This is a genomic window from Wenyingzhuangia aestuarii (assembly GCF_011927765.1).
In the GTDB taxonomy this organism is placed as follows: domain Bacteria; phylum Bacteroidota; class Bacteroidia; order Flavobacteriales; family Flavobacteriaceae; genus Wenyingzhuangia; species Wenyingzhuangia aestuarii.
In genome coordinates this window covers 1-57,671 of the sequence record NZ_JAATJG010000003.1, presented here as the reverse complement: position 1 = coordinate 57,671, position 57,671 = coordinate 1, and the positions used below count along the sequence as shown (strand labels likewise).

Sequence of the window (57,671 nt, the reverse complement as noted above, 5' to 3'; positions counted from 1 at the left end):
AATACATTAAGCAAAATGCAAAATTTGTTGCCTATAATATAGATCAGGATTTTAATGATGCTATTGATGCCTTAATTTTTATGAAAATTGAAGACATTCCTAGACATACTATAGAACCTATTTTAAAAGATGTAATTATAGAAAACTAAGAGTGTTGTTCTAGTTGATATTGTTTTATTTCGTCTATAAAAGTCCGATCGTTATATAACCTTGGTACTTTGTGTTGCCCCCCTAATTTGTTTTTGCTTTTTAACCAATAGTGAAATTGGTCTTTACTAGCAATACTTATTACAGGTAGGGTTAAGGTAATATCTTTGTATCTCTTTGCTTCATAATCTGAGTTGATGTTTTGTAAGGCAGTATCTAAAGCATTTTGAAAATCAGTTATACTACTTGGGTCTTGTTCAAACTCAATTAACCATTCATGGCTTCCTTTTTCGTTTTCTGCCATAAAAATAGGAGCAGCAGTATATTCTTTAATCAATGCATTGGTTTTGTTACAAGCAATTGTTAAAGCTTCTTCAGCATTTTCAATAATCAGTTCTTCTCCAAAAGCATTAATAAAATGTTTGGTTCTTCCTGTTATTTTAATTCGGTGTGGAGTAATAGATGTAAATTTAATAGTATCACCAATAATATATCTCCATAAACCAGCGTTGGTGGTAATCACCATTGCATAATTCTTATCAACTTCTACTTCGGATAATGCAATTGTGTTAGAGTGAATACTTTTATACTCATCCATAGGAATAAATTCATAAAAAATTCCGTAATCTAACATTAGTAACAGCTCATCACTGTTGTTTTGATCCTGAATAGCAAAAAAGCCTTCGGAAGCATTGTAGGTTTCGTAATATTTAAACGTATCAGAAGGAATTAATTTTTTGTATTGTTCTCTATAAGGATTAAAATTTACTCCTCCATGAAAATAAACCTCTAGGTTAGGCCATACCTCTAAAATGTTATTTTTTCCAGTATATTTTAACACACGTTCTAGTAGAACTAGCATCCACGATGGCACTCCAGCTAAACTTGTAATATTTTCGTTCACCGTTTCTTTAATAATGGCATCCATTTTAGATTCCCATTCAGACATTAAAGCCACTTCTTGTTTAGGAGCACTGCTCATGTCTGCCCATAGCGGTAAGTTTTCTATAATAATAGCAGATAAGTCACCAAAGTAAGCATCGTTGTCTTCGTACACAGCACTACTACCTCCAAGTCGTAAATTTTTACCGGTAAATAATTTTGCATCTTCATTGTTGTTGCAAAATAAAGTTAGCATGTCTTTTCCTCCTTTAAAATGGCATTGTTTAATGGCATCTTCACTCACAGGAATAAACTTGCTTTTAGAATTGGTAGTACCGCTAGATTTAGCGTACCATTTAATTTTGTTGGGCCAAAGAATACTGTTGCCTGTGGTTCTTTGTTCTTGAATATAAGGGCTTAGTCCCTCGTAGTTTATTAACGGAATTTTAGTTTTAAAATCCTCATAGGTTTTAATTGTTTTAAACTCATATATTTCTCCATAGCTAGTTTTAGCTGCAGTTCTTAGTAGTTGTAACATTTGTTCAATTTGTACCTCTACAGGATACTTTACAAAAAGTTCTACTTGATGTTTTCTTTTTTTAAGAAACCACGAAATAATTGAGTTTACAATAGGCAATGCCATAGATTAAAATACTATTTACGGGTTAAAAACTATATCTTTGATAATCTAAATTTAGTTTTTTTCTATGAAATATCAGGGTGTATTAACAAAAATGGCTACGGAAAATACAGAACAAGTACAGTATTATTTAAATACGTCTTCTCATGTATTGAATTTAAATCAGTTACTTAATAAAACCATGGCCATTACTTTTGATGGTTATCAATGTTTATGTTGCGGTAAAGAGAAAAAAATATTTAGACAAGGACATTGTTATGAGTGTTTTTACGAGCAACCAGGAGTGGCAGATTGGGTGATGAAACCAGAATTAAGTAAAGCTCATTTAGGAATAGAAGATAGAAATTTAGCCTACGAAGAAAAGGCACAATTACAACCACATATTGTATACTTAGCTTTGTCTAGCAACGTAAAAGTTGGTGTTACTAGAAAAACACAGGTTCCAACGCGTTGGATAGATCAGGGAGCTAATAAAGCTATTCCTTTTGTAGAAGTGCCTAACAGATATTTAGCAGGAATTACAGAAGTTGCTTTAAAAGAATTTGTAAGTGACAAGACTAGTTGGCAAAAAATGTTAAAAAATGATGTTGCTGATCAGGATTTGATTGCTGTTAAAAAGGAATTAAGACAATATTTACCAGAAGAGACTAAAGAGTATTATGTAAATGAAGATCTTATTTTAGAACTAAATTATCCGGTAGAAGAATATCCTACCAAAGTAGGTAGTTTAAATTTAGAGAAAGAAAACTTTTACCAAGGAGTGTTAAAAGGAATTAAAGGTCAGTATTTAATTTTTGCTGATGGAAAAGTTTTTAATGTTAGAAGTAATGAAGGTTACAAAGTAACTATAGAAATATCATAAAAAAGCGACTCCTTTGAGTCGCTTTTTTATGGGGTTTATTTTTATAAACTTTTAGCATCTTCTAAAAACTTAGCCAATCCACTATCTGTTAAAGGATGTCTCATTAATCCTTCAATAGCAGGTAAAGGACCTGTCATAACATCGGCACCAATTTTAGCACAATCTACAATGTGCATTGTATGTCTTACAGATGCAGCTAAAATTTCAGTCTCAAAAGCGTAGTTATCATATACTTCTCTAATTTCACTAACTAAGTGCAAACCATCTGTAGAAATATCATCTAAACGACCAATAAAAGGAGATACATAAGTAGCACCTGCTTTGGCTGCTAATAAAGCTTGTCCTACAGAAAACACTAAGGTTACATTGGTTTTAATTCCTTTGGCAGTAAAATATCTACAGGCTTTAATCCCATCTTTAATCATAGGTAATTTTACTACAATTTGAGGGTTTAAAGCAGCTAGTGCTTCTCCTTCTTTTACCATTCCATCAAAATCTACAGAAAGAACTTCTGCACTAACATCTCCATCTACAATATCGCAAATTGCTTTGTAGTGGTTGATAATATTAGCTTCACCACTAATTCCTTCTTTAGCCATTAAAGATGGGTTTGTGGTAACTCCGTCTAAAACTCCTAGTGCTTGAGCCTCTTTAATTTGGTCAAGGTTTGCTGTATCTATAAAAAATTTCATCAGTCTATAATTTATGTGTGTAGTAAATATATAAATCCTTTTGATAGTAGGAAAGAAGATTTAACATACTTGTGTTAAAAATGTATTAAATAAAAAAGCTCCTCAATTGAGGAGCTTTTTTAGTATTGTGAATGATTATTAGTTAATCATTGCTTTTAATTCTTTTACAGTTTCAATAGGATCTTCTGCTCCAAAAACATAACTACCAGCTACTAAAACATCTGCACCAACTTCTATTAAGTTGTTAGCGTTTTTGTTGGTAACACCACCGTCAATTTCAATTTTAGTTTCGCAACCTTTAAAAGTGATTAGGTTTTTTAATTGCTGAACTTTAGAATAAGTGTTTTCAATAAAAGATTGTCCTCCAAAACCTGGATTCACACTCATAATACATACTAAGTCTAGTTCTTGAATAATATCTTCTAAAACAGCAACAGGAGTGTGTGGGTTTAAAGCCACACCTGCTTGCATACCTTCAGCTTTAATAGCCTGAATAGTACGGTGTAAATGTGTACAAGCCTCGTAGTGTACCGTTAAAATATCGGCACCAATTTCTTTAAAAGTTTTAATGTATTGATCTGGATTCACAATCATTAAATGTACATCTAAAGGTTTGGTTGCATGTTTTTTAATAGCCTGCACAACTGGCATTCCAAAAGATATGTTAGGAACAAATGTTCCGTCCATAATATCTATATGAAACCAATCTGCTTCACTACTGTTAATCATTTCTACATCACGTTGGATGTTTGCAAAGTCGGCTGCTAAAACCGATGGAGCTACTAATTTACTCATCTTTGTTTTATTGTATAGAGGTTTGACTAACCTAAGTAAGTCATTAAAATTTTACTTCTTGATGTGTGCTTTAATCTACGGATTGCTTTTTCTTTAATCTGACGAACACGTTCACGAGTTAAATCAAAAGTTTCTCCAATTTCTTCTAAAGTCATTGGTTGGTGTTCACCCAATCCAAAGTACAAACGTACTACATCTGCTTCTCTAGGAGTTAAGGTTTCTAAAGCACGTTCTATTTCTACTTTTAAAGATTCGTGTAATAAAGTTCTGTCTGGGTTTGGAGACTCTCCAGAGTTTAATACATCGTATAAGTTAGAATCTTCACCTTCAATTAATGGAGCATCCATAGATACATGACGACCGGAGTTTTTCATAGACTCTTTTACATCATTTACAGTCATGTCTAATTTCTTAGCAATTTCTTCTGCAGATGGTGGACGTTCGTTTTCTTGCTCTAAGAAAGCGTACATTTTATTGATCTTGTTGATAGATCCAATTTTGTTTAATGGCAAACGTACAATACGAGATTGTTCTGCCAAAGCTTGTAAGATAGATTGACGAATCCACCAAACAGCGTATGAGATAAATTTAAAACCACGAGTTTCATCAAAACGTTTAGCAGCTTTAATTAATCCTAAGTTTCCTTCGTTAATTAAATCGGGTAAAGTTAATCCTTGGTTTTGATATTGTTTTGCTACAGATACCACAAAACGCAAGTTTGCTTTTGTTAAACGCTCTAAGGCAGCTTGGTCTCCAGCTTTAATTCTTTGAGCTAATTCTACCTCCATATCGGCAGTAATTAAATCTACTTTTCCAATTTCTTGAAGGTATTTATCTAAAGAAGCCGTTTCACGATTGGTAACCTGCTTGGTAATTTTAAGTTGTCTCATGGATTTCTACTTGTTAAACTTTGTATGTCTTTCTAAATACGTTGGTTTTTGCTTTTTTGTTACAAAAAGAACGAATAAAAAGTAAAAATATTTCATTATACTTTTCAAGTAGTTGTTTTGTAGTGAGTTATGATTAAAATAAAAAAGCACCTCAATTGAGGTGCTTTTAAAATATATAAGAGTTAAAAACTATTCAGTTTTCTTTTCTTCTCTGGGTTTTCTATCGTCTCTACGATTGTCTCTACCTCTGTTATCACGTCCACCACGGTCGTTATTCTCTCTTGGTGGTCTTGGTTTAAAACCTTCTGGTTTTTCTAACAAGGCTTTTCTAGAAACTTTCTCTTTACGAGTTTTAGGATCCTTTCCAAAGTATTTTACTTCAAATTCGTCTCCCATATTTACTACATCAGTAACGTTTTCTGTACGTTCCCAAGCTAATTCACTTACGTGTAATAAAACTTCGTTTCCTGGTGCATCTAAATATTCTACAACAGCTCCAAAGTCTAACATCTTAATTACTTTTACCTTGTAAGATTTTCCTACTTCTGGTTTAAATAACATAGATTCAATACTAGCTAAAACTTTATCAATACCTTCTTGTCCAGTACCTAAAATTTCAACAATTCCTTCTGTAGTAACAGGGTCTTCGTTAATTACAATAGTACATCCTGTAACTTTTTGTAATTCTTGAATGTTTTTACCTCCTGGTCCAATTAAAGCACCAATGTAATCGTTAGGAATTACTCTAGTAATCATTTTAGGAGAGTGAGATTTTACATCTGCATTAGGAGTTTCAATTACTTCAGTAATTTTTCCTAAGATATGTAAACGTCCTTCTCTAGCTTGTTTTAGTGCATTCACTAAAATTTCGTAAGACAATCCTTTTACTTTAATATCCATCTGACAAGCAGTAATACCATCAGCAGTACCAGTTACTTTAAAGTCCATATCTCCTAAGTGATCTTCATCACCTAAAATATCAGACAATACAGCGTAACGGCTACCATCAGAAATTAATCCCATTGCAATACCAGAAACTGGTTTTGTAATTTGAACTCCCGCATCCATTAAAGCCATAGTACCGGCACAAACTGTTGCCATAGAAGAAGAACCGTTAGATTCTAATACTTCTGATACTACCCTTACTGTATAAGGACATTCTGCAGGAATCATTCCTTTTAATGCTCTTTGAGCTAAGTTTCCGTGTCCAACCTCTCTACGAGAAGTACCTCTTAAAGGTCTAGCTTCACCTGTACAAAAAGGAGGGAAGTTGTAGTGTAAGTAAAAACGCTCTTCTCCTTCGTTTGTTGGAGAGTCAATAATGTTAGCATCTCTAGATGTTCCTAAAGTTACTGTTGCTAACGCTTGCGTTTCACCACGAGTAAAAATAGAAGATCCGTGAGTAGAAGGTAAGTAATCTACTTCTCCCCAAATTGGTCTAATTTCAGTAGTCTTACGACCATCTAAACGTAAACCTTCTGCTAATGTTAATTCACGAACAGCTTCTTTTTGAGATTTGTTAAAATATTTGCTAACTAAGTCTCCGTATTCTGCTAATTCTTCTTCTGTAAAAGCAGCTTTTACTTCTTCTTTTACAATTGCAAAAGCATCAGTTCTTTCTACTTTAGAAGTTCCTTTAGCTGCAATAGCATAACACTTATCGTAAGTTAAAGCGTTAATTTTAGCGGCTAATTCTTCGTTTTCTTCAGCTTGGTCGTATTCACGAGTTGCTTTTTTTCCGAAAGCTTCAGCTAAACGTACTTGAGCAGCACATTGTAACTTAATAGCTTCGTGTGCAAATTTAATTGCATCAGCCATTTCTTCTTCAGAAATTTCATCCATTTCACCCTCTACCATCATTACTGAATCAGCAGAAGCTCCAATCATCATATCTAAATCAGATTCAGCTAATTGAGCTCTAGTTGGGTTAATTACAAACTCTCCGTTAATTCTACCCACACGAGCTTCAGAAATTGGAGTTTCAAAAGGGATGTCACTTAATTGAATAGCAGCAGAAGCTCCTAATCCAGCTAAAGCATCTGGCATTACTTCTGGGTCATGAGACATTAACTGAATCATTACCTGAGTTTCTGCATGATAATCTTTAGGGAATAATGGACGTAATACACGGTCAATTAAACGCATTGTTAATACTTCGTCATCACTTGGTCTAGCTTCTCTTTTAAAGAAACCTCCAGGATATTTACCAGCTGCAGCAAATTTTTCTCTGTAATCTACTGTTAAAGGTAAAAAGTCTACGTCAGATTGTTTGTAGTTAGAAACTACAGTACAAAGTAACATGGCTTTCCCCATTTGCACCACAACGCTACCATGAGCTTGTTTTGCTAATTTTCCAGTTTCGATAGATACGGTTCTCCCGTCTCCTAATTCGATAACTTCTTTAAATACCTTAGGTATCATAAATAAAATGTTTTAAATGTTGGATTAAATAAGAAAATCCAACGGTTATTGTATAACAAAAATGTTGTGTTGTTGTAGGGTTTTGTTTACAATGGAATCAGAATCTTGGTTCTGATCTCTTATTTTTTGAGATAGGATATCTCCTATCGAAGTGTCTAAAATAAAAAAAAGAGGCGATTAAGCCTCTTTTTATATCTTGAATTATTTTCTTAATCCTAATTCAGCAACTATTGCACGGTAACGTAAAATGTCTACCTTAGTTAAGTAATCTAGTAAAGATCTACGTTTACCAACTAACTTTACTAAAGAACGTTGTGTGTTGTAATCTTTTCTGTTTTTCTTTAAGTGCTCAGTTAAGTCTGCAATTCTTTTTGTGAATAATGCAATTTGACCTTCTGTAGAACCTGTGTCAGTAGCTGACTTTCCGTGTTTTGCAAAAATCTCTGCTTTTGCTTCTTTTGATAATGACATGCTAATATTTTTGTAAATGATTATTATGCAGATTACCTCTTTGGTAATCGGACGGCAAATATAAAGTTTTTATTTTAATATAGGTTGCTGAAATTAAAAAATATATAAAGCTAATAAACAGCTTGTTATAGGTGTGTTTGTGCCTTGCTAGTTTTCTGTTTCTTCTTTTTTAAGGTTAGTTTTAAGCTGATAAACCCAATTAGTCCTGCAACTAAAGAAGATATTAGAATGATAAATTTAGCTTTATTAATAATATCATCATTATCAAAAGCAAGTAGGGTAATAAAAATAGACATGGTAAAGCCAATACCTCCTAAGAATCCTACTCCAATAATAGATTTCCAATTTAAATCATTAGGGAGTTTGCAAAGTTTAAAGGATACCGCTAAAAATGTAATAGCAAAAATTCCTAATGGCTTTCCTATAATTAATCCTAGTGCAATACCAATACTATAGTTTTGCGATAGCGTTTCTCCAATATCACCACTTAATACAATAGCAGTGTTTGCTAAAGCAAATACAGGAAGGATAATAAAAGCTACAGGCTTGTGTAAAAAGTGCTGTAATTTGTAGGAAGTTGAGTTTTTGCTACCATCTCTATAAGGAATAGCAAAAGCTAATAAAACTCCTGTAATAGTTGCATGTACACCAGAGTTTAACATAAAATACCACATGGCTACACCTCCAATTAAATAAACAATCAAACTTTTTACCTTTAATTTGTTTAAAAGTAACAGCGTACCAAAAATACCAAAAGCTATTAATAGATTTGTCCAAAAAATGGTTTTGGTGTAGAAGGTGGCTATAATTAAAATAGCTCCTAAATCATCAATAACAGCCAATGCGGTTAAGAATATTTTTAAAGAGGTAGGAACTCTTTTACCTAATAAAGATAAAATTCCTAAAGCAAAAGCAATATCAGTAGCCATAGGGATTCCTGCTCCTGATTGTGTATTGGTACCCATGTTAAAATACATGTAAATTCCTGCAGGAATTAGAATTCCTCCTAAGGCTGCAAAAATGGGTAACAAAGCATCTTTAATGTTGGATAGTTCTCCGTGGTATATTTCTCTTTCTAATTCTAAACCAATCAATAAAAAGAAAATAGCCATTAATCCATCGTTAATCCAATGGACAATACTGTGTCCTGCAAATTGAATATTCCAAAAAGCATGGTAATTTGTGTTTAGACTTGAGTTGGCAATGGTTAGTGATAAAATGGTGCAAACTATTAATATGAGTCCGCTTGTTTTTTCACTATTAAAAAATTCTTTATAAAGTTTGGTTATTTTCATTGTTAATTATTCCTTGAAAGATGAATGTTTTGATTTTTCAACTGTTCGAAAATAGTAAATGAAAAAGGGGTAAACTACTTAATTTATTGATAGTTACTAAAAATAGGTATTACTACGGAGGCCTAAATGGTGTTTTTACTAAAGAATATTATTTAAAAGTGTTCTTATGTAAAATTAATCCGCTTGCAGGGGCAATTTCTTTTAAAATAATTTCATCATTCCAATGGCTTAATGTTTTCTTAAAAAAGTCTAAATCTACTTCTCCACTTCCTAATTGGAATAAAATCCCCATCATCATTCTTATTTGATAATGCATAAATCCGGGTCCTTTTACGGTGTAAATAAAACTTTCTTTAGGAAAAAAATTAGCAGTGTATAAAGTGTTCTTGGTAATTTCTGAATGAAATACCTCTCTCTCAAATACTGTGTTTTCACTAGGTTTTTTGGTGTACTTTTTAAAATTGTGTTTTCCTTCAAATAATTTAGCGGCTTGTTGCATTAATGGAATGTTTAAAACTGAGTTTTTTCCTGTGATAAGTGAAGCGCAAAATGGATGATTTCTTTCTCCGTGTGAAAACAAATAATGATATTCTTTAATTTTAGAAGCTTGTATAATATCAAAATTAAGGTCAACTTCTTCAATAGCTAAAATTCTAATGTCTTGAGGTAGGTTTTTATTTAACTCCAAAAGCATCCAATCTATATTGTAAAATGTTTTGGTAATTAAGTGGCAATAAGCTTCGTTGGCAGATACCATAGCATCTGTTCTTCCAGAGGCCAAGGTTTTAAAAGAGTTGTGCTTAAAAATAAATTGAAATGTTTTTTCTAAAATTCCTTGTACGGTTTTAACGTTGGGCTGTTTTTGCCAGCCATGAAATCGAAAACCTAGATATTGTAATTTTAGTAAGTAATAAGAGTCGTTTTCGTATTTCAAGATGCTTTTCTTTGGATTTTTTGTTTTACAATTTCTTCTACCGGCACACCTTTAATGTTAGATTCTAACCAAGACAAAATATCTAGGTATAAGAAAGAACGTTTTTCGTACGGATGATCTTCGTACACTTTTAATTCTTCGTATAATTCTTTAAAAGCTTTTCTTAATTCGTGCGGATACAAATTGCTTAAGTTTCTTAAGAATTTAATCATCTTTCTTTGCACCTCGTACAAGTTATTCATTTTTAATAAAAACTTATAGGTAGACTTAATTAGTTCCTCAATGTATTCATCATCACCAGATTCGTAGTGGGCAACTAGATTTAAAACACGTGTATAGCATAGTAAGTCTTCACGCATTTTTAAATCTTTATTTTTAATAATTTTGTTTAAGTAAAAAATACATTTTTCATAATCACCAGCACCAAAAAACATACAGGCTATTTTGTAATAAAATAACATAACATGATGTGCATCTATTTTTTTGTCCGTTTTGTCCAATTCAATCAACACACGTTTTACAAATTGTGTCCCCTCTTTAAACTCTCCTGTTAAGTAAAAAGAGTTTATTTTGTGTTGATATAAGTATAGAAAACATAGGTTTTGGGTGTTTTCTGATGAAAATATTTTTTCGTCTTGAATTTCTTTTGTTAAACCCTCTAAAGTTTCCTGATACTTATCTTTTTTCTGTAGATAAAAAAGCGATTCTAGTAAGTAATTAACAGCCTTTAAATAAAATACAGGATGCAGTTTTTTCATGTCTGGCAAATCATGAAATAACTGAACCAGTTTTTGTGAATTACGATAACATGATAAAAAATCTTGAGTAATAAATCCTTGCCATAGATTGGCTTGATACAAATACATTTTACTTGTAAAACCTAAATCAGAAAATTTGTATTTAGGAATTCTATCGGCATAGTATTGTTCTACCGTGTGGGTGTCAGTATCGTTTCTAGCGTATCCGTGTTTTAAAAACCAGCTGTATAGCTGTAAAGACAAGTTAGAAAGTTTACTAGTAATTACGTTTTTTTGGTTGATGTTTTTGGCTTCAATCGCAAGAGTATCTGCTCTATCACTCATACTACGAGTAATGTATTGCGATTCTATTACCTTTTCTAATTCAATAATTTCATAAGCCAAGTTGTATTGTTCTTTGGCAACAGCTACAGATTTGGTTTTGTCTAACAAACGTAAACTTTGTTTGTACAAACCTTTGGTATATAGTATGGTAGCAAAATCTATTTGCTCTCTAATTTGTGTAATGCTATTTTGATGAATAGGACTTAATCGTAAACTAATTAAAATTTGACGATACAAATGTGCTTTAGTGTTAGATATTTGTTGTTTTCTAATTCCTGTTTTGGCTAAGATTAATTTTTCGTCATAAGAATGAATTTTGTCTATTAAAACAAACAAAGCCATAAAGTTAGATTGCGTATTTCCTTCCAATCTACCTGCGTACAGTTTAAATTGTCTTTTTTCTGATTTACTTAAAGATTTAATCAGCGAAAATAGTGGGTCAGTCTTCTTTTCTTTTTTCATGTTTTACAATTGCCAAATTTCTATCAAAAATACAAAAATATTCAGATTTTAGCTCTTGGATGTCGTAAACTTATTTTGTGTATTGCCTTGTGTTTGTTAGGGTTTAGCTGATAAAAGTTGTTTTGGCTAAGGGAAAGGTAATTTAATAGGTGTTTTGCTCGCCTTTAGAGAAGTTTATTTTTGTTTCCTTAAAGTTAAAAAACAACAATAATGGCTAAGGATCACGTACAAATATTTGATACTACTCTTAGAGATGGAGAGCAAGTTCCCGGATGTAAACTAAACACAGAGCAAAAGTTAGTAATTGCTGAGCGTTTAGACATATTAGGGGTAGACATTATTGAAGCAGGTTTCCCCGTTTCTAGTCCTGGAGATTTTAAATCGGTAGAAGCTATTGCTAAATTGGTAAAGAACGCAACTGTTTGTGGACTAACTCGTTCGGTAGAAAACGATATTAAAGTAGCGGCAGAAGCTTTAAAACATGCAGTAAGACCAAGAATTCATACAGGAATTGGAACTTCAGACTCTCATATCAAATTCAAATTTAATTCTAACAGAGATGCAATTATCGAAAGAGCTGTTGCAGCCGTTAAGTATGCAAAAGGATTTGTAGAAGATGTAGAGTTTTATGCAGAAGATGCTGGTCGTACAGATAATGAATATTTAGCTAGAGTTTGTGAAGCGGTTATTAAAGCTGGAGCAACAGTGTTAAATATTCCTGATACAACAGGATATTGTTTGCCAGATGAATATGGTGCTAAAATTAAGTACCTAAAAGAAAATGTAAAAGGAATTGAGAAGGCAGTATTGTCTTGTCACTGTCATAACGATTTAGGTTTGGCTACAGCAAACTCAATTGCAGGAGCAATTAACGGAGCTCGTCAAATTGAATGTACCATCAACGGTATTGGAGAAAGAGCTGGAAATACTTCTTTAGAAGAAGTAGTTATGATTATGAAACAGCATCCAAACTTAAACTTAGATACTGGAGTTAATACAAAATTATTATACAGTACATCTCAAATGGTACAAGAGCATATGGGAATGTTTGTACAAGCAAACAAAGCTGTAGTAGGTTCTAACGCTTTTGCACACTCGTCTGGAATTCATCAAGATGGAGTAATTAAGAATAGAGAAACTTACGAAATTATGGATCCAGCAGATGTAGGTGTTACAGAATCTGCAATTGTATTAACGGCACGTAGTGGTAGAGCAGCATTGGCTTATAGAGCTAAAAATGTTGGATACGAATTAACCAAATTGGAATTAGATACTATTTACCCTAAGTTTTTAGAGTATGCAGATACTAAGAAAGAAGTGGTAAATGAAGATATTCATGTTTTAATGGAACAAAACAATATTAAATTAAGCTAATTTAAGTTGTTAATTATATTAAAAAGGTCTCGTTTTTGCGAGACCTTTTTTTGTGGAATTTTAAATTTATAGAATTCATTTATTCCCACTATCTTTGTTAAAAATTAGAACACTATGTTTTTATTTATTGGAGGTCCAGAAGTCTTTATTATTCTACTTATTGTAGTGATGTTTTTTGGTGCAGATAAAATTCCTGAAATAGCTAGAGGATTAGCTAAGGGGATGAGTCAGGTTAAGAATGCAACAAACGATATTAAACGTGAAATTAACAATAGTGCAACTAAATCGGGTATTGATTTAGATGTAACTAAAGATGTTAAAAAAGCAATAGATGACGTAAAGGAGAATATTGATGATATGACAGGACCTATTAGAAGAACAAAACTATGAGTTTTTTAGAAAGTCTTGTTCAGGCAGATCAACAATTATTAATATTTTATAATAATTTGGGTAGTGAGCCTTATGATGCTTTTTGGTTGTTTGTTACAAAACCAACCAATTGGATTCCGCTTTTTCTCTTTTGGCTTTTTTTATTAATAAAGAACTATACATGGAAACAAGGTTTGTTTTTGTTTTTCTTTATTTGTGCCATGGCAGGTCTGTCAGATGTTTTGGTAAATATAATTAAGTATTCTTTTGAAAGACCAAGACCTTGTTGGCAAGAAGGAGTAATGGAGCAAATAAGAATCTTAAAATGTTCGCGTAGCTTTAGTTTTGTGTCTGGACATGCAACTACTTCTATGGCAGTAACTACTTTTGTGTATTTGCTGTTTAAAGATAAATTTAAGTGGGCTGTTTTATTTTATATATACCCTTTGCTGTTTGCATATAGTAGAATTTATATGGGAAAACATTATCCTGTAGATATTTTATGCGGATACGCTTTGGGAATTATAGAAGCAATTTTATATTTAAAATTAGCTAAGTATTTAGTCTATAAATGGTTTGATAAAAACATAACGAGATAATAAAAAAGGGAAGCTAATTAGCTTCCCTTTTTTATTTGTAATTCTAGATTGCGGCTTAAAGACCAATCATAGTTTATAGATATTGTTTAGATTGTAGTCTGGGTACGTTATTTTTTAGGAAAATAATTAATCTTAGTCTCTACAGTTGCAAACTGACGGAACATTTCCATAACACCACAATAAGTGTCTACAGACAAAGTAACTGCTTTTTCTATTTTCTTTTCGTTTAAGTTATCTCCGTAAAAATTAAAGTTTACCCAAACTTTATGATAAAATTTAGGGTGTTCCTCCGTTAACTCTGCTTCTACATCAATATCAAAAGTATCCACATCAATACGCATTTTCTTAATTAAAGAAGCTACATCAATACCAGAACAACCTGCTAAGGCAGATAACATTAATGCTTTAGGACGTAAACCTTTTCCTTGTCCACCTACTTCTTCAGAACCATCAATAGGTACGTTTCCTCCGGGTCCGTTAGATTCAAAATGGACTCCTTCTTTCCATTGTAAAGATATTTTTTGTGTTGCCATGTTTCTTAAATTTAGATTTCAAAAATAAGCAAAGTAAATCAATTCACCATTTACTTAACAACTCGTATATTTACTTTATGAATCAACCTTTAGCAGAACGCATTCGACCTAAAACATTAGAAGACTATATCAGTCAGCAACACCTTGTGGGAAAAACAGGAGTGTTAACGAATCATATCAACAAAGGAATGATTCCGTCTTTAATTTTATGGGGACCTCCAGGAATTGGAAAAACTACCTTGGCAAATATTATTGCAGAAACCTCTAAACGACCTTTTTTTACCTTGAGTGCAATTAACTCGGGAGTAAAAGATGTGAGAGAAGTAATTGATAAAGCCAAACAAAGTGGCGGTTTGTTTACTACTAAGAACCCTATTTTGTTTATTGATGAAATTCATCGATTTAGTAAATCACAGCAAGACTCACTGTTAGCAGCAGTAGAAAAAGGTTGGGTTACCTTGATTGGAGCTACTACGGAAAATCCAAGTTTTGAGGTAATTCCTGCATTGTTATCTCGTTGTCAAGTTTATGTGTTAAATCCTTTTGACAAAGGAGATATGGAGGCTTTGCTAAAACGTGCCATGCAAGAAGATGAAACTATTGCTAAAAAGAAGGTGGTTTTAAAAGAAATAGATGCTTTGTTGCAAGTCTCTAGTGGTGATGCTAGAAAATTGTTAAATATTTTTGAGTTGATTGTTGCTTCGGAAGAAGAAGGAGTAGTTATTACCAACGATTTGGTACTTGAGAAAGTACAAAGAAATGTGGTTAGATATGATAAAACAGGAGAGCAACATTATGATATTGTTTCAGCATTTATAAAATCAATAAGAGGGTCAGATCCAAACGGAGCAGTCTATTGGTTGGCAAGAATGGTTGAAGGAGGAGAAGATGTAAAGTTTATTGCGCGTAGAATGTTAATTTCTGCATCCGAAGATATTGGAAATGCAAATCCTACGGCTTTAATTATGGCAACCAATACGTTTCAAGCGGTCACCACCATTGGTTATCCTGAAGCTAGAATTTTATTAAGTCAATGTGCTATTTATTTGGCAAATTCAGCTAAAAGTAATGCGAGTTATGAGGCTATTAATAAAGCTATCCAAATTGTAAAACAAACTGGAGATTTACCTGTTCCTTTGCATTTAAGAAATGCTCCAACCAAGTTGATGAAAGATTTAAATTATGGAGCAGATTATAAATACTCTCATGCCTATGAAGGGAACTTTGTAGAGCAAGAATTTATGCCAGATGAATTAAAAGGGGTGTCATTATATAATCCAGGAGTCAATGCTCGTGAAAATGAGTTTAGAAAAGTAATGAAGGATAGATGGGGTGATAAATACAAATAATGAAAAGACTCTAAATGAAGATACTCTCTGCTATAAAGAAGAATTTAAAAAACAGTTTTCTTAAAAATGTATTTACACTACTAACAGGTTCTGTTGTTAGTCAAATGCTTGTTTTTTTTTCTATACCAATTTTAACACGCTTGTTTGATGAAACTATTTTTGGAGTATATGTTCTTTTTTCATCAGCTATTTTATTATTAAAAACAATAGCTTCTTTAAATTATGAATTCGCAATTCTATTACCTAAAAGAGATAAAGATGCTATTAACGTGTTGTTTTTTAATTTTATAATTATTTCTCTCTTTTCTGTAGTCCTATTTACGCTCGTTTTTTTCTTTAAAGCTCAAATTTTATATCATTTAAACATACAGAAAATAGGGAGTTTTATTTACGTTTTACCGTTGAGTGTTTTTTTTATTGCTTCGGTTACTGCTTTAGAGTATTGGAATAATAGAATGGATGCTTTTAAAAATATTTCTACAGGAGCTATCAGTAAATCTTCAACAATGTGTGTTGGGCAAATAACAACAGGGTTTAGTAGTTTTAGTGCCTTGGGGCTAATACCTGGTTTGTTATTAGGTCAGTTTATGAATTTTATTGTTTTGTTAAAATTATCATTTAAAAATATTTATAAATACAAGCATCACATTTCTATAAATAGAATGTATCTTTTGGTCAAAAAATACAAAGACATTCCTTTGTTTAATACATTGCTTCATTTTACAGATGTATTGTCAAGCGAATTACCCGTTTTGCTAATTACCAAATATTACGGTTTGTCTTATGCAGGTTTATATGGATTATCTCAAAAATTAACAAAAACACCTTCTGGAATTGTAGGAGGTTCTGTAAATCAAGTTTTTTTTAATACTGCTAGTAAATTGTATAATAAAGGACAGGGTTTGTATGACTTTGTTTTAAAAACATACAAGCATTTAATATGGATTTCGGTGTTAATTTTCCTTGCCTTATTTGCTAGTTCTTATTTCTTAAATATTCTTTTTGGAGAAGATTGGAATGAAACAGGGCTTTATGTAAGAATTTTAATCCCTTGGTTGCTTTTGGCTTTTGTAAATTCACCAATAAGTTCTATTGTCTCTATTTTAAATAAGCAAAAGAGTTTTGTTGTTTATGAAGTAGTGCTTTTAATATTTCGTTTTTTAGCAATTTACTTTGGGTATATGCTGTTTCAGAATATTATTGTTTCTTTAGTTTTATTGTCTGCTGTGGGCTTTATATATAATATTTTTTGCACAGTGTATTTTTTAAAAATTTCTAAATTATCTCATCGTTAAAAAGTATTGAATATGAATAATGTTTTTTTGAAAAAAAACAATGGTTTTTCTTGGTATACTGAAGAAAGAATTTCTGTGAAAGGATATTTTTTTGATTCCGAAGGGAACTATTACGAAAAAGATAACTTAGTTTCTTTTTTTAAAAAAATAAGAAATATAGATGAGTTTTTATTTAAAATAAAAAACATAAATGGTTGTTTTACAGTTCTTGTTAAAGTAGCTGAGGAGTTGTTTATAGCATCAGATACATCCAGATTGTTTCCGGTTTTTTATACCTATAAAAACGGAAGTGTTTTTGTTAGTGATGATATTTTGTTTTTAAAAGAATACTGTAGTTTAAAGAACTATGATAATAATGCGATTGTTTCTTTTTTAGCTTCTGAACATACTACTTGGGATACAACATTAATTAAAAATATATATCAAAATCAATCTAATGAATATTTGGTCTTTTCAGGAGGTACTTTGGTTAAACAAGCTTACTTTTTTTCTTATGCCTTTAACAAGGCTACAGAATCCCCGTACAGTGTTTTAAAAACAAAAGCAACACATGTGTTTGAGGAGGCTTTTGGTAGGTTAATACAGTCTATAAAGGGAAAGCAGGTAGTGTTGCCGTTAAGTGGTGGTTTTGATTCTAGATTAATTGCTGTAATGTTAAAAAAATACAATCATGAGAATGTGATTTGTTATACATACGGTAAGAAAAACAATGTAGAGGTTGATAATTCAAGAAAAACAGCAGAAGCTTTGGGGTATAAGTGGTTTTTTATTGAATATTCTAAAGATTTTATGGAGGGTTTTTTAGAGACAAAGTGTTTTAAAGAATATGTAACCTATTCGGGAAATTATAGTTCTATGCCTTTTTTACAAGAGTATTTTGCTGTAAAACATATTAAAGAGAATCACTTAGTAAATCAAGATGCTATTTTTATACCTGGGCATTGTGGAGATTTTTTAGGAGGTAGTCAGTTTTTAAGTGTTTTTCCGGAATCTTTAAATAATGAAACTATGGAGAGTTTTATTTTTAATAGAAGGTATAGACATCACCAAACAAGTGTATCTTTTAAAGAGCAAACATTACCAGTAATTAGAGAGAAATTAATGTTGTTTAATTCTGATTATCTTAATAAAGAACCACATGCTGTTTTTGAAGACTATGATTTAAAAGAGTTTTTTACAAAGTTTATTATAAACTCAACAAACGTTTATAGTTACTTTGGTTACGAACACAGACTCCCGTATTGGGATTTAGAACTACTTTCTTTTTTTAGAGATATTCCTTTTAAATATAAAAAAGGTAAAATGTTGTATGATGATGTTTTAAAGCATTCTTATTTTGATGCATATGGAGTTAATTTTAATGAAGAACTTCAGCCAACAGTTCTTAAAATTCAATTACAAAACATTAAAAATAAAGTTAAAAAAAGAGTGCCTTATTTTATGTACAAGAACAAACTTGTTAAAAATGATGTTCTAAATTATGAAGAGGTAGCGGCACAAATGAAAAAATCTATGCTTAAAAATGGCATAAAACCAAAGACGAAAATTAAAGAGTATAACGAAATTATTGTGCAGTGGTACTGTCTGTTTTGTCAGGGTTTAATTAAGTGATTTTTTTAGAATATAAAAAATATTGCTCTAGTTCACTTCCAAAGCTTTTGTAAAACTGTGCAACACCCGGAATCATAGAGCCTTCAAAATCTAAAATCATATTTGTGTTTTGATGATATTGTATAATGTAATCAATTAAAATAGTAGGTAAATTTCTTTTTTTTCCCTTTTTAGTAGCCATGGGAACTAAGTTTGTTATTCTGTTTTTATGGAGGGTAATAAAAACGGTAGCTTCTGTTTTTTTATCAATTTTTACAGAAATAATTTGTCCTTTATTTAAGTCTATTAATTTTTTAATAAGTTTAAAGAGTTTGTTTTTTTCTTTTTGTTGAATAGAAAAGTTATGATCTATTTGATTAAAAAAGCTAGTAAAGTTATCTAGTGAGTCGTTAAAAATAGTAACATTATTTGTAGTATTTATTTTAGATAGAATACGTTTTCTGTTTTTATTATAACCCGTTTTTAAGAAAGAATAATCTCTGTTAAGTGCTAGTATGTAATTGTTTTTAATTTGTGTTTCTATTATACATTCACTATTAAACTGAATAGTTGTTTTTAAAAACTTTCTAGGAATTGCCTTGATAAAATTTTGAACTAAATTAGGAGTGATTTTATGTAAAGAAAACACACCTAGTTGTTGGGTCCAGCAAGGAGGATAAATGTATTTAATAAAATACTTACTTTTCCATGGTAAAGGCATTACAGCTTCATAATCGTTTAAAATTAATGCATCCCAATGGTTTGCAACAATGTCTAAATAACAACTTAAAGCATAAATTCTTGAGTTGCTTGCGTTTTGAATACAAGCATCATATTTATCAATATCAATATTTTTTCTTTGAACGTACTGAATCATGATTCTTTTACGCAATTTAAAACATCTTCATAAAAATCTTCCCAGTATTTCCAATCACCAAAATTAGAAAGACAATCGTTATGAAACACAGAAACTAGCGTTCCGTTTACTTGCTTTACCATGTTGGTAATATGATTAACCTTCATTAAAGCCTGTTTGGGGCTTAGTTGTAAATCAAAACGTAAAGTGTTGTCCATAAAAGCATAAGGATATACTTTTAGAGGTGTTTGAATTTCAAAATCTAAATCGTAAAAATAAAAAGGAGTGCAGGTACTTGCTCTAAATCCTAAGTGCTTTAAATAGCCCATAGAATAATCTTCTGAAATATCTAAATCGATAAGTTTTTGATAAGTTTCGGGCAGTTTATTTCTTCCAAAATGTTGTCTAGATATTTTAGTAGGAGTGTTAATGATATGAGATAAACGGTTGGCTTCTTTTTTTAGTTTATCTTCGTTATCCATTGTAAAATAAGAACTTAATAATCCTACTTTGGCATAGTCTGCAATAGATTTTATAAGTAAGTGATATTTTCTTTTGGTAAAAGCTACATTGTTGTCATAAGTAGTGTAGTTGGCAATTAAGAAAAAGAAAATAGTTTTAATATTGTGCTTTTTCTGTAGCGTTATAATTTTATCAAAAGTGTTGTAAGGATCTTCTTTAATTCTTAAAAATACAGCAATACGCATCCATACTTCAAAAAGTTTTAAGGTAAAAAAATCATAAAACCCACCTACAAGATTTCTAATCACTCCTTTGCATCTGTATAAAAATGTTTGATTAATGCTAAAGGTAGAAAGGTATTTGTATTTGTTAGGTTGGTGTTTAAATTCTGGATATTTTTCTTTTAGTGCTTTTAATAATTTATAAGCCCAAACATTAATAATAGGTTTGTCTAAAAAATTGTTTTTGTAAGCAATACTTTCTTCAGCCGGATAACAATCATTTTCGTCTAATACACAAGGTAAATACTCTTCGTATCTACTAAGTAAGTAAAAACTAGCAGCAAAAATATCAAATGGAATCACAGATTTTTTTCCCTTGCTAAAAAAACACGGAGTACTGTCCCATTGAGACATGGTAATTTCTATATCGTTAATTCCTTGTTCAAAAAGTAAGGTATGGCTTTGGATAAAAAATTCGTTACCAAGTGGAGCTTTTGCATACGTCATTTTAAGACCATCATGTGCTACAAACTCTTCTATAGTAGAGGTAAACTTTATGGGGATGTTTAAAATACGAACAAAAATATGTTTAAAAACATAACTTACCCTAGGTGTTATTTTTTGTGTGTATATTAATAATTCTTCCTCCATAGTTTTTAAATAATTCCCTCGTCTGCAAAGCTAAAATAAGCTTTTTGGGTGACTATTAAATGATCCAATACTTTAATGTCTAGCGTAGCTCCTGCATTTTTAATTTTTTGAGTAATTTGTTTGTCGGCATTGCTAGGTTGTAATTTTCCAGAGGGATGATTGTGACCTAAAATAATAGCTGTAGATAAAAGTTCTAAACTTTTCTTAAAAACAATTCGCACATCTACCAAAGTACCTGTTAAGCCTCCTTTGCTAATTAGTTGTTTGTCAATAACCTTGTTGCTGTTGTTTAAATGTAGAATCCAAAATTCTTCATGAGGTAAATCACCTAAAATAGGCTGAAAAATTTCAAAAGCATCTTTGCTACAGGTAATTTTAGGAATGGTTAAAGCTGCAGATAAACGTTGTCTTTTACCTAGAGCCAATGCTGTGGTTATACTAATGGCTTTGGCTTCTCCAATTCCCTTAAATTTCATCAACTCGTTTAAATTGGCCTTTGCTAGTTCGTTTAAATTGTTGTTAAAATAATTTAGCATTCTTTTAGAAAGTTCTACGGCAGATTCTTTTCGGTTTCCAGATCCAATTAAAATAGCTAAAAGTTCTGAGTCTGAAAGGGAATCTACTCCTTTAAGAGCCAGTTTTTCTCTAGGTCTATCTTCTTCTTTCCACTCTTTAATGGTTAATGGTTTGATATCTTGTTTCATAGCATTTTAATAGTGACAGATACTAATTAAATGTAATATATTTGTAGCAAATATTCAGGTATGAAGATTATTATTGCAGGGGCTGGTGAAATTGGGTATCATTTAGCAAAGTTGTTGTCTATGGAGGCACAAGACATTTATGTGATTGACCAAAACACCCAGAGACTTAACCATTTAAATGCACATTTAGATGTGTATACTAAAAAAGGAGATGCTGCTTCTATTCAGGTTTTAAAAGAAGTTGGAATTGCTGATGCTGATTTGTTGGTTGCTGTAACCGAGTCTCAAAACACCAATTTAACCATTGCTGGAATAGGTAAAAAACTGGGGGTTAAAAAAACAATAGCCCGTATTTCTAATACAGAATACATTAAAACCAAAGAAATTAACTTTTCTGATGTAGGAATTGATTATATGATTTCTCCAGAAGAATTAGCGGCTAACGAAATAGAAATCTTAGTAAATGAAACCGCTTTTAATGATAAGTTTGATTTTGAAAAAGGGGAATTAAGTGTTTTAGGAGCAAAATTATCCGAAGATTCACCCATTGTAGGAAAAACAGTACAAGAAATTAATACAAAATACAGTTTTGATTTTATTGTCATAGCGATTAAAAGAGATACTTCTAACGAAATTGTAATTCCAAGAGGTAATTCTGTTTTTGAACTAAATGATCAGGTTTATTTTTCTGTACCAAGAGAAAGTTTAAGTAAAGTACATATACTGGTAGATAAAGAAAAAGTAGGAATTAAAGATGTAATGATTCTTGGTGGGGGTAGAATTGGTCAAAAAATAGCCAGAAGACTTTGTGGTAAAAGTTTAAGGGTAAAAATGATTGAACAAAACCGAGATAAGTGCTTTGATTTGTCTGATGAATTAAAAAATACTTTAGTGATTCATGGAGATGGAAGAGATATTGAATTGTTAGAAGAAGAATCTTTAAGTAATATGGATGCTTTTATAGCGGTGTCTGGTAATTCAGAAACCAATATTATGACCAGTTTGGTGGCAAAATCTAAGGGAGTTAGAAAAACCATTGCCTTGGTAGAAAACATGAATTACATGGATATTTCTCAATCCATAGGAATAGATACTTTAATCAATAAAAAAATATTAGCAGCAAGTGCTATTTTTAGACACGTTCGTAAAGGTCGTGTATTGGCATTGGCTAATTTACATAATGTAGAAGCTGAGGTGTTAGAGTTTTTTGTAAGAAGAAACACCAAAATCACCGAAGCAAAAATAAAAGACTTAGACCTACCCGAAAAAGCTGTTTTGGGAGGTGTGGTTAGAAAAGGAAATGCTTTAATGACGTATGGTGATTTTACCATTTTACCTGGAGATAGAGCTATTGTTTTTTGCTTGCCAGATGCAATTTCGCAAGTAGAAAAGTTTTTTAACAACTAGTAAATGAAAGGATTAAATTTAAAAATTATAGCAAGTTTCTTAGGGCATACTTCCATGATGAATGGAGTTTTTATGCTGCTGTCAGAACCCTTTAGTTGGTATTATCACGAAACTGCTAGTACAGGAATTTTATCAGCAGGTTTTTTAACCATTGCTATAGGTTTTTTGTTGTGGTTTTTTAATAGAAATGCTAGAAAAGAAATTCAGAAAAGAGATGGTTATTTAATCGTAACCTTAGGTTGGTTAATGCTAACGTTAACGGGAAGTCTGCCGTATTTAATGACGGGAACAATTACTTCTTTTCCTGATGCCATTTTTGAAACTATATCCGGATATTCTACCACAGGAGCTTCTATTTTAACAGATATAGAAAGTGTTCCTAAAGGAGTGTTGTTTTGGAGAAGTGCAACCCATTGGATTGGTGGAATGGGAATTATTGTACTTACCGTAGCTATTTTACCTTTGTTGGGAATTGGAGGAATGCAGCTATTTGTGGCCGAAGCACCAGGACCTTCTACAGATAAATTACATCCTAGAATTACGCAAACAGCAAAACGTTTATGGTTAATCTATTTTAGTTTTACAATTATTGAATTTTTGTTGTTAAAAATAGCTGGAATGACTTGGTTTGATGCTATTAATCATGCCATGGCAACATTAAGCACAGGAGGGTTTTCTACTAAAAATGCAAGTTTGGCTTATTGGAATGACAATCCTTTGGTTCAGTATATCATCATTGGTTTTATGTTTGTTGCGGGAGCAAACTTTGTACTAAGTTACTTTGCTTTAAAAGGCAAGCCTTCTAAAATTTATAAAGATGATGAATTTCGATATTACTTTATTTTAACGGTAGTAGTAACCATTGCAATTACTATTTTAATTGTTTGGTTTCAAGATCCAATGTTGCATACTACGGTTAATCATCCAATGCCTTATGGGGCATTAGAAAGTGGTTTTAGACATGCAGCTTTTCAGGTGGTTAGTGTGTTAACAACTACAGGATTTGTTTCGGCAGATTTTACCATGTGGAACTATTTAGCTACAGCTTTAATGTTCTCTTTATTTTTTATTGGAGGTTCAGCAGGGTCTACAAGTGGAGGGGTTAAAGTGGTTCGTCATGTAATTATGATTAAAAATTCTTTGTTAGAATTAAAAAAACAATTGCATCCAAAAGCAATTATATCGGTACGTTATAATGGGAGTAGAGTTTCTAGGGTAATTATCTTTAATATTCTATCGTTCTTTGTTATTTATATGTTGATTTTTATTTTAAGTACCATAATATTAACCTTTTTAGATTTAGATTTTCTTTCTGCATTTGGAGCTGCAGCCTCCTGTTTAGGGAATATTGGACCTGCATTAGGAACATTAAGCCCGGTAGATAATTTTGCACATTTAACAGACTCCGCTAAGTTGTTTTGTTCTTTCTTAATGTTAATAGGTAGGCTTGAATTGTTTACTGTATTAATTGTGTTAACTCCGTATTTTTGGAAAAGTAATTAAGAGGTATGAGTAGTAAAAAAAGATATTATTACCAGGTAACGTTATTCTTTTTTACTGTTGGAATGTCTGTGTTTTCTTTTGTAAATACAATAAAAGGAGGAGAGGGAATTTATGTTTTTTTTTATTGGAAATTATACACAAAACCCTCAGGCTGGGAATATAGTGCTAAGGATTATAGATTGTACGGTGTAACCAAAGAATTTGATACCATTAGAGTTGATAACAAAGGATATTCTTTGTTTGATAAGGATGATTATTTTTATTTTATCAACGAAGAATCACAAGGTATTTTAGCAAGTAAAAACCCTAAGGTATATTATGCAGACAGAATTAGAGCCTTTGCAACAGCTATAGGTGTGAGTTATCCAGAATATTTAATTGTTGAGGAAGAGTTTAATCCTATAGATGTTTACAAAAATCCTCTTAGTTACAAAACAAAAGTTATTTTTTCAACTAAATAATGATGGAGAATAAGGATCTAATTTGGGTTTATAATTACAAGAAGGCATACTCATTATTAATGGTGTTTACCGTTCTGTGGATTTTCTTTGTAGTGTATGATTATACCATCATAAGTCAAAGGCCAAGTATTCTTTATCAGCCTATTTGGATGTTTCAAAAAATATTTATGCCTCATCCTGTTTCTAATGTATTATTTTATGTAGTGGCAGTCTCCTCTTTAGCTTTGTCCATTTATAATATTTATAAAAAAAATATAATAAGTTCTTTGCTGTTGTTTTTAGGAGTATTGTGGCTTAATGCAATAAAATGGAATTATGGATGTACCTCAGCAGTAGGTCATACTTTTGTGTTGGCTCATTTATTTTCTATTATAGTACCTAGTTTTAGTTTTTTGTCTAAAAAACTAAATATATATGATTCTTATAGTGTTAAAGTTTCCTTAATAGGGGTTTTAGTAACCTACAGTATGGCTGGTTTTTGGAAGTTTCTTTCTTTAGCAAAAACAATTTATACTAAAAATTTTGATCAGGTAAGCTGGTTACATTCAGATGCTGTAGAGCTAAATGCCATTGTGGGGAGAAGAAGTTTAGATAATACAGTTTCTGAATTTATGTTTAATGCTTATCAAATACCATATTTTTGGGAAGTAGCTACGGTACTTGTGTTTGCCGTTCAGTTAACGGCTGTTTTGGCTGTGTTTAGTAGAGTATACGCTAGTTTTGTATTACTTATTCTAGTCTGTTTTCATTTGTTTAATACATTTTTTAATGATGTAGTTTTTAATGTAGCTCCCGCTGTATTACTTATTTTATTATTTCCATACCATACTTTTTTTAAGAAAGATTACCTTGCTTTTAAAGATAACCTAGTTCGTTAAAATTAGTATCATAGTTTTTGTAACTTAACAAAAACTATAAATATGAATCACAATTTTACCTGCCCTTATTGTTGGGAAAATGTAGATGTGCAATTAGAGTTTTCTGTAAGTGAAACTTATATTCAAGACTGTGAGGTTTGTTGTAATCCTATAGAAATACAAACTGAGTGGAGTAGAGATGTGTTAACTTATTTTAATGTAAATCCTATTGGTCAATAATAGTAGAGCTATATAATCAATCAAAATAAAAATGAAAACAATACTACATAAAGCTGGGTCTAGAGGTTATGCCAATCATGGCTGGTTAGAAAGTCACCATACATTTAGTTTTGCAGGTTATCAAAATCCGGAACGAATGAATTTTGGTGTATTACGTGTTTTAAATGATGATAAAGTAATTGGAGGAAAAGGTTTTGGTACACATCCGCACAATAACATGGAAATTATATCTATCCCTTTGTTGGGGGATTTAGAGCATAAAGATTCTATGGGAACTCATGGAGTTATTAAAGAAGGCGATATTCAGGTAATGAGTGCGGGAACTGGTGTGTATCATAGCGAGTATAATAAGAACCAAGATCAAAAAGTTGAGTTTTTACAAATTTGGTTGTTTCCAAATAAGCAAAATGTATTGCCAAGATACGATCAACAGTCTATTAAAGGTTTAGAAAAACAAAATGAGTTTTATCAAATATTATCTCCTAACCAAAATGATGATGGAGTTTGGGTTCATCAGGATGCCTATTTTAATATGGGTAAATTTGAAGGAGGTATAGAAGCTGTTTATCAGTTAAATAATAAATCCAATGGTTTGTATGTTTTTGTTCTTTATGGAGAGCTATATGTTGAAGGTCAAGAATTAATAAGTAGAGATGGAATGGGGATTATAGAAAAGGAAGAAGTTTGCTTTAAGTTTAAAACCAATACATATGTTTTGTTAATGGAAGTTCCAATGCTAGTATAAAAAAACGCTACTTAAATTTAAGTAGCGTTTTTTTTTAGGATGTTTTTTGGTGTTAAACATCTAACAGTCCGTTTGTTTTTTTAACTGCATCTGCAGAAGCAGCAAACTTAGTAGCCTCAGCTTCATTTAATTCAATAGCTACAATTTTTTCAATTCCATTAGCTCCTAATATACAAGGAACACCAATACATATGTCCGATTGTCCGTATTCTCCTTCTAGGTAGGCAGAACATGGGAATATTTTTTTAGAGTCTGTAGCAATTGCTTGTACCATGGCAGATACGGCAGCACCTGGAGCATACCAAGCAGAAGTACCTAACATTTTAGTTAAAGTAGCTCCACCAACCATAGTAGCTTGTGCAACTTCTTCTAAACGGTCTTCAGAAATAAACTGTGTAACAGGAATAGAGTTACGAGTAGCATATCTAGTTAAAGGAATCATTCCAGTGTCTGAATGACCACCAATTACCATTCCGTCAATATCAGATAACGGAGCATCTAACGCTTCTGCCAAGCGATATTTAAAACGTCCAGAATCTAAAGCTCCTCCCATACCAATAATTTTGTTTTTAGGTAAGCCAGTAGATTTGTACGCTAAATAAGTCATGGTATCCATAGGGTTAGATACTACAATAATAATAACGTTAGGAGAGTGTTTAATTAAGTTTTCAGAAACTTCTTTTACAATTCCTGCATTAATACCAATTAATTCTTCACGAGTCATTCCTGGTTTTCTTGGAATTCCTGAAGTAATTACGGCAACATCAGATCCAGCAGATTTAGAATAATCGTTTGTAGATCCTGTAATTTTTGTATCAAAACCATTTAAAGAAGCTGTTTGCATTAAATCCATAGCTTTACCTTCGGCAAAGTTTTCTTTAATGTCTACAATTACTACTTCGGAAGCAAAGTTTTTAATGGCTATATATTCTGCGCATGATGCTCCAACGGCACCTGCTCCAACTACGGTTACTTTCATTTTATTGAGTTTTATAGATGATTATTTTTTACGTATTAAATGTAATTATTTGTCTCGATTCAAAATATGATTTAGGTCATTAAAAAGGATTAAAAATAATTTTGAATAGAAAATTTAAGTAAAAGAAGATTATTTAGTTTCTATATTTTTAATTCGCTCTTTTATCCTTTTTTGGAATTCTGGAATTTCATTTTGCATCATGGTTTGCATCAGTTCCTTTGATATTACAGGAGTTAGTTCTATTAACTTTTTACCAGTTTTTCCTTTGTAAAATTTTATCAAGTTGTTAATGTCTTTGTTGCTAAAATGTTTAGCGTAAATAGTTACCATAGGACCATTTACCATTTCTTTAGTAAAAGATTTTACTTCTTCAAAAAGAATTGTATTTATCTTTTCCAATTTTTGTTTTTGTTCTTCGGTTTTTAAGGATGCTTTTATTTGTTGTTGCATCATGGGTACCATTTGATCCATCACTTGACTAATCATTTTATCTGCTTGCATTTCTTTAATTAGTTCTTGTACTTTTTCTTTTGATGTTTGTGCGTTTAAAGAAATTGTAAAAACGAATAACAGTCCAAAAATTTTTTTCATCATATTTTTTAGTTTGATAATTCCTCTAAAAATAGGGAATAAAAATCAAAAAAGCCTATTGCGATAATTAGCAATAGGCTTTATGTGTGTAAAATATTAAAGATTATCTAAAACTAAAGGAAACACCTGCGTTAATAGAGTTGTATTCTTGTAAGGTGTAACTTCCATATATTTTAAAGAAAGCTAAGTTTAAGCTCATACCTGCAGTGGTCATAAAGCTATTGATGTCGTTCTTTAATTTTGGTAAATCTGCTTCATCAATAGTTCTTGTTTGTTTTCCTGGTAATCCATCAATTTCGTATTCAAAACTATAATCTCCTGTAACATTTAAAGAAGATTGTCCTTTAGAGTATCCTAGCCCAACAAAAAAGTTTACAATTTTTAAATCTACAGATCCTAACAATTGTCCTGTAAATGTTTTTACTTCCATATCAATACTTTGATCGTCTCCAGGAATATAAGTAGATGATAATTTAGTATATCCTCCAAATAAAGAGATGTCAACCAAAGGAATACGCTTAGCAATAGGAAAATATTGTAAAATATTGTGTTTCACTCCAAAACCTATTAAGTCAGATTTAAATTTATCACTTCCTACTTCGGGTACAAACCTAACTGTAACATCTGTTTTAAAAGGTAATCCTATTCCTGCTTGAATCATAGCAGCGGGAACTTGGCTAAATCCAATATCGTCAGTTAAACCATTCAAGGCGTTAAATTTAAATTTTCTAGTTTCTTTGACTCCTAAAAATTCTCCTTCTCCTTCGTATTCTAAAACTGAATTTGTTGTTCCTCCAAAAGAGGTTGGTAGTGATACAGTGGCATTCGGATCAGAACTAAGCTTATCAGTTCCTGTACCTTGGATGTATAAGTTTTCATAATCACTGTTTTTAAATGTAAAGTTTTTACCGCTGCTAGGAACAGAAGATAGCGTTGCGTTTAAAGTAATGTCAAAACCAAGTACTCTGTGTGGCTTTGCTGTTCTGTACCAACCGCTATTAAGGTTGTACATAGTTCCTTTAAATGCAGGTTCTAAATAAGATTGAAGCATGGTTCCTGCATCTTTTCCTAGAACTAAAAACTCTTCAATTTCTTGTGCTTTGGCAGTAAACAAACCTGCTGTTAAAGCCGTTAGTAAGATTATTTTTTTCATAAGTGTAGTTGTTTTACGTTACCTACGAAGGTACAAAAATAGGAACAAACGCATTTTAAAGAATTTGTTAATAAAAAAAAGGAAATGAATTTAAATTCATCTCCTTTGGGATTTGTTTTGTGTGAGCTTTTAATTAAGCATCAATATTTGCATATTTTGCATTTTTCTCAATAAATTCTCTACGTGGTGGAACCTCATCTCCCATTAACATAGAGAATACTCTGTCGGCTTCTATTTCGCTATCAATAACTACTTTACGTAAAGTTCTAAACTCAGGATTCATGGTGGTGTCCCATAATTGCTCTGCGTTCATCTCTCCTAAACCTTTATAACGTTGAATACTTGCAGATCCACCAAATTTTAAGTTGATCATATCACGTTGATCATCTGACCAAGCATATTCTTTTTTAGCTCCTTTTTTAACTAAATATAAAGGTGGTGTAGCAATATAAATATATCCTTGCTCTACCATTTCTCTCATATATCTAAAAAAGAATGTTAATATTAAGGTAGCAATGTGAGAACCATCCACATCGGCATCACACATAATTACTACTTTATGGTAACGTACTTTAGATAAGTTTAAGGCTTTGCTATCTTCTTCAGTACCAATGGTAACACCTAAAGCAGTAAACATGTTCTTGATTTCTTCATTTTCAAAAACTCTGTGACTCATCGCTTTTTCTACGTTTAAGATTTTTCCTCTTAAAGGTAAAATAGCTTGGAATTCACGGTCACGACCTTGTTTAGCCGTTCCCCCTGCAGAATCTCCCTCAACTAAGAAAATTTCACATTTTTCTGGATCTGTTTCAGAACAGTCAGATAGTTTACCAGGTAAACCACCAATAGACATTACCGTTTTACGTTGCACCATTTCACGAGCTTTGGTTGCTGCATGACGTGCTTGTGCTGCTAAAATTACTTTTTGAACAATAATTTTAGCATCTTCTGGATGCTCTTCTAAATAATCCGTTAACATTTCTGATACGGCTTGACTTACAGCTGCAGAAACTTCACGGTTTCCTAATTTTGTTTTGGTCTGTCCTTCAAACTGTGGTTCTTGAACTTTTACCGATACAATAGCAGTTAATCCTTCACGGAAGTCATCTCCGGCAATATCAAATTTTAATTTTGATAACATTCCAGAAGCATCAGCATACTTTTTTAAAGTAGAAGTTAATCCTCTACGGAAACCAGATAAATGCGTACCTCCTTCGTGTGTGTTAATGTTGTTTACATAAGAATGTAGGTTTTCTGCATAAGAAGTGTTGTAAACCATGGCGACCTCTACAGGGATTCCATTTTTTTCACCTTCCATAGCAATTACTCCAGCAGTTAATTGCTCACGAGTACCGTCTAAGTATTTTACAAATTCAGATAAACCTTCTGTACTTGTAAAAGTTTCGGTAATATTATTTCCTTCGTCGTCTTTATGTCTTTTGTCTGTTAAATGAATTACGATTCCTTTATTTAAGAATGATAATTCACGTAAACGAGCAGCTAACGTATCGTAGTTGTATTCTGTGGTTTGTTGAAAAATACTTTTATCTGGTGTAAAAGTAACTTCTGTTCCTCTTTTATCAGTATCTCCAATAAGTCTTACAGGATAAGAAGCTTTACCTCTAGAATATTCTTGTTCGTAAATTTGTCCGTTTCTAAAAACAGTTGCTTTTAAATGGTCAGACAATGCGTTTACACAAGATACCCCCACACCGTGTAATCCTCCAGATACTTTATAAGAATCTTTATCAAATTTACCTCCGGCACCAATTTTAGTCATTACTACTTCTAAAGCAGAAACACCTTCTTTTTTGTGCATATCAACCGGAATACCACGTCCATCATCACGAACGGTAATAGAGTTGTCTTCGTTAATGTAAACATCAATATTATTACAGTGACCCGCTAAGGCCTCATCAATAGAGTTGTCAATAACTTCATAAACTAAGTGGTGTAAACCTCTTACACCTACATCTCCAATATACATGGAAGGTCGCATTCTAACATGTTCCATTCCCTCTAGGGCCTGAATACTGTCTGCAGAATACTGTTGCTTGTCTTCTATATTACTCATTATATATATGTGTTATTGTTTTAGATTTTTGAATCCTATCAAATATAATAAATAAGATGTGTTTAAAAAGGAGTAGTGCTAAAAATCCGTTAAGTGCTTAAAAACTAAAAAGTCCTTAAATAGCCTTTAAATGGCTTTATTTAGGGTTTTTGAATTTGGATGTTAAATTTTTTTGCTTCGTTTTTAAAAAATTGATTTATGAGCTTTTTTAGAATTCTAAAAACGTCAAATCTGCTTTTTTTGAATCACTTTTTTGATGAGTTTTTGATTTGCTAGAATCTTGTTTTTGGAAAGCTTTAAAAAAGCATATATTTTTAAATAAATTCAAGAGTCAAAACTATGATAATAATCATCTAATAAGGCATGTTTACTGACTATTTGACTTAAAAATACACTTATATCGTTTTCGAAAATAATGGATTTTTGATAGTTTAAAATTAGGTTCTAGCGTAAATTTATATAGAAACTAAAAACAACTATATAATGTCAGATTCAAGATCAGATTCAATCAGAAAATATTCCAGTATTCAGCACATGGTTAGTTATCAAGGAAGAATTATTAATTTCTTGATAAGTATTATTTTAGCGTTTGGAGGAACTTATATGTTACAATCTCCAGCTTTAGATACTCCTCAGATCTATGTGTTGTTTTTATTAATATTATCCGTGTGTTTATGGGTAACAGAAGCTATTCCCCCCTTTACGGTAGGGTTGCTAATTTTTGGGTTTCTGGTTTTTGCCCTCGGAAAACATTATCACGATATAGATCCTACTACTTCTAATAAAATAGTTCAGAAATATGTACAAACATGGTCAAACTCAGTAATATGGCTAATGTTAGGTGGTTTCTTTATGGCGGAAGCAATGCAGAAAGTAGGGTTAGATAAAACCATATTTAAACTAACCATTAAAAGATTTGGAACAAAACCAAGGTATGTGTTGTTAGGTATTATGTTGGTTACCGCTGTGTTTTCTATGATTATGAGTAATACTGCAACTACAGCTATGATGATTGCTGCCGTGTTACCGTTTTTAAAAACATTGCCAAAAGATGCTAAAATTACCAAAGCTTTATTAATTGGTATTCCTGCTGCGGCTTCTTTAGGAGGGATGGGAACTATTATTGGTTCACCACCAAACGCAGTTGCTGTAGATGGATTGTTACAAAACGGAATTAAATTTGGATTCTTAGAATGGATGATGATTGGGTTTCCGGTAGCGATTATTTTGGTATTGATTTTCTGGTTTATTATGATTAGTAAATTTATACCTAAAGTATCTACCATCGATTTAGGATTTTTAAGTGAAGGAGAGCCAGAAGAAGGTTCTACAGAAAAAATATTTATGATGAAAAAGAAATTTGTCTTAGGTGTTTTGGTGTTGACTATGTTGTTGTGGTTAACAGGTAAAGTTCATGGTATATCTGCTTCTACAGTCTCTATGTTGCCTATTATGTTGTTGACGATGTTTCGAATTGTAAATTCAGAAGATGTAAGAAAACTACCTTGGGATACTTTAATGTTGGTTGCAGGAGGTTTGTCTTTAGGACTAGCAATTAAAGAAACGGGGTTAGCTGCTTACTATGTAGGATTGTTAAATGAATATAGCTTAAACGGATATGTTATGATTGGAGTGTTTGCTTTAATCACTGTGGTTTTATCAAATTTTATGAGTAATACAGCAACTACTACTATTTTAATTCCAATTGCAATTATTTTAGCAACAGATAATCCAATTATTTTGCCTTTGGTTATTGGGTTTAGTGCATCAACAGCATTGTTCTTTCCAATTTCTACACCACCAAATGCTATTTCTTTTAGTACAGGTCTCATAGAGCAAAAAGATTTTAGATTTGGAGGATTGATTGCTGGTTTACTTGGGCCAATTATAGTGGTGCTAGTGGTGTTAGGTTTTCAATGGGCAGGGTTAATTTAATAAGTTCAATTTAGAAAAATGAAAAATATTAAGGAAATAGTCCTCGTGTTAATGTTGCTAAGTGTTGGGCTTAAAGCTCAGGACAAACCAAAAGTAAATTGGTCTATAACAACTCAACTTTGGGCAAGATATTCTGATTTAAATGAGGGGACTACTATTAATGGTGAAAAAACAGATAGTTATACCGATGTGTCAATCCGTAGGTTAAGAATTCCTGTTTCATCTCAAATTACTCCTAAAATATATACATATGCAATGTTTGGAGGAAATAATTTTAATCATAAGTCTCAAAATTTTCCTTTGCAAGTGTTAGACTTGTATGCGGAGTATTCTTTCTCTAAAGAGTTAGAGGTTGGATTGGGAAAGTCTGGGTGGCAAGGTTTGGATAGATGGAATGTGCGTTCTTCAAAATCATTAATGGGCTTAGATTCTCCATTGTTTTCTTTAAATACAGTGAATAAAGATGATGATTTAGGTCGTAATTTAAGTGTTTGGTTTAAGGGACAGGTAGCTAAGTTTGATTATAGATTGGTAGTTTCAAACCCAATAACAGTAACCAAAGCTCTTACAGTTGGAAAGGTAGATTTTGCAAATAATAGACCAAGAAAAAGAGTTTCTACTTATGTAAAATATCAATTTTTTGAAGAGGAATCTAACAAATCATCTTACCAAACAGGAACCTATATTAACAAAAAGAAGGTGTTTAATATTGGTATAGGAGGACAGTTTCAAGAAAAAGCTTTTGCCGATGGAGATGTTGTATCAGCTGCTACTAATTTGTATGATATGAAAAATTGGGCTGTGGATTCTTTCTTGAGTTTACCTTTAGAGGTTAATCATGGAATTACTGCTTATTTAGGTTGTTACAATCTAGATTTTGGTAAAAACTACATAAGATCTGTAGATGCAAATGGTTCTGTATTTGATAGCAGTTCAGGAACTACCTATAATGGAGATGGTAACGGATTTCCTATGATAGGAACAGGAACTACATGGTACACCCAATTTGGGTATGCGTTTCCTGTAAATAAGCAAGTTATTACTCAGCCAAATATTGCGGTTCAATATTCAAATTTTGATGCTTTAGAGCAAGCAATGGTGTTGTATGACTTTACAGTAAACTTCTTTTTAAACGGAAAGGGGCATGGAAATAAATTGAGTTTAGGATACCAATATAGACCTGTTTTTGATGTTGCAAGTCTAAAAGAAATAGATAGAAAAGGGATGGCAGTATTGCAATACCAGATAAGTATAAAATAATAGTTGTTTTTTTATTAGTTGTTCGTGAAAACAGTCAGATTTTTAAAGGGAATTTGACTGTTTTTTTTGTGGAATTAATCTAGTCTAAAGATTAGACTTTCAAAGCTTTTAACTCCGCTAAAACTTTTGTATTTTCGCAGGCTTGAAGTCTGACTTAAAAAACAAAAGAAATGAGTAAAATAATGCCTGTAGACATCTTGTCTAGCATCAAAGGAGCAAAGTCTTCTGAGGCGGTGGATAAGTTGTTTGATGTAATCAAAAATGCTGAAATCAATCAAAATTCATCAAATCAAAATGCAAAAAATGCAGTGTCTATAGGCGATTTGCGTGCAGATGTTGTTGAAAATAGTTCAGAAATCACCAAACAAATCATTAAAGAAAACTTTCCAAAAGAGAAAGATGGGTATTTAGTGGTGTCTAAAGTAATTGAAGGTTAGATGGAGTCTCAAATTCAAAAAATACACAATCAGTTAGTCGCTAAAGAGTTTACTTGTACAGAATTGGTAACTCAAAAATTAGCCTTGCTAAAAGAAAATAAATTCAATTCAGTAAACACTGTTTTAGATCATTTGGCCTTAGAAGCTGCTGCAAAAGTAGATGCTAAAATTGCCAATGGAGAAGAAATAGGTTTGTTAGAAGGAATTCCGTTTGGAATTAAAGATGTATACATGGTACAAGGAACCTATACATCTGCAAGTTCAGATTTATTAAAAAAATACAAATCAGCCTACACAGCAACCGCTATTCAAAAGTTGTTAGATGCGGGTGCCATTCCAATGGCTAAAGAAAATTGTGATAGTTTTGGTCACGGTTCTTCTTCTGAAAACACAGTATTTGGAAGTGTTAAAAATGCAGTAGATACTAGTTTAGTAGCGGGTGGTTCTTCAGGAGGATCGGCTGTAAATGTAGCTGCAGGTTATACCGTTTTTTCTATTGGAGGAGATACAGGAGGTTCTATCCGTCAGCCAGCAGGATACAATAAAATTTATGGATTAAAACCAACTTACGGACGAGTTTCTCGTTACGGATTGATGGCTTATGCATCCTCTACAGATACCGTAGGGCCTTTGGCAAAATCTATAGAAGATGTTGCTATTGTGATGAATGTCATCAGTGGAAAAGATGCAAAAGATCAAACTTCTGTAGTTTCTGAAAAGATTAGTGCTGAGGTGGTTGCTTCTAAACCCGAAGGAATTAAAGTAGGTTACTTTAAAAACTTTATAGAGAATGATGCAATTGATCCTACTATTAAAGCTGATTTTTTAGCTACGATAGAAAAAATTAAAACAGCAGGGTACCAAGTTCAAGAATTAGACTTTTTTGATGCGGATACTTTAGTTTCTACCTACTACACCTTAGCCATGGCAGAAACAGCCTCTAACTTATCTAGGTTAGATGGTACTAACTACGGAGACCGTATTGAGGGTAAAAACTTGAAAGAAACTTATATGGTAACTCGTTCTGAAAACTTTACGGAGGAAACAAAACGAAGAATTGTAGGAGGAAACCAAGTATTGTCTCAAGGATTTTCAGATGCAATTTATTTAAAAGGTCAAGAATTAAGAAAAGAAATAGAAGCAGCTTTTGAAGCTGATTTTAATAAAGTAGATATTATTTTATCACCTGTAACTCCAGGACCTGTTCCTAAAATAGGAGAAGTATTAAGCAATCCACATGCTATGTATTTGTCGGATGCTTATACCGTAGGGTTCAGTTTAGGACAATTACCAACGTTAACATGTCCGTTTGGAACCGAAACTGGAATTCAAGTAACAGGAGCTAAAAACAAAGAACAAACTATTTTACAGTTTGCAAACTTCTTAAACCAAGTGCAGTAATGGAATTAGATAGATTAAATACGCTACTAGAAGAAAACAACATAGAGTTGGTAGCTGGAATTGAAACGCACGTACGTTTAAACACAAAATCTAAATTGTTTTGTGGATGTGCTAACGAAGAAAGTGAGCAAGCAAACACAAATATTTGTCCGGTATGTACAGGTCAGATGGGAGTTTTACCAGCCATTAATAAAGAAGCTATTACCAAAGCTATTTATTTTGGTAAGGCCGTAAACTCTACTTTTTCTAACGAAGTAATATCTTGGGATCGTAAACATTACGAATATCCAGATAACCCTAAAAATATTCAGATTACACAGTTTCACAACCCTATCATTCCTGATGGAGAAGTGGCTTGTTATCGTAATGATGGTTCTCAGTTTACAGTACAGATAGAGCAAGTACATGTAGAAGAAGATGCGGCTAAATTAGTGCACGAGAAAACCATTTCTTTGGTAGATTTTAACAAAGCGGGGGTTCCGTTAATTGAAATTGTAACCAAACCATGTATTCGTAATATAGAAGATGCATCTACTTATGCACAATACATTCAACGTATTGTGCAAAACTTAGGGATTTCTGAAGCCAACTTAGACAAAGGTCAGTTTAAGTCAGATGTTTCGGTGTCTTTACGTATCAAAGGAACAGATGTTTTAAACCCTCGTACCGAGATTAAAAACTTGAATTCATTCAAGTTTATGGTTGAGGCTTTAAAAGAAGAAATAGAAAAACAATTAAATTACTTTTTAGAACATAAAGAATTTAGACCCGATCAAACTACGGTTTTGTGGGATGAAGCATTAAAGCAAACTAAGGTAATGCGTAAGAAAGAATACGATGCAGATTATCGTTATATTTCTGAGCCAGATTTACCTTTTGTGGCTATTAAAAATGTGGTTGATGGAATTACTGTAGATCCTAAAGTATTGCCATATTTTGTGGAATCTAAGTTGATTGAAGGAAAAGTATTGCCTCAAGATGCTAAGTTTTTTACAGCAGATGCTTTGCGTTCTAAAACGGTAATGAGTTTAATTGATGCTGTTGGTGATGTAGCGTTTGTAGCCAAAACATTAACCAATAATTTAAAGGCAGAAGATTATGATAAGATAAAAAATATAGATGATTTAATCTCTATTTTTAAATCTTTTAAAAACGGAGAAGTTACTGTTGTATTGGTTCAAAAAGCAATTGAATCTCTATTAGCAGATGCTAGTTTTGATTATAAAAAATACTTTGCTGATAACACTATTTCTACTGAGCAAATTCAAGAAGCAGTAAATGCTGCTATTGCTGAAAACGAAGCAATTGCCAATGATATTAAAGGTGGTAACAAAGGAAAATCAGGAGTTTTAGTAGGAAAAGTAATTGGTAAAATAGGAAAAGGAGCTCCAGGAAATGTAGTTCGTGAAATGATTTTGGAAACCCTGTCGGGTAGTACAAAGTCTCAAGTACAAAGCACAAAGATTAGTGAAACTACAGAAGAACTTAATACTAAGGACTCAGTACTAAGTACTAACGAAGTGTTACCTGAAATTCCTTTAATTATTAAAGAAGAATACAGAACACATGTCATCACTCAAATTTCTGAAGAAACAATTGATGAAACTGTAACTTTAGCAGGTTGGGTAAGTTCCGTTAGAGATCATGGAGAGTTGATGTTTATTGATTTGCGTGATTCTTCTTATGAGGTTATCCAGGTTCGTTTAAGTAGAGAATCATTCCCTAACTTAGATGAATTGGTGAAATTAAAACCAGAATCTGTCATTACAGTTTCAGGTAAAATAGTACAACGTAGCGAAAGTGATTACAACGCTGGATTAAGAACAGGAAAAGTTGAATTAGAAGCTACAGATTTAGATATTTTAAACTTATCTAGAACTTTACCTTTTGAAATTAAAAAGGCAATGCGTTCTAACGAAGCTGTTCGTTTTGAATATAAGTTTTTAGATCATAGAAATCAAGAAGTTCGTAAAGCAGTAGTCAATCGTCATAGAGTAATTAAGTTGTTACGTGACATGTTAGACGAACAAGAGTTTTTAGAAATAGAAACTCCTATTTTAACTGCGGGAACAGATGAAGGTGCAAGAGAATTTATTGTACCCACTCGTAAGCAACCAGGTTCTTTTTATACCTTGCCACAAGCACCACAGCAGTTCAAACAAATGTTGATGGTTGGTGGTTTTGAAAAGTATTTCCAAATAGCTCGTTGTTTCCGTGATGAAGATTCTCGTGGAGATCGTCAACCAGAATTTACACAGTTAGATATAGAAATGGCTTATGCATCTATGCAACAAATCATAGATTTGAATACAGAGATGTTTAATACCATTGTAAAGAAAATATATGGTAACAAATGGATTTTACGTCCATTTGAAGTAATTACCTACAAAGATGCCATGGATAAATATGGTTGTGATAGACCAGATTTACGTTTTGGATTGCAAATGCAAGACATTACAGATATTGTAAAAGATACCACATTCCAAGTGTTCTCTAAACCTATTGATGAAGGTGGAATTGTAAAGTGTATTAAAGTTTCTGCAGAAGAACAAGGAGGAAAACGAATGTCTAAAGGACAAATAGAAAAGTTAACTTCTATTGCACAGCAACATGGCTTAGGAGGATTGGCTTATATTATTGTAAATGAAAATGATTTACAGTCTCCAATTATTAAGTTTTTAGGAGAAGAGATTGCTAAAAATATCATACTAAAGTGTGATGCGCAAGTTGGAGATATCGTTTATTTTTCGGCAGCGGATTATGCTACTGCTAACAAAGCTTTAGATGCAGTTCGTCAAGAATTAGGAGCTATGTTAAAATTAATTAATCCTAAAGAATTAAGACCTGCTTGGGTAGTAGATTTCCCAATGTTTGAAAAAACAGAAGAAGGTAGGTGGACTTTTACACACAATCCATTCTCTATGCCTGCTCTTTATGATTTAGATAAACATATGAAGGGTAAAGAAGATGAAATTGGTAATATTATTGCACAACAATACGATTTAATTTTAAACGGTTATGAGATAGGAGGAGGATCTGTTCGTGCTCACAAACCTGAAATTTTAGAAGCAACCTATAAAAACATGGGTTACAATAAAGAAGAAATGTTAAAGAGTGTTGGCACGATGTATGAGGCTTTTCATTACGGAGCACCACCACACGGAGGTATTGCATGGGGAGTAGATAGATTAATGATGATTTTAGAGAAAAAAGCATCTATTAGAGAAGTAATGGCTTTTCCTAAAACAGGAAGCTCTGAAGATTTGTTATTTGGTTCTCCATCTCCATTATCAACTAAAAAAGTTGAAGAAATGAATGTTAGAGTGATTATGAAGAAATAAATTTTAGTTGATGTATGTTAAAAAAAAACGGTGTTTTTACGCAGTTTACTTAACATACGTCAATTAGAGTGTTTTTAAAGTGTATATTTGCAGTATGAGAAAGTTGTTTGCTAAATTTAAAGGAAAATCTTTATTGTCGTTTGACAGTAAGGGGATTAATGTTATGTCTTCTTCAAAAGACAAGAGTGTTGTTTGTTGGAAGAATGTTAATAAAATAGTATTAGTAGCACATTTTGAGGAGTATAGTGGATATTTTTTAACAGAAGAGTACAAATCAAAAGTTCTATATAATGACATGTTTGTGGATTGTAGTCAGAATATGTTAAAAATAAGAACGGGAGGAACACCTACTGTTAAAAACAATACTTCTAAACCTTTTTCAAAAAAATTTGGGACTACCTGCGTTTATAATGCTTTGTTTGTTGAGTACACTACGGAAGATGGAAAGAAAAACTTATTTGCGGTTCATTATGAGCCTGAGAAAAAAGCAGATCTAGTTAAAGAGCTAGAAGATTATTTAAATGAGAAAAAAATCTTTGTGGAGAATAGAACAGAAGGATTTAATTATATTGCAGAATTATAAAAAAAGCATCACAATTGTGATGCTTTTTTTATGCCTCCTTTTAAAGAACTAACCGTTAAATTTAAGTCCTTAATAAGCTGCTTACTTCTGTTTCCAGTTTCACAATACAGCACTATTCTTTTAGTAGAGTTTAATAAGTTTGGATTGTTTCTAAGTGTCTCTTCTGGAATATGTATTCCTCCAATGTTTTGAATGTCTCTTTCTAGTTGAGTTCTAATATCAACTAATTGATATGCTGAGGTAATTTCTGAAAATTCAATTTCATTTTCAAATTCTTCTATACCACAAAAGAAATCATAGTCTATTAATTGGGTAATTTTAATCGAAGTGTTTTTCTCAAACCCTAAGACAAAATTTTGATTGCTAAGGGTGTTAATCGTTAGTAGTTTTCCTGATAAAACGTCTCCAATTCCACAAATAATTTTAATCACTTCATTGGCTTGATAGCTCCCTATAATTCCAGGAAGTACACCTAGTACTCCAATTTCTGAACAAGAGGGAACAGAGCCTTGTTTAGGCGGTGTAGGATATAAGCATCGGTAAGTAGGACCGTTTTTGTAATTAAATACAGAAACCTGACCTTCAAATTTAAAAATAGAACCAAAAACTAAAGGTTTGTTTGCTAGTACGGCAGCATCGTTACATAAATAACGAGTTTGAAAATTGTCAGAACCATCTACAATAATATCATATTGATTGAACAATTCAACTGCATTGTTAATGGTTAAAAAAGAATCAATCACCTTAAATTTTACATAAGGGTTCAATTGCTTCATTCGGTTGGTAGCTGCTCTGGCTTTGGATTTTCCAATATCATCTACTGTAAATAAAATTTGACGTTGTAGATTGGTTACATCTACAGTATCTCCATCCATTACACCAATAGTTCCTACTCCTGCAGCTGTTAAATACTGAAGAATAGGGCAGCCCAATCCGCCAGCTCCAATAACTAAAACTTTAGCATTTTTTATTTTTTCTTGTCCCTCTAGTCCAATTTCATTCAATAAGAGGTGACGACTATACAATATTTTTTCGTTACTATTTAAGGCCATAATTAGTCAAAATTATAACGCTGTTCTTGTGTTGACGAAGCGTTTAGTAGTTTGTTTAAAGTAAGAATTTTGTTAAAATCTTTGGTGATTTCTTCAGAAGCAGCAATTCCATTTACTCCTGTTTCAATAATTTGGGGAACATCTTCTAGTGTGATTTTTCCAAAGGCAATAATTGGAGTTTCTGTTTTTAGTTCTTCAATCAAAACAGTATATCCGTTTAATGTAATTGTATTGTCTGTAGCGCTTTTAAATGGTCCTAAACCAATATAATCTACTTCTGCGTTGATGAGTGATTTGCTTTCTTCTAAATTGTTAGCAGTGCATCCTATCACTTGCCAAGTGTATAGGTTTTTGCGAATGGCCGATAAATCATTTTGAATTTCATCAAAATAAACACCGTCAGCTTTTATTTCTTTGGCAATTTTAGCATGGTTAGTAATAATCAATCGGGTCTGATAAAGACTTGTGATTTTATGTGCTTTTTCGGCAATTTTTAACAACTTTTTATCAGAAATAGCTGCTACATTTAACTGAACTAATTCTACTCCAGACAAACATGCTTGTTGAATATTGTCTAGGTGCTCTTGTGGTGTTGCTCCTTGAGATTTATAATGTAGCTTAGGTATAACCATAGTTTTAATTCTTGAATTTAAGTGTTAACTAATTGCCGTACGAAGTTACAACCATTTACTATTTTAGGGAGTATGAAAGTTAAAATCTTAATTGTACCAATAAAAAAAGCAGCTCTTAGAGCTGCTTTTTTTTATGAATAGAATATTGCTATTAGAATTTAAAAGTAGCTCCTACTAAAAAGTTAGTTCCTGCTTGTGGAAAATAGTACGGAGTTGTTCCCCACATATACCCATTAGAAACGTATTGTTTGTTAAATATATTGTTTACCAAACCTGTTAGTGTAATTTCTTTAAAGGTTGATTTAGGATAAAAACTATAGTTTAAGTTTAAATCACTAACAAAATAGCTTTTTAATTTTGATGCTTTTAATTCGGTATTACTCATGTATTGAGTGTCTACAAATTTTGATAAAAGACTAATGTATAATTGATCTATAGGAGTTACTGTAATCATGTTACCCGCTACAATACTTGGTGAATAAGAAATTTCTGTATTTCCTAAATCCGTTATAATAGTTCCATCCGTTTCTTTATAGTCCACATTTTTGTTTTGACTAAAAGTTACATTTGGAGAAATTGTTACATATTTATTGATGTAAAAACTAGCATCTACCTCTAATCCTAAACGGTAACTTTCACCTGAATTGGCTCTAATAGGAGATCCAATAGCATCTACCTGTCCAGTTAAAGTAAGCTGATCTGTGTAGAACATGTAATAAATGTTGGTGTTAATTTTAGATTTGTTTGTTTTGTAACGCCACCCTAGTTCAAAATCGTCTAATTGTTCTGGTTTTGGATTTCCGTTTTCGTAATCTGTACGGTTAGGTTCTTTGTTGGCACGAGCATAAGATGCGTATACACTATTGCTAGTGTTTACTAAATAAGTAATTCCTGCTTTAGGATTTAAGAATTTAAAAGTATCATCAACAAGGTTGGTTTGTACACCATTTGCCTCATAATTTACAACTCTGTATTGCAAATCTCCAAATAAAGAAAGTTGATTGTTTAGTTTATAAGTAGCTTTTGCATAAATGTTTCCATCTGTTTTGTTTCCATAATTGTCGTAATAACGATCTCTAATTTCGCTATCAGATGCATTTCTTGCCCATACTACTTCTCCAAAATGATCTCCTTCGTATTTGTTTAAAGCCCCTCCAATTAAAAAATCTAATTGTTTTGTTTTATAATTTAAATTGTACGTAACTCCATAAAAATCATTATTTAACCATTTTCTTCTAACTAAATCTGTAGTATTAATGGTTTTGTTTTCTATAGTAATAGGAGTTAAATTGTAATCAGAAAAATCAGCACCTTGCTTGTATTGTTCATAAAATCCACGACCAAAAGTATAGTGTAATGCTATATTTGAAGAGAAATAATTGTTATACTTCTGGTTCCAGTGTAGTTGTAAATGATCTTGTTTATAATCATCCACTTCGTTGTCATAATATCCTGTTACATTCCAAGCATTATCATATTTTGCTCCAGCAGAATTAAAAGTACGATCGCTAGCTAACGTAGCCGCATCAACACCATTCCAAGATTGATAAGTAATTTCATGACCTCCAAAAACTAAAGCTTTAATTAAAGTGTTGTCATCTTTGTAACTTCCTTGTAAAAAGTAAGAAGTCAAATCAGAAGAAGCTCTATCTACATATCCATCAGAAGTAGTTTTAGAAACTCTACCAATTAAATTGATATGATTATTTAACAAACCTGTTCCTAATTTTGCGGTTATTTTTTTAGTGTTAAAAGAACCGGCTGAGGTAGAAATTTCACCAAAAGCTTGCTTAGCACCGTTGTCTGTTAATAAGTTTAGACTGGCTCCAAAAGCACCTGCTCCGTTGGTAGAAGTACCAACACCACGTTGCAATTGAATACTTTGTGTAGACGATGCAATATCGTTTACATTTACCCAGTAAACTCCTTGACTTTCAGAATCGTTATAAGGGATTCCGTTAATGGTAACGTTGGTACGAGAAGCATCTGAACCACGAACACGAATTCCTGTATATCCTATTCCGGCACCAGCATCAGATGTTGTTACTACAGATGGCATGTAGTTCATTAAAATAGGAATGTCTTGTCCTAAATTACGTTTGGCAATTTCTTCTTTGTTTAAATTAGAGTGGGTTACAGGTGAGTTTTCTTGTACTCTAACTGCAGAAACCAATACTTCATCTAGTTGATGAGTTTGGTCTTTTAATACAAACGTAAGGTTGTTTTTTGATGAGTTTACTTGTTTGGTAACACTAGAATATCCAATATAAGATGCCTGTAAAGTGTAGCTTCCTTCCTTTAAACGGATTTCAAACAAACCATCTAAATCTGTAATTGTTGTTTTGTTTAATTCTTTAATAAAGACAGTAGCTCCAGGTAAAGGCTCTAAGTTTTGATTTGTTACTTTTCCTGTTAAAACAGTTTGCGCTTGTATAGCTAAGCTCATCAATAAAAAGAAAAAGGTTATTGATGTTCCTTTTGTAAAGGGTAAGTTTAGTTTCATTTTTTTAAATAAAATGAATAAAAAGAGGTAATTATTCGGTTGTTTTGAATAGTTATAGTTTTGTAACATTTATTTCCCTAAACAGCATTGCCTGTTCTAGGTTCGTTGGGTATGATCTCAGCCAATAATAGGCACCCCTTTATGAGAACACTGCAAAGTTAGAGCGTAAAGTTGGATAAATAAACGAAACCGCTCTGTTTTATTTTAAAGACTTTGTTGTTAGAAGTTTATCAATAGTATGGATAGCGGTATGTAAACGAGTTTCTTTGTTTCCTTTTAATAGCAGATAAGGTTTGTTGTGTGTAATTAAAGCTTGTTCAAAAGCATTAAACATTTCTTCTCTTTCCTCGGGTTTGTCACGTAAATCATCTGCTTCCCAAGGAGTGTCTATGTAGGTTAAGAAATAGAAATCGTAAGTGTTTTGGCTGATGGCTTTTTCAAGTTCTGTAGGTACCACTCCATTGTAGTATTGTTGGCTGTATACTTTTGTTTCTAACAAATCGGTATCACAAATTAACACTTTGTAGGCTGTTAAAGCCATGTTGTTTTCTAACTGTATTTGTCCAACAGCAATAGGAAGTATGTCTTTAGGTTCACAAATTAATTTATCTGTATCCCATTTTTCTTGTAAGTAATCTCTAGAAAATTCAGCTACCCAATTGGTTTTGTAATGCTTGGCTAATTGTCTAGACAAGGTTGTTTTACCTGTGCTTTCTGGTCCAAATAAAACTATTTTAAGGAGTTCTGAGGGTTGTTGTTCAAGTGCTTTTTCCATGCTAAATATCCTGAAATTGCTAATAATGTAAATACGAAATACTGAAAACTAGTAAATGTAAATCCTTTGTAAAAATAGAGTGGGACCGAAATTGTATTTCCAACAATCCAATAAAGCCAATTTTCAATTTTTCTTTTGGCCATTAACCACATTCCAACAAAAAAGATAGCTGTAGTAACCGTATCTACATAAGCTGTCCAATGAGTCCATTTGTTAAAAACAGTATACACAATAAATACAAAAAGAAGTGTGGCTATAAAAATACCCACACTTTTCTTTTTTTCTAAAGCTGTTGTTGAAGAAATGGGAGTTTCGTTATTTTCTCCACTTTTGTAAGACCAAATATACCAACCATAAATACTCATAATAAAGTAGTATGCATTGATAAGCATGTCCCCCAAAAGTTGCCATTTAAAAAGCAAATAGACAAAAATAGCTGTGCTAATCATGCCGGTAGGAAATACATAAACATGATTTTTTTTAGAGAACAATACAGATATCAACCCAAAAAGAACTGCAATAATTTCTAAGCTAATGTCTAAAGTTTCGTAATCAGCGTATTGACCAAATAAGAGGTTAAAAAAATGGCTCATAGTCACTACGATCTGATTTTACAATTTTCATGAATAAAATTCCATTGTCAATTAAATCAAAGGTATTCTTTAGTTCAGAAGTTATTAAGTTCATCACCTTGTCATAATCTCCATATACCTGAGTACTTAATGGATTTTCTAGTACGGTTAATCCTGAGGCTCTTAGTTTGATGATAAAATCAATAATAGGTTGTTCAAACTCGTTTTGTAAAGGAGTTAAGGTAAGTTCTACAGATATTTTCATTAATATGTTTTTTATTTAAATGCTTCCCAATCTTTCCAAACAGGTTCTAATCCTTGGTTTTCTAACATCAAAGCAATTTCTTCCGTAGGTCTTTCGTCAGAAATTTCGAATTGTTCCAAAGATTGCGGTTCTACTACATAACCTCCAGGGTTGGTTTTAGACTCGGCACTTAAAGAAGTAATTCCCAAATGTACAATGTTGTTTCTAAAAACTTCGCTTTCACGAGTACTCATTGATAATTCTACATCTTCATCTAACAATCTAAACGCACAAATGGTTTGTACCAAATGTTTGTCGGTCATTTCTACTTTAGGTTCCAATCCGCCACTGTGCGGACGTAATCTAGGGAAGGAGATAGAGTATTTTGTTTTCCAATAGGTCTTTTGTAAATACTTTAAATGCAAAGCAGTAAAAAAGCTATCGGCTCTCCAATCTTCTAATCCAAATAAAGCCCCCAATCCTATTTTATGAACTCCAGCTTTTCCCAATCTATCAGCAGTATCTAATCGATAATCAAAATTAGATTTTTTCCCTTTAGGGTGATGTTTTTTGTATTCATCTCTGTGATAGGTTTCTTGATACACCAATACGGCATACAAATTAGCCTCAATCAATTCTTCGTATTCATGTTGGTCTAGTGGCTGAACTTCAATGGTAATGTTAGAAAATTGATCTTTAATCAATTCCATGGCATGTTTAATGTAAGGAACACCAACCGTTTTGTTTGCTTCTCCTGTAACCAATAAAATATGATCGTATCTTTTAGATTTTATAAAGGCAATTTCTTTTAATATTTCGTCATCCGTTAATGTTCTACGAGGAATTTTATTGGTCATACTAAAACCACAATACGTACAAATGTTCTGACATTCGTTAGACAAATACATAGGTACATACATTTGGATGGTGTTTCCAAAACGTTTTTTAGTACTTGCCATACTCAACTGTGCCATTTGCTCTAAATAAGGAGCGGCAGCAGGAGAGATTAATGCTTTAAAATCTTCTAAATCTCGCTTGTTTTTAGAAAGCGCATATTCAACATCTTGAGTGGTTTTAGCATTGATGCTTGCCAAAGTTTCATCCCAATTGTAGGTGTCAAATTGATTTTGAAATGTGTTGTTCATGTTTTTTTATTTTTAGTAGTTAAGAAGTTAAGAATATGAGGAATTAAGAATTTGAGCATTACTTTCGCAACCTGCTCCTTAACTCATGCTCACTTGTGAGCTCTAACTCCTTAAATTCTGAACTACTATATACATTACTACTGTAAAAAACTCGTTAACGGACTGCTTGCTTCTGCATGTTTTTTAACGCTAGCTAATTTTGCATTAAAAGCCATTCTACCTGCTTCCACAGCCATTTTAAAAGCTTTGGCCATTTGTACAGGATTCTGAGAAACAGCAATAGCGGTGTTTACCAAAACAGCATCGGCACCTAATTCCATAGCATAAGCTGCATGAGATGGACTTCCAATTCCAGCATCTACAATTACAGGAACATTACTTTGTTCTATAATAATTTCTAAAAAGTCAACCGTTTTAATTCCTTTGTTGGTTCCTATAGGAGCTCCTAAAGGCATTACACATTGCACTCCTACATCTTCTAATCTTTTACACAAAACAGGATCTGCATGAATATAAGGCATTACAACAAAACCTAGTTTTACCAATTCTTCGGCAGCTTTTAAGGTTTCTATAGGATCTGGTAATAAATACCTAGGATCTGGGTGAATTTCTAATTTAATCCAATTGGTTTCCAAAGCTTCTCTGGCTAATTGTGCTGCAAAAACAGCTTCTTTAGCATCTCTTACTCCAGAGGTGTTAGGTAATAAATTCACGTTTGGACGTAGAATGCTTTGTAGCATTTTATCCTGTTCGTTATCTACATCTACACGTTTTAAAGCAACAGTAATTAATTCACTATCACTAGCAATTAAGGCTTCAGACATTAAATGATTTGAACTAAATTTTCCTGTTCCGGTGAACAGTCTAGAATTAAATTCTTTGTCTGCTATTTTTAAGATATCGTTCATTATTTATTTTTTAGGAGTTAAGAAGTCAAGAATTTAAGTAGTTGTGTAGAGTATTCTACTCACTCATTCTCTTTAAATTTTGAATATCTAAAACTCATACTTTTGTTCTTCGCTATTTCCTGCTTGTAATAGTTTATTAAAGGTTCTGATTTTATTAAAATCACGAGTAATTTCTCCAGACATGGCAATCCCCGAAACTCCTGTTTTTAAAAGTTCAGCGATGTCGTTTTCTGTAATTCCTCCAATAGCAATAATGGGAGTTTCTGTTTGTAATTCTTCTAAAATGACCGTGTATCCATCTAGACCTAAAACAGGACTTAAATTTTCTTTGGTGGTGGTAAATCTAAAAGGTCCCAAACCAATATAATCAACCTCTTTGTTAATTAAAGTTTTACAATCTTCTAAAGTGTTTGCGGTACCTCCAATAATTTGCCAAGTGTATAAATGTTTTCTAGCTTCAGTAGGGCAGGTATCTGTTTTCCCTAAATGAACCCCGTCAGCTTTTACTTCTTTGGCTATTTTATAATGATCGTTGATGATTAATCTTGTCTGAAAATGATTGGTAATTTCTCTAGCTTCTAAAGCTGTTTTTAAAACTTTTTTATCAGATAAATTTTTCAAACGAAGTTGTACCAATTCAGCACCCGATTGACAAGCATTCTGAATATTTTCTAAATGTTCTTTAGGTGTTGCTCCTTGAGATATGTAATGTAGCTTGTTGATGATCATTTTGTGTGAATTCAGTAGTTAAGAATATGAGAATTTTAGGAGTTAAGAATAATTGTTTTTGTTTGCAATGTTCCTACAGTAAGAATTTAGCATTTTACTTACTTCGTTAATTAAATCATTTAGTTTTTGAAATTGATCTGTGTACTCTAAATCACGAGAAAGAATTAAAAAGTATTTACACTCTTCTAACGAAGCTTGAGCAATATTATAAAAACGTAATTTTTCCTTATAGCTTAATCTCTTATAACCTTCAGCAATATTGGCAGTGATAGATATGGCTGCTCTTCTAAATTGCGAAGTCAATCCGTAAATTTCTTCTTTGGGAAATTGTTTGGTGATTTTATAAACTTCTAAGACAAATTGATGGCCTTTTTGCCAAACAACTAAATCTTGAAATGTATTCGTCTTTTCCATAGCTTATAAATTAAATTTCTTTTCTGAATCCTTAACTTCTTCATTCTGAATTCTAATATGCGTTCCTAATAAAGACTCATTAGAGTTTAAAAAACGTTCCACATAATATTTAGCTAATTTACAAGCATCTTCTAATTCTTGTTCTAAAGCAAGGTTACAAGCTAATGATGAAGATAATACACAACCACTTCCGTGTTTATCAAAAACTTTATCTACGTTTGGTGGAATGTTTACCATGACAATTCCACTATGATACAATTCGTCCCAACCTTTTTTATCTTCTCTGTGTCCGCCTTTTAAATAGATGTTGGTTTTGTTAGAAATATGTTCTAGAGTGTCATCAATATCTAAGTTTGGATATAGGAGCTGAATTTCATCATAATTAGGAGTGATGATATAACACTGTCCCCAAATTTTATCTAACAAATCTTGGTTTTCTTCTGTGTGAAAGTCAAAACCAGCAGTTGCTTTGATGATAGGGTCTAAAACGATTTTTATTTCCGAATTTAACGAGTGTAATTTATCTAAAACAAGTGATAATACTTCCCAAGATTGGATGATTCCTATTTTAACGATGTTGATTTTAAAACGCTCAAACAAAGTTTCTATTTGTTTCAAAATAAGATCAGTAGGAATCCAATGACAGTTTTTAAAATCGATGTCATTCTGAACCGTAACCGCTGTACATACAGATAGACCATAAAAGTTATGTGCCTCAAATGTTTTAATATCTGAAGTAATTCCGGCACCGGAACTTGGATCAAACCCTGCAATAGTTAAAATACAATTTGCAATTGGCAAAGAACAATGATCAATTTTCATGTTATAAGTTGTTTCTAGATGAATTAATTATAGAATATAAAATTTTCAATATTTCTTCAACGGCTTTGAAATAGTGGTTAAATTCATCTTGATTAATGTAATCGGTGTCTTTTAAAATTCGTAACCAGTATTTAGTTTCACGAGCTTCTTTGTAGGCTATCGATAATTTAGCAATAAAATCCTTCTTTGAAATTCCGCCAATAGCTTCTTCTGTATTAGCACCAATAGAAGTACCAGAACGAAGTATTTGTTTTGATAAAACATATTCTTTCTTTTCAGAAACTAATTGCTGAGAAAGCTTGACTATTGCAACAGCAAAGTCGTAGGTTTTATCAAGTATAATATTATTGCTCATGGCCTATTGTTATTTGTTCATTGCTCATTGTTAATTAAAAGATGCTTGCATTTTTTTAAAATCTTCCACTGGGTTTTTACTATTCCAAATACCACCTAAAACACCCACTCCTTTAAAACCTAATTTATCAAATTCGGCTAAATTTTCTGTAGTAACTCCACCCATACCAATGATTGTTTTATCAATGTGATTGACATCAAAACCACGACCATTGTATCCTTGTTTAGAAATAGATGAAAATACAGGACTTAGTAAATGATAATCAAATTCAAAAGTACAATTCTCAAGTTCCTCAGGTTCATGAAAAGAAGAGCTTATGGTTTTTCCATACATATTATTGAGTTTGACAAAATAATCGGTAGGAGTATCTAAATGATCTCTTCTTTTTTGTTCCTGAAAATGAATTCCTTTTAAAGAATATTCGTTGACCAACTCATGAAAATAATGCACTACAATTCTGTTATGATATTGTTTATTTATCTGATTTAAATACTCACAATGTTCTTGGTAGTTTTTGTATGGTTTTCTAAAATGATAATACTCTAAACCTTGTTGAAATAGTTGATGTAGAATTTCAATTTCGTTGGGTATATCGTTCTCGGGTGCTATTAAAATGATCATATTGTCAATTACTATTGAGTTAGGGATTGAGGTTTTGTTTGAGCTCTTTTAAAATGGTGATTTTCTGAAACTTATTCTCGACTCCGCTCGAACACCTTTTTAAAAAGCGAGTACCGAAAGCCCGGCTTTAGATGGGCATCTCGACTTACTTCGACTACGCTCTGTAACCACCGCTCGATGTCCATCTAAAGCAACTCCCGACTTATACTATAGATAAACTTCTGATCCTTTTTCTTTAAATTCTTGAGATTTTTCTTCCATTCCTTTTTGAAGAACTTCGTTATCGTCAGTAATTTCATTTTCAGCTGCAAAATCACGCACTTCCTGAGAAATTTTCATAGAACAAAATTTGGGTCCACACATAGAACAGAAGTGAGCCACTTTTGCACCATCGGCAGGCAACGTTTCATCGTGATATTCCAAAGCACGTTCTGGATCTAATCCTAAATTAAACTGATCTTCCCAACGGAATTCAAAACGAGCCATACTCAAGGCATTGTCTCTGTGCTGAGAACCTGGATGACCTTTGGCTAAATCGGCAGCATGAGCCGCTAATTTGTAAGTAACCACACCTACACGAACGTCTTCTTTGTTAGGCAATCCTAAGTGTTCTTTTGGTGTTACGTAACACAACATAGCACAACCAAACCAACCAATCATAGCAGCACCAATACCAGAGGTAATGTGATCGTATCCTGGAGCAATATCAGTAGTTAAAGGCCCTAAAGTGTAAAAAGGAGCTTCGTCACAAACATCAATTTGCTTTTCCATATTTTCTTTAATCATGTGCATTGGCACGTGACCTGGTCCTTCTATAAAACACTGAACCTCATGCTTACGAGCAATTTGTGTTAATTCTCCTAAAGTTTCTAATTCAGCAAACTGAGCAGCATCATTAGCATCGGCAACAGAACCTGGACGTAAACCATCTCCTAAAGAAAAAGCAACATCGTAAGATTTTAAGATTTCACAAATTTCTTCAAAGTGCGTGTATAAAAAACTTTCTTTATGATGAGCCAAACACCATTTTGCCATAATAGATCCTCCACGAGATACAATTCCGGTTACACGATTAGCGGTCATAGGAACGTAACGTAATAAAACTCCAGCATGAATGGTAAAGTAATCTACTCCTTGTTCTGCTTGCTCAATTAATGTGTCACGGAAAATTTCCCAAGTTAAATCTTCGGCAACTCCGTTTACTTTTTCTAAAGCTTGATAAATTGGCACAGTTCCGATTGGCACGGGTGAGTTACGAACAATCCACTCACGAGTTTCGTGAATGTTTTCTCCTGTAGACAAATCCATAATGTTATCTGCTCCCCAACGACAAGCCCAAACTGCTTTTTCTACTTCTTCTTCAATAGATGAAGTAACCGCTGAGTTACCAATGTTTGCATTGATTTTTACCAAGAAGTTACGACCTAAAATCATAGGTTCTGCTTCTGGGTGATTGATGTTTGATGGTATTACCGCACGACCTCTTGCAACTTCTGAACGTACAAATTCAGCCGTAATTTTATCTGGAATAGAAGCTCCAAAGTGTTCTCCTTTGTGTTGCTTTCTAATTTCTGTCATTTCGTCAATTCGTTGGTTTTCACGAATAGCGATGTATTCCATTTCTGGCGTAATAATTCCTTTTTTAGCGTAGTGTAATTGGGTTACGTTTTGTCCTTTTTTAGCACGTTTTGGTTTGTGCTTTAAGTTAAAACGCATGTGGTCTAAACTTTTATCGTTTAAACGTTCGTTACAATATTTAGAAGAAAAACCGTCTAATTCTTCTACATCTCCACGATCTAAAATCCACTGTTCTCTAATTCTTTCAATTCCAGCATGAATGTCAATTTCCTTGTTAGGATCTGTATAAGGTCCAGAAGTATCGTAAACGGTTACAGGTTCGTTTGGCGTTTTCTTTTTCGTCATCGAATCTGTTGTGTCGCTTAAAGAAATTTCACGCATAGCCACTTTAATTTGTGGATGAATTTTTCCTTCTACGTAAATTTTTTTAGAATTAGGAAATGGATTTCTTGTAATTCCGTCCTGTTTTGGTGCCGTGTCTTTGTTTTTCATTTTTTTATTGTATCTAGTAGCAAGTATTTAGTATCTAGACCTTGCTGAATTTACTTTTTATTACTGTTTGAAAAATACCTGATACCTGAATCTTGATACCAGATACTATTAAACTATCCTCCCTGTGTAGCTTGAATAATCAAAATATCATCACCATTGTTGATGGTTTTAGTAGTCCAAGCTGTTTTGGTAATAATTTGTTGATTAATGGCCACAGCAATTCCATGTTCTGGTTGCTCTAATTGATGTAACAAATTAGCAACAGAATTATTTTCTGAAATTTCTTTGGGTTGATTGTTTACTTTTATGGTTATCATTATTCAAAATATTTTGGCGATAACCTTTGCAGACAGATGTCTACTTAAACTTGATTAAGATAGTACGCGAAGAATTGCGTTGCTATGCTAATAACAAAAGAGGTCTATGACCTCACTTTTCCCTACGTAAGTTCTAACTTATTCAGGTTCAAAGGGTAACTCTCAGTTTTGTAGGTTTTACTATTACAAAACACCCCTAAAGCTTATCAGTTGTAAATATACATATTATTATTGTTGAAATTGATTTGAAATAGTGTTTTTTTAGTATTTGAAATTGTTCAAGATTGGCTTATATTACACTAAAAATTTAGCGATGAAAAAAGTGTTTTATATCTTTTCATTAATTTATCTATTAATTAGCTGTAGTGATAATGATACTGGTCAAGATAACGAAATTGGAAAACAAGAGACTTCAATATACGGAAAGTGGAAGATAGTCAGGTATGTGGATTCTTATACTGAAAACGGTGTTCAAGAGGTGGATACAACTTATATAGATGATTTTTGTTTTAAAAATAGAGATTCTATAATGGTTAATATTTGTGATACTGATAACGAGGTGTTTTTATTACAGTGTCAAAGTAATATTGAGTATTGGGAGTTTTTTGAAGAAAATAATAAATTTCTAAATACTATTCATCGTGAGTCTACTATACCAGCGAAAGAAGAGGGAGGGTGTTATCAATACAAAAAGAACTATTCTAAAGAGTTTTTAAGTGGTTCTGTTTTAAATTATGATACTTTAAATATTAAGTTAAAGGCATTGTCTCTTAAGTATGAAGATTTGGAAATTAATTTTGATACAGGATACTCTTATAATGACCATGAATTTAATGATGATGAAGGTTTTATGGATTTTGAATACTATTTTGAAGGTTCATTTTTAATATTAGAAATGAGTTCTGAAGATAGTAAGACCATAAGAGTTTTAGAAAGAGAGATTTAATAATGTTTTTTTAAAATAAGAAAATGTGAGTTATTCTTTATTAATCATTTCCGATTACTTTAAGAATAAATATTTGATCATAAGTTGTTGTTATATTTCATGTCGTTATCTTTGCAACTTAAATAAAAATAAAATGATTACTATAGCTTCTGTTTTTGGAGTATTGGGAGGAATTACTTCTAGTAGTATGTTTTTTCCACAAGTATGGAAATCTTACAAACAAAAGGATACTAGCAGTTTGTCTTGGATTGGGTTATGCGTAGGAGCTTTAAATGGTTTTTTTTGGTTGATGTATGGAGTCTTTAAAGATGATCCTATTATTTACGTAACCAATAGTTTTTTTACACTAGGAGCTTTGTTGTTGTTAATGTTAAAGATGAAGTATAAGTAGTTTTAACTTTTATTAGCTAATTGTCCACAAGCAGCATCAATATCTTTACCTCTAGATCTACGAACATTTACCACAATTCCGTTTTTTTCTAAAGAATAAACATAATCATCAATAGCTTTTGTACTAGCTTGTTGGTACTGTCCATCATCAATAGGGTTGTATTCAATAATGTTTACTTTACAAGGAACATAAGAACAAAAAGTAACCAAGGCATTAATATCAACCTGTTTGTCGTTAATGTCTCTCCATACCACATATTCGTAAGTAATTCTGCTTTGTGTTTTAGCATACCAATATTCTAAAGATTCACGTAACTCTGTTAATGGGAAATTCTTAGAAAAAGGCATGATTTTATTACGAGTTTCTTCGATAGCTGAATGTAGAGAAACGGCTAAATTGAATTTTACTTCATCATCAGCTAATTTTTTAATCATTTTAGGTAAACCAGAAGTAGATACGGTAATTCTTTTAGGAGACATTCCCAAACCTTCATCACTGGTAATCATTTCTATAGATTTCATTACATTGTTGTAGTTCATCAACGGCTCTCCCATTCCCATATACACAATATTAGACAACTTGTGTTTATGAGTTTTGATACTTTCTTGATTGATAGCTGCTACTTGATCAAAAATTTCATCAGCATTTAAATTACGCATTCGTTTTAAACGAGCCGTAGCGCAAAATTCACAATCTAAACTACATCCTACTTGACTAGATACACAAGCAGTAGTTCTAGAATCGGTTGGAATTAAAACAGATTCTACAATTAATCCATCGTGAAGTCTTACAGCATTTTTAACCGTACCGTCTTTACTACGTTGCATATTGTCAACTTCAATATGATTAATAGTAAAGTTTTCATTTAACATGTCTCTAGTTTGTTTAGAGATGTTAGTCATGTCATCAAAAGTATGAGCAGATTTAGACCATAACCATTCGTAAATTTGGTTACCTCTAAAAGCTTTGTCTCCGTTTTCAACGAAAAAATCTCTTAATTGATCTTTAGTAAGGGCTCTAATATCTTTTTTAGACATAATGTATGGTGTAAAACTGTTTGGCAAAGGTACGTAACTATTGTAAAAGAAAAATCCCGAAGTGTAAAACTTCGGGATGTTGCAGTATGTGTTTCTGTGGATTAGATAATCAACATAGCATCTCCGTAAGTACTAAACTTGTATCCTTCTTTAATTGCTTCTTCGTAAGCTTTCATTAAAAAATCATAACCTGCAAAGGCTGCAACTTGCATCATTAAAGTAGATTTAGATGGGTGTAAGTTGGTAATCATGCAGTTAGCAATGCTAAACTCGTAAGGAGGGAAAATAAATTTATTAGTCCAACCTGTGTATGGGTTTAATCTTCCGTTTGATGAAACCGTAGATTCTATAGATCTCATTACAGTTGTTCCAACTGCACAAACTCTACGTTTTGAGTTGATAGCGTTGTTTACTTTTTCACAAGTTTCTTCACTTACGCTCATTTTTTCAGAGTCCATTTTGTGTTTAGACAAATCTTCTACCTCAACTGGGTTAAAAGTACCTAAACCAATATGTAAAGTTAATTCTGCAAAATCAACACCTTTAATTTCTAAACGCTTCATTAGGTGTTTAGAAAAGTGTAATCCAGCCGTAGGTGCTGCAACAGCTCCTTCTTCTTTAGCATAAATTGTTTGAAAACGTTCTTCGTCTTCTGGTTCAACAGCTCTGTCAATATGTTTTGGAATTGGAGTTTCTCCTAAATCCTCTAATTTTTGTCTAAACTCTTCGTAAGAACCATCATATAAGAAACGTAAAGTACGTCCTCTAGAAGTGGTGTTGTCAATTACTTCAGCAACTAAAGAATCATCTTCGCCAAAAAATAATTTGTTTCCAATTCTAATTTTACGAGCAGGATCTACTAAAACATCCCACAAACGGTTTTCAGCATTTAATTCGCGTAATAAGAAAACTTCAATTCTAGCTCCCGTTTTTTCCTTGTTACCAAACATACGAGCAGGGAAAACTTTAGTGTTGTTTAAGACCATTAAATCACCATCGTCAAAATAGTCAATTACGTCTTTAAAAGTCTTATGTTCTATAGTTTGCTCTTTTCTGTTTAATACCATTAAACGAGATTCATCTCTATATTCAGCTGGATGTTGTGCTATCAATTCCTCAGGTAAATCAAAATGAAATGCAGATAACTTCATGTATATGTTGTTTTTAGATAGGATGCAAATATACAATCTGAGAATAGGGGTTGTCAAGCATATTGATGTTTATTTTCAGAAAGCTAACAGATACAAGGGGTTAGGGGTTGAATGTAGAATGAAATAACATGTAAAAGAAACCTTTATATCTATGAGTAGTCTTTGTTTTTGGGGAAATAAAAGCTTAAAATATTAAAGAAAGAGTGTTTTGTGAAATTTTAGAGTTCTTAATCTCTAAGTAAAAATAAGGATATAAAAAAGCCAGCTATTTGGACAGCACCCCAAAAGTTGGACGGTTAATAATAAACTAATTAGAATAATGAGCTCGATATTTTATCGGGCTCATTCCTTTAGTCTCCCTGATATTCTATCATTATTATAATAGCTAATATAGTTTTTAATCTCACTTTCTAATTGCTCAATAGAATTATATTTTTTTGGATA

At 32.2% G+C, this 57,671-nt stretch carries 57 protein-coding genes and 1 riboswitch (1 of these 58 running past the window's edge); of the genes, 22 read left to right on the top strand and 35 right to left on the bottom strand.

Annotated features, from left to right (window positions below):
• Positions 1-149 carry the 3' end of a lysophospholipid acyltransferase family protein gene (locus GGR97_RS03730; RefSeq protein WP_167897094.1) on the top strand. 1,627 nt of this gene lie to the left of the window's left edge, so only the last 149 of its 1,776 coding nucleotides appear in the window; the start codon falls outside the window, past its left edge; it ends in the stop codon at positions 147-149.
• Here GGR97_RS03730 and GGR97_RS03725 read toward each other — a convergent pair.
• On the bottom strand, positions 146-1,672 hold the full coding sequence (locus GGR97_RS03725) for a GH3 auxin-responsive promoter family protein (RefSeq protein WP_167897093.1): 1,527 nt from the start codon (positions 1,670-1,672) through the stop codon (positions 146-148). The genes GGR97_RS03730 and GGR97_RS03725 overlap by 4 nt on opposite strands.
• Before the next feature lie 64 nt (positions 1,673-1,736).
• Between GGR97_RS03725 and GGR97_RS03720 the strand changes: the two genes are divergently transcribed.
• Positions 1,737-2,531: a DUF2797 domain-containing protein gene (locus GGR97_RS03720; protein ID WP_167897092.1), complete on the top strand. Its 795-nt coding sequence runs from the start codon at positions 1,737-1,739 to the stop codon at positions 2,529-2,531.
• Between the two features lie 41 nt (positions 2,532-2,572).
• On the opposite strand, the gene fsa is transcribed toward GGR97_RS03720, so the two are convergent.
• The 8 genes from fsa to GGR97_RS03680 all read right to left on the bottom strand — a co-directional run bounded on the left by fsa (position 2,573) and on the right by GGR97_RS03680 (position 11,573).
• Complete coding sequence (fsa, locus tag GGR97_RS03715) at positions 2,573-3,223, bottom strand: fructose-6-phosphate aldolase (RefSeq protein ID WP_167897091.1); 651 nt, start codon at positions 3,221-3,223, stop codon at positions 2,573-2,575.
• Between the two features lie 138 nt (positions 3,224-3,361).
• On the bottom strand, positions 3,362-4,018 hold the full coding sequence (gene rpe / locus GGR97_RS03710; protein ID WP_167897090.1) for a ribulose-phosphate 3-epimerase: 657 nt from the start codon (positions 4,016-4,018) through the stop codon (positions 3,362-3,364).
• Between the two features lie 26 nt (positions 4,019-4,044).
• Positions 4,045-4,908 carry a sigma-70 family RNA polymerase sigma factor gene (locus GGR97_RS03705; RefSeq protein WP_068827853.1) on the bottom strand — a complete coding sequence of 288 codons (864 nt, stop codon included), beginning with the start codon at positions 4,906-4,908 and terminating at the stop codon, positions 4,045-4,047.
• A 189-nt stretch (positions 4,909-5,097) separates the two neighbouring features.
• Complete coding sequence (locus GGR97_RS03700; protein ID WP_167897089.1) at positions 5,098-7,329, bottom strand: polyribonucleotide nucleotidyltransferase; 2,232 nt, start codon at positions 7,327-7,329, stop codon at positions 5,098-5,100.
• 201 nt (positions 7,330-7,530) lie between these two features.
• Positions 7,531-7,800 (bottom strand): 30S ribosomal protein S15, encoded by a 270-nt coding sequence (rpsO, locus tag GGR97_RS03695; RefSeq protein ID WP_167897088.1) that lies wholly within the window; start codon positions 7,798-7,800, stop codon positions 7,531-7,533.
• Positions 7,801-7,925: 125 nt separating this feature from the next.
• Positions 7,926-9,095: a Na+/H+ antiporter NhaA gene (nhaA, locus tag GGR97_RS03690; protein WP_167897087.1), complete on the bottom strand. Its 1,170-nt coding sequence runs from the start codon at positions 9,093-9,095 to the stop codon at positions 7,926-7,928.
• A gap of 148 nt (positions 9,096-9,243) precedes the next feature.
• On the bottom strand, positions 9,244-10,029 hold the full coding sequence (gene truA / locus GGR97_RS03685; protein ID WP_167897086.1) for a tRNA pseudouridine(38-40) synthase TruA: 786 nt from the start codon (positions 10,027-10,029) through the stop codon (positions 9,244-9,246).
• Positions 10,026-11,573: a hypothetical protein gene (locus tag GGR97_RS03680; RefSeq protein WP_167897085.1), complete on the bottom strand. Its 1,548-nt coding sequence runs from the start codon at positions 11,571-11,573 to the stop codon at positions 10,026-10,028. The genes truA and GGR97_RS03680 overlap by 4 nt, the downstream gene beginning before the upstream one ends.
• A 210-nt stretch (positions 11,574-11,783) precedes the next feature.
• On the opposite strand from GGR97_RS03680, the gene GGR97_RS03675 reads away from it, so the two are divergent.
• The 3 genes from GGR97_RS03675 (at position 11,784) to GGR97_RS03665 (ending at position 13,915) form a co-directional block, all read left to right on the top strand.
• Positions 11,784-12,947 (top strand): 2-isopropylmalate synthase, encoded by a 1,164-nt coding sequence (locus tag GGR97_RS03675; protein WP_167897084.1) that lies wholly within the window; start codon positions 11,784-11,786, stop codon positions 12,945-12,947.
• Between the two features lie 114 nt (positions 12,948-13,061).
• Positions 13,062-13,337, top strand: a complete 276-nt coding sequence (locus GGR97_RS03670; RefSeq protein WP_167897083.1) for a Sec-independent protein translocase subunit TatA/TatB — start codon at positions 13,062-13,064, stop codon at positions 13,335-13,337.
• The gene (locus GGR97_RS03665) at positions 13,334-13,915 is read left to right on the top strand and encodes a phosphatase PAP2 family protein (RefSeq protein ID WP_167897082.1); all 582 of its coding nucleotides are present in this window, start codon (positions 13,334-13,336) and stop codon (positions 13,913-13,915) included. Before GGR97_RS03670 ends, GGR97_RS03665 begins: the two co-directional genes overlap by 4 nt.
• 107 nt (positions 13,916-14,022) lie before the next feature.
• Here the strand turns inward: GGR97_RS03665 and GGR97_RS03660 are convergent, their stop codons facing one another.
• Positions 14,023-14,448 (bottom strand): OsmC family protein, encoded by a 426-nt coding sequence (locus tag GGR97_RS03660; protein ID WP_167897081.1) that lies wholly within the window; start codon positions 14,446-14,448, stop codon positions 14,023-14,025.
• A gap of 77 nt (positions 14,449-14,525) precedes the next feature.
• Here GGR97_RS03660 and GGR97_RS03655 point away from each other — a divergent pair, with 77 nt between their 5' ends.
• From GGR97_RS03655 to GGR97_RS03645, 3 genes are read left to right on the top strand one after another with little or no spacing between them, the layout of a single operon-like run.
• Complete coding sequence (locus tag GGR97_RS03655) at positions 14,526-15,797, top strand: replication-associated recombination protein A (protein WP_167897080.1); 1,272 nt, start codon at positions 14,526-14,528, stop codon at positions 15,795-15,797.
• A 14-nt stretch (positions 15,798-15,811) separates the two neighbouring features.
• The gene (locus GGR97_RS03650; RefSeq protein WP_167897079.1) at positions 15,812-17,092 is read left to right on the top strand and encodes a lipopolysaccharide biosynthesis protein; all 1,281 of its coding nucleotides are present in this window, start codon (positions 15,812-15,814) and stop codon (positions 17,090-17,092) included.
• 12 nt (positions 17,093-17,104) lie between these two features.
• Positions 17,105-18,703 (top strand): asparagine synthase C-terminal domain-containing protein, encoded by a 1,599-nt coding sequence (locus GGR97_RS03645; RefSeq protein ID WP_167897078.1) that lies wholly within the window; start codon positions 17,105-17,107, stop codon positions 18,701-18,703.
• Here the strand turns inward: GGR97_RS03645 and GGR97_RS03640 are convergent.
• From GGR97_RS03640 to radC, 3 genes are read right to left on the bottom strand one after another with little or no spacing between them, the layout of a single operon-like run.
• A complete protein-coding gene (locus GGR97_RS03640; protein WP_167897077.1) occupies positions 18,696-19,559 on the bottom strand; it encodes a hypothetical protein in 864 nt (287 codons plus the stop codon). The genes GGR97_RS03645 and GGR97_RS03640 overlap by 8 nt on opposite strands.
• A complete protein-coding gene (locus tag GGR97_RS03635; protein WP_167897076.1) occupies positions 19,556-20,872 on the bottom strand; it encodes a polysaccharide deacetylase family protein in 1,317 nt (438 codons plus the stop codon). The genes GGR97_RS03640 and GGR97_RS03635 overlap by 4 nt, the downstream gene beginning before the upstream one ends.
• Positions 20,873-20,877: 5 nt before the next feature.
• Positions 20,878-21,576, bottom strand: a complete 699-nt coding sequence (gene radC / locus GGR97_RS03630; protein ID WP_209272314.1) for a RadC family protein — start codon at positions 21,574-21,576, stop codon at positions 20,878-20,880.
• Between the two features lie 60 nt (positions 21,577-21,636).
• Between radC and trkA the strand changes: the two genes are divergently transcribed.
• The 6 genes from trkA to GGR97_RS03600 are packed head-to-tail and all read left to right on the top strand — an operon-like array spanning position 21,637 to position 26,789.
• Positions 21,637-22,983 carry a Trk system potassium transporter TrkA gene (trkA, locus tag GGR97_RS03625; RefSeq protein WP_167897075.1) on the top strand — a complete coding sequence of 449 codons (1,347 nt, stop codon included), beginning with the start codon at positions 21,637-21,639 and terminating at the stop codon, positions 22,981-22,983.
• Positions 22,984-22,986: 3 nt separating this feature from the next.
• Complete coding sequence (locus tag GGR97_RS03620; protein WP_167897074.1) at positions 22,987-24,486, top strand: TrkH family potassium uptake protein; 1,500 nt, start codon at positions 22,987-22,989, stop codon at positions 24,484-24,486.
• Positions 24,487-24,491: 5 nt separating this feature from the next.
• Positions 24,492-24,947: a hypothetical protein gene (locus tag GGR97_RS03615; RefSeq protein WP_167897073.1), complete on the top strand. Its 456-nt coding sequence runs from the start codon at positions 24,492-24,494 to the stop codon at positions 24,945-24,947.
• Positions 24,948-24,949: 2 nt separating this feature from the next.
• Complete coding sequence (locus tag GGR97_RS03610; protein WP_167897072.1) at positions 24,950-25,825, top strand: hypothetical protein; 876 nt, start codon at positions 24,950-24,952, stop codon at positions 25,823-25,825.
• 42 nt (positions 25,826-25,867) lie between these two features.
• Positions 25,868-26,044, top strand: a complete 177-nt coding sequence (locus GGR97_RS03605) for a CPXCG motif-containing cysteine-rich protein (RefSeq protein WP_167897071.1) — start codon at positions 25,868-25,870, stop codon at positions 26,042-26,044.
• Positions 26,045-26,075: 31 nt separating this feature from the next.
• On the top strand, positions 26,076-26,789 hold the full coding sequence (locus GGR97_RS03600; protein ID WP_167897070.1) for a pirin family protein: 714 nt from the start codon (positions 26,076-26,078) through the stop codon (positions 26,787-26,789).
• Between the two features lie 52 nt (positions 26,790-26,841).
• On the opposite strand, the gene mdh is transcribed toward GGR97_RS03600, so the two are convergent.
• From mdh to gyrB, 4 genes are all read right to left on the bottom strand, one after another.
• Positions 26,842-27,768 (bottom strand): malate dehydrogenase, encoded by a 927-nt coding sequence (gene mdh / locus GGR97_RS03595; RefSeq protein WP_167897069.1) that lies wholly within the window; start codon positions 27,766-27,768, stop codon positions 26,842-26,844.
• A 129-nt stretch (positions 27,769-27,897) separates the two neighbouring features.
• Positions 27,898-28,362: a DUF2059 domain-containing protein gene (locus tag GGR97_RS03590; protein ID WP_167897068.1), complete on the bottom strand. Its 465-nt coding sequence runs from the start codon at positions 28,360-28,362 to the stop codon at positions 27,898-27,900.
• A 100-nt stretch (positions 28,363-28,462) separates the two neighbouring features.
• Positions 28,463-29,512: a DUF6588 family protein gene (locus GGR97_RS03585; protein ID WP_167897067.1), complete on the bottom strand. Its 1,050-nt coding sequence runs from the start codon at positions 29,510-29,512 to the stop codon at positions 28,463-28,465.
• Between the two features lie 133 nt (positions 29,513-29,645).
• Positions 29,646-31,586, bottom strand: a complete 1,941-nt coding sequence (gyrB, locus tag GGR97_RS03580) for a DNA topoisomerase (ATP-hydrolyzing) subunit B (RefSeq protein WP_167897066.1) — start codon at positions 31,584-31,586, stop codon at positions 29,646-29,648.
• A gap of 483 nt (positions 31,587-32,069) precedes the next feature.
• Between gyrB and GGR97_RS03575 the strand changes: the two genes are divergently transcribed.
• The 6 genes from GGR97_RS03575 to GGR97_RS03550 all read left to right on the top strand — a co-directional run bounded on the left by GGR97_RS03575 (position 32,070) and on the right by GGR97_RS03550 (position 40,543).
• Positions 32,070-33,521, top strand: coding sequence for an SLC13 family permease (locus GGR97_RS03575; protein ID WP_167897065.1), 1,452 nt, complete (start codon positions 32,070-32,072; stop codon positions 33,519-33,521).
• 18 nt (positions 33,522-33,539) lie between these two features.
• On the top strand, positions 33,540-34,781 hold the full coding sequence (locus tag GGR97_RS03570; protein ID WP_167897064.1) for a porin: 1,242 nt from the start codon (positions 33,540-33,542) through the stop codon (positions 34,779-34,781).
• 170 nt (positions 34,782-34,951) lie between these two features.
• Complete coding sequence (locus GGR97_RS03565) at positions 34,952-35,218, top strand: hypothetical protein (protein WP_167897063.1); 267 nt, start codon at positions 34,952-34,954, stop codon at positions 35,216-35,218.
• Positions 35,219-36,619, top strand: coding sequence for an amidase (locus tag GGR97_RS03560; RefSeq protein WP_167897062.1), 1,401 nt, complete (start codon positions 35,219-35,221; stop codon positions 36,617-36,619).
• Positions 36,619-39,960, top strand: a complete 3,342-nt coding sequence (gene gatB/aspS / locus GGR97_RS03555; protein WP_167897061.1) for a bifunctional amidotransferase subunit GatB/aspartate--tRNA ligase AspS — start codon at positions 36,619-36,621, stop codon at positions 39,958-39,960. The genes GGR97_RS03560 and gatB/aspS overlap by 1 nt, the downstream gene beginning before the upstream one ends.
• 94 nt (positions 39,961-40,054) lie before the next feature.
• On the top strand, positions 40,055-40,543 hold the full coding sequence (locus GGR97_RS03550) for a hypothetical protein (RefSeq protein WP_167897060.1): 489 nt from the start codon (positions 40,055-40,057) through the stop codon (positions 40,541-40,543).
• An 8-nt stretch (positions 40,544-40,551) separates the two neighbouring features.
• On the opposite strand, the gene moeB is transcribed toward GGR97_RS03550, so the two are convergent.
• From moeB to thiS, 15 genes are all read right to left on the bottom strand, one after another.
• A complete protein-coding gene (gene moeB, locus GGR97_RS03545) occupies positions 40,552-41,595 on the bottom strand; it encodes a molybdopterin-synthase adenylyltransferase MoeB (protein ID WP_167897059.1) in 1,044 nt (347 codons plus the stop codon).
• A gap of 2 nt (positions 41,596-41,597) precedes the next feature.
• The gene (locus GGR97_RS03540; protein ID WP_167897058.1) at positions 41,598-42,227 is read right to left on the bottom strand and encodes a thiamine phosphate synthase; all 630 of its coding nucleotides are present in this window, start codon (positions 42,225-42,227) and stop codon (positions 41,598-41,600) included.
• A gap of 151 nt (positions 42,228-42,378) precedes the next feature.
• Complete coding sequence (locus GGR97_RS03535; protein ID WP_245229444.1) at positions 42,379-44,730, bottom strand: TonB-dependent receptor; 2,352 nt, start codon at positions 44,728-44,730, stop codon at positions 42,379-42,381.
• A 199-nt stretch (positions 44,731-44,929) separates the two neighbouring features.
• Positions 44,930-45,505: an AAA family ATPase gene (locus GGR97_RS03530; RefSeq protein WP_167897057.1), complete on the bottom strand. Its 576-nt coding sequence runs from the start codon at positions 45,503-45,505 to the stop codon at positions 44,930-44,932.
• The gene (gene pnuC / locus GGR97_RS03525) at positions 45,460-46,098 is read right to left on the bottom strand and encodes a nicotinamide riboside transporter PnuC (protein WP_167897056.1); all 639 of its coding nucleotides are present in this window, start codon (positions 46,096-46,098) and stop codon (positions 45,460-45,462) included. The genes GGR97_RS03530 and pnuC overlap by 46 nt, the downstream gene beginning before the upstream one ends.
• The gene (locus GGR97_RS03520) at positions 46,082-46,342 is read right to left on the bottom strand and encodes a hypothetical protein (protein ID WP_167897055.1); all 261 of its coding nucleotides are present in this window, start codon (positions 46,340-46,342) and stop codon (positions 46,082-46,084) included. The genes pnuC and GGR97_RS03520 overlap by 17 nt, the downstream gene beginning before the upstream one ends.
• An 11-nt stretch (positions 46,343-46,353) precedes the next feature.
• Positions 46,354-47,466, bottom strand: a complete 1,113-nt coding sequence (gene thiH, locus GGR97_RS03515) for a 2-iminoacetate synthase ThiH (protein WP_167897054.1) — start codon at positions 47,464-47,466, stop codon at positions 46,354-46,356.
• A gap of 137 nt (positions 47,467-47,603) precedes the next feature.
• Positions 47,604-48,374, bottom strand: coding sequence for a thiazole synthase (locus GGR97_RS03510; RefSeq protein WP_167897053.1), 771 nt, complete (start codon positions 48,372-48,374; stop codon positions 47,604-47,606).
• 87 nt (positions 48,375-48,461) lie between these two features.
• Entirely contained in the window at positions 48,462-49,103 is a 642-nt protein-coding gene (thiE, locus tag GGR97_RS03505) for a thiamine phosphate synthase (protein WP_167897052.1), read from the bottom strand.
• 42 nt (positions 49,104-49,145) lie between these two features.
• On the bottom strand, positions 49,146-49,517 hold the full coding sequence (locus GGR97_RS03500) for a four helix bundle protein (RefSeq protein ID WP_167897051.1): 372 nt from the start codon (positions 49,515-49,517) through the stop codon (positions 49,146-49,148).
• Between the two features lie 3 nt (positions 49,518-49,520).
• Positions 49,521-50,339: a hydroxymethylpyrimidine/phosphomethylpyrimidine kinase gene (locus GGR97_RS03495; protein WP_167897050.1), complete on the bottom strand. Its 819-nt coding sequence runs from the start codon at positions 50,337-50,339 to the stop codon at positions 49,521-49,523.
• Position 50,340: 1 nt separating this feature from the next.
• Positions 50,341-50,694, bottom strand: coding sequence for a four helix bundle protein (locus GGR97_RS03490; RefSeq protein ID WP_167897049.1), 354 nt, complete (start codon positions 50,692-50,694; stop codon positions 50,341-50,343).
• A gap of 30 nt (positions 50,695-50,724) precedes the next feature.
• Positions 50,725-51,315: a thiamine phosphate synthase gene (locus GGR97_RS03485; protein WP_167897048.1), complete on the bottom strand. Its 591-nt coding sequence runs from the start codon at positions 51,313-51,315 to the stop codon at positions 50,725-50,727.
• A gap of 207 nt (positions 51,316-51,522) precedes the next feature.
• Positions 51,523-53,385: a phosphomethylpyrimidine synthase ThiC gene (thiC, locus tag GGR97_RS03480; protein ID WP_167897047.1), complete on the bottom strand. Its 1,863-nt coding sequence runs from the start codon at positions 53,383-53,385 to the stop codon at positions 51,523-51,525.
• A 113-nt stretch (positions 53,386-53,498) separates the two neighbouring features.
• Positions 53,499-53,702 (bottom strand): sulfur carrier protein ThiS, encoded by a 204-nt coding sequence (gene thiS / locus GGR97_RS03475; protein ID WP_167897046.1) that lies wholly within the window; start codon positions 53,700-53,702, stop codon positions 53,499-53,501.
• Between the two features lie 102 nt (positions 53,703-53,804).
• A riboswitch (TPP riboswitch) is annotated at positions 53,805-53,910 on the bottom strand.
• A gap of 105 nt (positions 53,911-54,015) precedes the next feature.
• Here thiS and GGR97_RS03470 point away from each other — a divergent pair.
• Both GGR97_RS03470 and GGR97_RS03465 read left to right on the top strand, forming a co-directional pair.
• A complete protein-coding gene (locus GGR97_RS03470; protein ID WP_167897045.1) occupies positions 54,016-54,648 on the top strand; it encodes a hypothetical protein in 633 nt (210 codons plus the stop codon).
• Positions 54,649-54,781: 133 nt separating this feature from the next.
• Positions 54,782-55,039, top strand: coding sequence for a SemiSWEET family sugar transporter (locus GGR97_RS03465; protein ID WP_167897044.1), 258 nt, complete (start codon positions 54,782-54,784; stop codon positions 55,037-55,039).
• Positions 55,040-55,041: 2 nt separating this feature from the next.
• Here GGR97_RS03465 and rlmN read toward each other — a convergent pair whose 3' ends face one another.
• The 3 genes from rlmN to GGR97_RS15440 form a co-directional block, all read right to left on the bottom strand.
• Positions 55,042-56,076, bottom strand: coding sequence for a 23S rRNA (adenine(2503)-C(2))-methyltransferase RlmN (rlmN, locus tag GGR97_RS03460; protein ID WP_167897043.1), 1,035 nt, complete (start codon positions 56,074-56,076; stop codon positions 55,042-55,044).
• Between the two features lie 101 nt (positions 56,077-56,177).
• Complete coding sequence (gene queA, locus GGR97_RS03455) at positions 56,178-57,227, bottom strand: tRNA preQ1(34) S-adenosylmethionine ribosyltransferase-isomerase QueA (RefSeq protein ID WP_167897042.1); 1,050 nt, start codon at positions 57,225-57,227, stop codon at positions 56,178-56,180.
• A gap of 342 nt (positions 57,228-57,569) precedes the next feature.
• Positions 57,570-57,671, bottom strand: a 102-nt coding sequence (locus GGR97_RS15440; protein WP_167897041.1) for an IS3 family transposase, incomplete at its 5' end; no start/stop codon positions are given.

Coding starts and splice junctions, on each gene's coding strand:
- GGR97_RS03725 (WP_167897093.1), bottom strand. CDS start 1,672: ATGGCATTGCCTATTGTAAACTCAATTATTTCGTGGTTTCTTAAAAAA.
- GGR97_RS03720 (WP_167897092.1), top strand. CDS start 1,737: ATGAAATATCAGGGTGTATTAACAAAAATGGCTACGGAAAATACAGAA.
- fsa (WP_167897091.1), bottom strand. CDS start 3,223: ATGAAATTTTTTATAGATACAGCAAACCTTGACCAAATTAAAGAGGCT.
- rpe (WP_167897090.1), bottom strand. CDS start 4,018: ATGAGTAAATTAGTAGCTCCATCGGTTTTAGCAGCCGACTTTGCAAAC.
- GGR97_RS03705 (WP_068827853.1), bottom strand. CDS start 4,908: ATGAGACAACTTAAAATTACCAAGCAGGTTACCAATCGTGAAACGGCT.
- GGR97_RS03700 (WP_167897089.1), bottom strand. CDS start 7,329: ATGATACCTAAGGTATTTAAAGAAGTTATCGAATTAGGAGACGGGAGA.
- rpsO (WP_167897088.1), bottom strand. CDS start 7,800: ATGTCATTATCAAAAGAAGCAAAAGCAGAGATTTTTGCAAAACACGGA.
- nhaA (WP_167897087.1), bottom strand. CDS start 9,095: ATGAAAATAACCAAACTTTATAAAGAATTTTTTAATAGTGAAAAAACA.
- GGR97_RS03680 (WP_167897085.1), bottom strand. CDS start 11,573: ATGAAAAAAGAAAAGAAGACTGACCCACTATTTTCGCTGATTAAATCT.
- GGR97_RS03675 (WP_167897084.1), top strand. CDS start 11,784: ATGGCTAAGGATCACGTACAAATATTTGATACTACTCTTAGAGATGGA.
- GGR97_RS03670 (WP_167897083.1), top strand. CDS start 13,062: ATGTTTTTATTTATTGGAGGTCCAGAAGTCTTTATTATTCTACTTATT.
- GGR97_RS03665 (WP_167897082.1), top strand. CDS start 13,334: ATGAGTTTTTTAGAAAGTCTTGTTCAGGCAGATCAACAATTATTAATA.
- GGR97_RS03660 (WP_167897081.1), bottom strand. CDS start 14,448: ATGGCAACACAAAAAATATCTTTACAATGGAAAGAAGGAGTCCATTTT.
- GGR97_RS03655 (WP_167897080.1), top strand. CDS start 14,526: ATGAATCAACCTTTAGCAGAACGCATTCGACCTAAAACATTAGAAGAC.
- GGR97_RS03650 (WP_167897079.1), top strand. CDS start 15,812: ATGAAGATACTCTCTGCTATAAAGAAGAATTTAAAAAACAGTTTTCTT.
- GGR97_RS03645 (WP_167897078.1), top strand. CDS start 17,105: ATGAATAATGTTTTTTTGAAAAAAAACAATGGTTTTTCTTGGTATACT.
- GGR97_RS03640 (WP_167897077.1), bottom strand. CDS start 19,559: ATGATTCAGTACGTTCAAAGAAAAAATATTGATATTGATAAATATGAT.
- GGR97_RS03635 (WP_167897076.1), bottom strand. CDS start 20,872: ATGGAGGAAGAATTATTAATATACACACAAAAAATAACACCTAGGGTA.
- radC (WP_209272314.1), bottom strand. CDS start 21,576: ATGAAACAAGATATCAAACCATTAACCATTAAAGAGTGGAAAGAAGAA.
- trkA (WP_167897075.1), top strand. CDS start 21,637: ATGAAGATTATTATTGCAGGGGCTGGTGAAATTGGGTATCATTTAGCA.
- GGR97_RS03620 (WP_167897074.1), top strand. CDS start 22,987: ATGAAAGGATTAAATTTAAAAATTATAGCAAGTTTCTTAGGGCATACT.
- GGR97_RS03615 (WP_167897073.1), top strand. CDS start 24,492: ATGAGTAGTAAAAAAAGATATTATTACCAGGTAACGTTATTCTTTTTT.
- GGR97_RS03610 (WP_167897072.1), top strand. CDS start 24,950: ATGGAGAATAAGGATCTAATTTGGGTTTATAATTACAAGAAGGCATAC.
- GGR97_RS03605 (WP_167897071.1), top strand. CDS start 25,868: ATGAATCACAATTTTACCTGCCCTTATTGTTGGGAAAATGTAGATGTG.
- GGR97_RS03600 (WP_167897070.1), top strand. CDS start 26,076: ATGAAAACAATACTACATAAAGCTGGGTCTAGAGGTTATGCCAATCAT.
- mdh (WP_167897069.1), bottom strand. CDS start 27,768: ATGAAAGTAACCGTAGTTGGAGCAGGTGCCGTTGGAGCATCATGCGCA.
- GGR97_RS03590 (WP_167897068.1), bottom strand. CDS start 28,362: ATGATGAAAAAAATTTTTGGACTGTTATTCGTTTTTACAATTTCTTTA.
- GGR97_RS03585 (WP_167897067.1), bottom strand. CDS start 29,512: ATGAAAAAAATAATCTTACTAACGGCTTTAACAGCAGGTTTGTTTACT.
- gyrB (WP_167897066.1), bottom strand. CDS start 31,586: ATGAGTAATATAGAAGACAAGCAACAGTATTCTGCAGACAGTATTCAG.
- GGR97_RS03575 (WP_167897065.1), top strand. CDS start 32,070: ATGTCAGATTCAAGATCAGATTCAATCAGAAAATATTCCAGTATTCAG.
- GGR97_RS03570 (WP_167897064.1), top strand. CDS start 33,540: ATGAAAAATATTAAGGAAATAGTCCTCGTGTTAATGTTGCTAAGTGTT.
- GGR97_RS03565 (WP_167897063.1), top strand. CDS start 34,952: ATGAGTAAAATAATGCCTGTAGACATCTTGTCTAGCATCAAAGGAGCA.
- GGR97_RS03560 (WP_167897062.1), top strand. CDS start 35,219: ATGGAGTCTCAAATTCAAAAAATACACAATCAGTTAGTCGCTAAAGAG.
- gatB/aspS (WP_167897061.1), top strand. CDS start 36,619: ATGGAATTAGATAGATTAAATACGCTACTAGAAGAAAACAACATAGAG.
- GGR97_RS03550 (WP_167897060.1), top strand. CDS start 40,055: ATGAGAAAGTTGTTTGCTAAATTTAAAGGAAAATCTTTATTGTCGTTT.
- moeB (WP_167897059.1), bottom strand. CDS start 41,595: ATGGCCTTAAATAGTAACGAAAAAATATTGTATAGTCGTCACCTCTTA.
- GGR97_RS03540 (WP_167897058.1), bottom strand. CDS start 42,227: ATGGTTATACCTAAGCTACATTATAAATCTCAAGGAGCAACACCACAA.
- GGR97_RS03535 (WP_245229444.1), bottom strand. CDS start 44,730: ATGAAACTAAACTTACCCTTTACAAAAGGAACATCAATAACCTTTTTC.
- GGR97_RS03530 (WP_167897057.1), bottom strand. CDS start 45,505: ATGGAAAAAGCACTTGAACAACAACCCTCAGAACTCCTTAAAATAGTT.
- pnuC (WP_167897056.1), bottom strand. CDS start 46,098: ATGAGCCATTTTTTTAACCTCTTATTTGGTCAATACGCTGATTACGAA.
- GGR97_RS03520 (WP_167897055.1), bottom strand. CDS start 46,342: ATGAAAATATCTGTAGAACTTACCTTAACTCCTTTACAAAACGAGTTT.
- thiH (WP_167897054.1), bottom strand. CDS start 47,466: ATGAACAACACATTTCAAAATCAATTTGACACCTACAATTGGGATGAA.
- GGR97_RS03510 (WP_167897053.1), bottom strand. CDS start 48,374: ATGAACGATATCTTAAAAATAGCAGACAAAGAATTTAATTCTAGACTG.
- thiE (WP_167897052.1), bottom strand. CDS start 49,103: ATGATCATCAACAAGCTACATTACATATCTCAAGGAGCAACACCTAAA.
- GGR97_RS03500 (WP_167897051.1), bottom strand. CDS start 49,517: ATGGAAAAGACGAATACATTTCAAGATTTAGTTGTTTGGCAAAAAGGC.
- GGR97_RS03495 (WP_167897050.1), bottom strand. CDS start 50,339: ATGAAAATTGATCATTGTTCTTTGCCAATTGCAAATTGTATTTTAACT.
- GGR97_RS03490 (WP_167897049.1), bottom strand. CDS start 50,694: ATGAGCAATAATATTATACTTGATAAAACCTACGACTTTGCTGTTGCA.
- GGR97_RS03485 (WP_167897048.1), bottom strand. CDS start 51,315: ATGATCATTTTAATAGCACCCGAGAACGATATACCCAACGAAATTGAA.
- thiC (WP_167897047.1), bottom strand. CDS start 53,385: ATGAAAAACAAAGACACGGCACCAAAACAGGACGGAATTACAAGAAAT.
- thiS (WP_167897046.1), bottom strand. CDS start 53,702: ATGATAACCATAAAAGTAAACAATCAACCCAAAGAAATTTCAGAAAAT.
- GGR97_RS03470 (WP_167897045.1), top strand. CDS start 54,016: ATGAAAAAAGTGTTTTATATCTTTTCATTAATTTATCTATTAATTAGC.
- GGR97_RS03465 (WP_167897044.1), top strand. CDS start 54,782: ATGATTACTATAGCTTCTGTTTTTGGAGTATTGGGAGGAATTACTTCT.
- rlmN (WP_167897043.1), bottom strand. CDS start 56,076: ATGTCTAAAAAAGATATTAGAGCCCTTACTAAAGATCAATTAAGAGAT.
- queA (WP_167897042.1), bottom strand. CDS start 57,227: ATGAAGTTATCTGCATTTCATTTTGATTTACCTGAGGAATTGATAGCA.